Here is a 57,671-nt window from a genome sequence, read left to right as displayed (position 1 = left end):
AACCTCATGAAACGAGGCCATACAGCGCTAGAATACAAATCGAAGATGCGTAAGCTGAAAAAGATTCGCCCTAACATCAGTTTGTCGAGCGACTTTATCATTGGTTTCCCAGGCGAGACGGATGCTGATTTCGAAGCTACCATGGATTTGATCCAGGCCGTCGACTACGACCTAAGCTTCAGCTTTATTTACAGCGCGCGACCTGGTACGCCAGCGGCTGACGCCGTTGATGACGTTAGCGAAGAGACCAAAAAACAACGTCTTCGCCTTTTACAGCAACGCATTACACAGCAGGCATTGCGTATTGCACGCCACATGGTAGGCACTGAGCAACGTATTTTGGTAGAAGGCCCATCGAAGAAAAACCCAATGGAGCTTTCTGGTCGTACTGAAAACAACCGCGTTGTTAATTTCGAAGGCACGCCAGACATGATTGGCGAATTTGTTGATGTAAACATCGTTGACGTTTTCACTAACTCATTGCGCGGCGAAGTTGTTCGCAGAGAGAGTGAAATGGGCTTGCGTGTAGCCGTATCGCCCCAATCTATTATGGCAAAGCATCAGGCAGAAACCCCTAACGAGTTAGGTGTTGGCCAGTTCACGCCGGCCTAACAGAACGTTAGGCCTAGGCAATTAATGAAAAGACTATTGAGATAAACGTTTTTAATATTGAAACATTCTTAAAAAGCGTAAAGCGAGGAAATTAGAAGTTTGAGTACATTGGTAAGTAATGAATTTGAGTTAGAACCGGCAGATAGTAAGCGTTTGTCGAGTTTATGTGGCCCGTTTGATGACAATATCAAGCAAATTGAGCGCAGGTTGGGTGTTGAAATAACATACCGAAATAGCGCATTTAAGGTGCTTGGAGAGCCACAGCAAACCAATAGCGCTACCGAATTACTCAAGCTTCTTTACGTTGAAACCCAACCTGTTAAAGGTCGTATTCCTGACCTAGACGCTGAGCAGGTTCACCTTGCAATTCAAGAAGCCCGCGTTATAGAGAAAGATGAAAACGGTGGCTACGGTAAAGAAGTTAATATTAAAACGAAACGTGGTGTTATTAAGCCGCGAAACCCAAACCAAGCGCAATATGTGGCTAACATTATAAACCACGATATTACCTTTGGTATTGGCCCAGCCGGAACAGGGAAAACGTACCTTGCTGTAGCCGCTGCGGTAGACGCTTTAGAACGACAAGAAATAAGACGTATTCTTCTCACTCGCCCAGCTGTTGAGGCTGGTGAAAAGCTCGGTTTTTTACCAGGTGATTTATCGCAAAAGGTAGACCCCTACCTGCGCCCGCTTTACGATGCACTGTTTGAAATGCTGGGCTTTGAAAAAGTTGAGAAGCTTATGGAGCGCGCGGTTATTGAGGTAGCTCCCCTAGCCTATATGCGTGGTAGAACGCTTAACGATGCATTTATTATCTTAGATGAAAGCCAAAACACCACGGTAGAACAAATGAAAATGTTCTTGACCCGTATTGGCTTCAATTCGAAAGCGGTAATTACCGGCGATATTACACAGGTAGATTTACCACGCGGCGCAAAGTCGGGCCTGCGCCACGCCATCGAAGTGTTAAGTGACGTAGACGATATCTCGTTTAATTTCTTTAATGCCGACGATGTAGTGCGTCACCCCGTAGTTGCGCGAATTGTTCGCGCTTATGAAGAGCACGACGCCGAGCAAGAGCGCATTCGCAAGCAAAAGAAAGAAGAAGCACTTCGCCTTCAACAAGCAGAAGCCGCTTCTGCCGCAAGTGGTGCTAATGACGTAAGCAGCGTAAACGCGAACACGAGCAACTCGTGACAGCAATTATCGACTACCAGAACGCGTATGAAGGCGAAAACAGCGACGAGGAGATAGCTAACGCTATCCCTCCGCTCGATAGCTTTAGTGTATGGGCTAATGCAGTTTTATCCTCAGAGAATCTTCACGACCAAGAAATTACTATTCGTTTAACCGACGAAATAGAAAGTCAGCAACTCAACAACGATTACCGCGGTAAAAATAAGCCTACTAACGTACTCTCTTTTCCTTTCGAGGCACCACCGGGAATTGAAATGAACTTACTCGGCGATTTGGTGATATGTGCGCCGGTAATTAGCCGAGAAGCCGAGGAGCAGAAAAAGCTCACGACGCATCATTATGCTCATATGACGATACACGGCATATTGCATTTACTTGGTTATGACCATATATCCGATAAAGAAGCGGACGAGATGGAAGGAAAGGAGATTGAAATTCTCTCCTCCTTAAATATTGCGAATCCTTACGAAGCTTGATTTTCAATGTTCTTGGTTTTAAAACGTTAGTTTACCCAAGAGTATGAAAATTCTGCGATTTATAATTTAAAACAATAAAGCATTGACGACGTGTAAGAAGCATTTTAACGTTGGTGTTGAATAAACAATAAAATGGATATTATGAGCGACGACAACCCCCACTCTACCAACGGCTCATCAGGCAAGAGTTGGTTAGATAAACTAAAAAATTCGATTTCTGGCGAGCCGAAAAATAGACAAGAATTGGTAGCAGTTATTACCGATGCTGAGCAAAATGAGATAATTGACCCGCAAACCCGTGAAATGATTGAAGGGGTTATTGGGGTTAACGAAATGCGTGTAAGAGATATCATGATCCCTCGCGCTCAAATGTCCACCATCGATGTCGAACAAAAAGTGGAAGAGTTTCTTCCCATTATGCTCGAGTCCGCTCACTCTCGTTTTCCAGTGATCAGCGAAGATAAAGACCATATTGAAGGGATTTTACTCGCTAAAGATCTTCTTTCTTTTGCTTTCAATACCGAAAAACACTTCAACCTTCGCGACATACTGCGCCCTGCCGTTATTGTTCCTGAAAGCAAGCGTGTAGATGTACTGCTTAAAGAATTTAGGCAGCAGCGTTACCACATGGCTATTGTGGTAGACGAATACGGTGGCGTGTCTGGTCTTGTTACTATTGAAGATATCCTAGAAATTATCGTTGGTGAAATTGAAGACGAATTCGATATTGAAGAAGACGGCACCGACGATATTCGCCCGCTTAACAAGTCGACTTACTCGGTAAAAGCACTAACACCGGTTGACGATTTTAACGAATTTTTTGAAACCAGCTTTAGTGAAGAAGAAGCCGATACCATTGGCGGCATTGTGCTTAAAGCCTTTGGGCATATGCCTGAAACTGGTGAAGAAGTTACAATTAGCGATATTCACTTCAAAGTGACTAACTCTGATAAACGTCGCTTGATACAGCTAAAAATATCGGTGCCTTCTCTCGAGTAGCCGTAGTTAACCACCAGCTCGCTATCGAATAATTTAAATATGGAGCCAACGTGCCCTAGGCACATTGGCTAAAAACACCATGCTAAAACGCTTTACTCCCTATTTGCTGCTTATTGCAAGCGGCCTCAGCTTAACGCTAGCCTTTGCGCCTTTTTCAATGTGGGCGCTTACCATTCCAGCGCTAGCTATTGCTATACGCCAGCTAATTAAACTTAAACACAAGCCGTTTTTGGCGGGCTGGTTGTTTGGTATGGGCTGGTTTGGCGCAGGCGTTAGCTGGGTGCATGTGAGTATTGCCGATTTTGGCGGTCTTCCATTAATTGCATCAATTGGCTTAATGGCACTGCTTTGCGGCTATTTGGCGTTATATCCAGCCCTCGCTTTTAAACTTACGGCTAAATATTTTAAGCCTCAGCTTTGGCCTTTAGCGCTACCACTATTCTGGGTGCTTGCCGAATGGCTGCGCAGTTGGATGTTATCTGGCTTTCCGTGGCTTTCTTTAGGTTATAGCCAAATTAATGGTCCGTTAGCAGGCTTCGCACCTATTATCGGTGAAACAGGGTTAACCGCGCTCATTGTTATCAGTGCGGCCTCACTAGCTATAATTAATAGCAAACGCACATTTTTATCTGCTTCGGCAATTACAGCAAGTCTTCTCATTTGTGGCGCGTTGCTATATCAGCATACTTGGGTAAGCCCCTCAAAAACCTACTCTGTATCTATGGTTCAGGGAAACATTCCACAAAGTCTTCGTTGGGTACCGGAACAAGACGCCGCGACCATGCAAACCTACCTAGAACTTACAGAAACAGTATGGGGTAGCAATTTAATTATTTGGCCAGAAGCTGCGGTGCCAAAGCTCGAGCCATTAGCACAACCTTACTTGTCGCAATTAAACGAGAGAGCGTTTAAAGAAAATACGGCGCTCATCACGGGTATTGTAAACTTCAATTGGGAAACCGATGAGGCATGGAACAACCTTATTGTTGTTGGCAAGAAAACGCCAGACGCGACTTACCCCAACTACCAATATTTTCATAATAACCGTTTTTCAAAACATCACTTATTGCCCGTTGGTGAATTTGTGCCGTTTGAATCACTATTGCGCCCCCTCGCTCCTATTTTCGATTTGCCAATGTCTTCGTTCTCTAGGGGAGATTTTCAGCAACAGAACTTAGAGGCGAATGGAATTAAGCTTGCACCGGCTATTTGCTTTGAAATTGCATTTCCAAGACAAGTTACAGCAAACGTTAATGGTGACACCGATATGATAATTACCGTGAGTAACGACGCCTGGTTTGGCAAATCTCACGGCCCTGCTCAGCATCTTCAAATAGCACAAATGCGAGCCTTAGAATTAGGCCGCCCGGTACTGCGGGCGACTAATAATGGTATTACTGCGTTTATTGATCACAAAGGGCGTATTGATGCCAGGCTTCCACAATTTGAATCTGCAAATATCAGCGCCCCTGTTATAGCGACCAAAGGCTTTACGCCCTACTACCACCTGCAAGATTACGGCGTGTGGCTATTTGTATTAGTGCTCTTTATCTGTGCTTGGCGTTTGAAAAAAGCGGCTGACTAATAAACCTGTTCGGTTTGGTGGCTACTTTATTGACTCAATAAAAGCGCGGATTTCCTCTCGCTCAGTTAAGGCGAATAGCAAAACCAAGTCGCCTTCATTTACCTCTTTCAACGCCGTCTGCGTGCCAGCTAAGGGACTACTTGCCCGTTGTATCTGAGAAGCTTGTACACCGCTTGCGAGTAAATGATGCTCAACAATGTCCGATATTTCGCCCGGCTCGCGGCCTCTTAAATACTTCTCTAGTTCGGTGAGAATGTAAGTATTAGGTTGCAAGGTAACAATGGCATCGGCGACACGTTTGATATCCTCGTTAGACCTGTCACCAGCATGGCCAAACAACACTTTTATTTCGCCATAATCATTTTTTTGCTTTAAACCTGAGGACATTTTTATCACAGCCTGCATGCTATGAGGATTATGGGCAAAATCCACAATAATAGTAGCGCCTTTGCGCTTGTATATATTGGTTCTACCGGGGTTATCCGACGCATTACTTTCGAAATCAAATAAGCCCTGAGTTACTGCCTTACTGCTTATTCCCATCGATTTACACTGCCCCACCACGCCAAGGGCGTTTTCGAGGTTGTGCAAGGCCGTGCCGTTTACGGTCATGGGTATACGATCAATTTGAGCAATAGCGTGTGATATTTTTCCGTCGAAATAAATGATCTGATTGTCTTTCGCATAAACACATGGGCAACTCGCAGCTAATGCCTCTACTATTTGCTGATTGTCTGCATACTTGCTGAACCAACAAACAGAATCAGGGTTTGCGTTGCTATGTACAAACTTTACCAAGCGCGAGTCGTCCGCATTTAACACTAGGGTGTCGCCTTGATGAATGGCTTTACTCACCATGAGCTTTACGTGCGCAATGTCATCTACCGTATTAATACCGTACTGACCTAAATGGTCGCTGGCAACGTTGGTTACTAGCGCAGCATTGGCATGATAAACCGGTAGCCCCCTGCGCAATAGACCACCTCGAGCTACTTCTAAGAACGCTATTTCAGTGCGGTTGTCTCTCAATAGCATTCTCGCTCCACCGGGCCCCGAATAGTCGCCCTCGTCTATAATATCATCGCCTACCTTTATAAAATCGGTAGAGGTAACGCCCGAATTGAGGTTTGCGGCCTTGGCAATTTGAGCAGCCAATCTAACACTTGTCGATTTGCCGTTGGTGCCGGTGATGAGCGCCAAGGGAATATCACTGAACTGTTGCCAATCTATTGTTGAGGGATCCGGAATAGCGTCTATGGGCCAAGTTTGCGCACTTACGCCAGCGCCTAGGCTAACCTCATCATCATCTACCAAGCAGCGTACTTTGTTATTTTCAGCCGCTTGAACAAAAGCAATGAGAGCGGGGTTCCTTTCTTCTATAATAGCGGTTCGCAGTTCATCTACCCTGCTAGTAAAATTGGCAAGAGGCAAAGTATCTGACTGAACAGCATAAAGCTTACTAAAATCGAGAACACAGCATTCCCATGCGAGTTCAAGTATGTCACAAGCACTGTATAAGAGGTCGATGGGAGCGCTCATCGATAAACTCGCTCCCCCGTCGTAATAACGAACAAAGGTTTTTTCATGCCATTCAAGCTGATGTTGAATGGCCTGTAGGTGACCTTGTAAACAGTCTATTACCTTTTGGCCGTTAATCCCCTCTATCAACACATCGATGATAGCGCCAGTATGATTAGATAAAAGATTCGGCCCCGTCAGGCGCCGTACCTCATCTAAATCTAGTCGAATTGCGTTGTGCTGCTGGTCCATTTAATCTGACTCTTCATCGCGGTCTACAACAATGTGGACGCCACGTTCGTCGTTTACTATGCGCTGGCCTTCCTGCAATTCAAACTTGTTTTCAATAACTTCGAATAGCTTTTCAGGGTAGTCCTGTGATGGAGTTAAATTGCTTTGCGATTCCGGCGTATCTGCCACACCGTCGTCATTAAAGTGCACTATCTGCTTCCAGCAACGGGTGATATTGTCGCCAAGAATCATGAGTAAGTCGCCAGCGTGGCAAGACGATAAAGCCGCATCAATACTTTCTTCCTCGCTAGGAATAACGAGAATGTCTTTTTCATCCACGCCTTCTTCCATAAGGGTTTTCTTCAGCAACTGTGGCAATTCATCGTAACCGCGCCCGCGTCTATCGTCATCGGCTTTGCAAACAAAAGTGTCGAAGGTAGAAGCTACAGATTTAGCCGATTCAATAATATCCTCATCACGGCGATCGCCAGGCATAGCAATAACCAAACGGCGTTTGCCCTTAACGTCTAATCGAGCCGCCAAGTCTGAAATAGTCTTAATGGCTGCTGGGTTGTGTGCATAATCAAGAATAACTTTAAACGGGTGTTCGTCGAATATGTTCAATCTGCCTGGCGCTTGGTAGAAGGACGTATTAAATATGCGTAGGCCCTGTCTGATATTCTCTAAGCTAGTATCGAAACTGTACGCTATTGCGGTAGCAAACATGGCGTTTTGAACGTTATGTAGAGCTTTGCCCTCAATGGTAGCCGGGACTAAGTGTGTCCAAAGTAAGGGGATATGCGCCCCTTTATCATAAATGGTGATCATGTCGCCGTTAATGCCTTTCTCAAGCACTACAGCCATGCCACCACGTCGAATATGTTCACGCACTAAGCCGTGTCCTGGGTCCATGGTAACGTAGCAAATTTGTTTGGCACTACAAAACTCAGCCATTTGCAGACAGTGGATGTCGTCGGCGTTTAGCACAACACAGTCTTGCGCTACTTCTACCACAACCCGCTTTATTTGGGCGAGTTGCTCTAGCGTATTAATTCCACGCTGCCCTAAATGGTCTGCAGTGATATTTAAACATGCACCTACGTTACAGGTTTGATAACCAAGGCCACGCTTAACTATGCCGCCACGCGCGGTCTCCATAATGGCAAAGTCGACGCTCGGGTCGCGCAATACAATTTGTGCTGACGTGGGTCCGGTCATATCACCTTTAACAGTAAGGTGTCCGTCGATATAAACACCATCGGTCGACGTCATACCGGTTGTATGACCCGCGGCTTTCATAATACTGGCCAGCATACGGGAAGTGGTGGTTTTACCATTTGTACCGGTAATTGCCGCTACCGGAATACGAGAGTCTTTGCCGGTTGGGAACAGCATGTCCATTACCTTGCCCGCCACATCACGAGGCTGACCTTCACTGGGTGCTACATGCATGCGAAAACCAGGTGCAGCATTACATTCACAAATACCGCCGCCAATTTCTTTATAGGAACGGCTAATATCTTCGGTTAAGAAGTCTACGCCGCCAATATCAAGACCAATGGCTCTTATGGCGCGTATTGCCATATCTCGGTTATCTGGATGCACAATATCGGTAACGTCAATGGCGGTTCCGCCCGTTGACAGGTTAGCTGTTGAGCGCAAAAAGAAGGTTTCTCCCTCTGGAAGTACTGTGTCTTCGGTATATTCCGCTTCCTCCAGTAACCGCATTGCTTGGTTATCTAGCTCAAGTCGAGTAAGTACTTTTTCGTGCCCTACTCCACGGCGAGGGTCGAGGTTTACGATGTCGACCAACTCTGAAATAGTATGCTTGCCATCGCCTACTACGTGTCCGGGCACGCGCTTGGCAACAGCGACTAATTCGTTGTTCACCACCAGCATGCGGTGATCGTAACCCGTTAGATAACTCTCTACTAACACAGCGCGACTTGTGCCGTGTTGCTGCGCTTCACTAAACGCCACCTGTACTTCTTCGTCGGAGGTTAGGTTAATACTCACTCCACGACCGTGATTGGCGTTTAATGGTTTTAAAACGACGGGAAAACCAATACGCCTTGCGGCTTTTATTGCTTGTCGCTCGTTATAAACCATTAACTGTTGAGGTACAGGTAAGCCTAAATCATTAAGAAGGTTGTGGGTGTCTTCCTTATCGCAGGAAATCTCAACGGCGATATGCTTAGTTTCACTGGTGATAGTGGCCTGAATACGCTGCTGATGCTTTCCGTGGCCAAACTGAACTAAACTGTAGTTATTCAGGCGAAGCCATGGGATATCCCGGCTTTCAGCAGCTGCGACCAAAGAAGCGGTACTTGGACCAAACTCCTTGCGCTGCGCCATTTTGATAAAGGCCGTTAATTCATCGTTAAAGTCGAAATCGTCTTCTATTTCTGCATTTATTGCCTTTTGAACTTCCCTTGGCATTAGGTGCTTTAACAGTTTTAACCCTAGTGCTCCGGCTTCTATCCCCACATCGCGCTGATGGTATTGATAGACAACATAGTAACAGCCTTCATTTTCTAAACTGCGGGTACGACCAAAAGACACTGCGGAACCGGCTAAGTTTTGAAGCTCTATAGCAACATGTTCCCAGATATGGCCAATCCAAGTTCCTTCGTCTTCATTGAGACGACGCAGGAAGCCTCCTTTTTCGCCGTAAGAGCAGCCGTGCTCTTGCAAACTAGGTATTGCCGCCACTAGCCCATCAATAAACTCTCGACCAAGTTTTACCGACGGCCATTTTTCCAACTCACCAATATCTATTTGATAACAAATAACCGGGAAATTAGCGTAAACATTAGGACCAACATACACATTTTGACTTAAAATTTTCATTACACCAACCTTCCCTTTTTAATTCCCATACTATGTAACAACACTACAGAATAAATGAGGTCAGATCCTGAGGGATCCCCACGAATTTAATTCCATGTGCTTCCGGCCCATGCACTGTCTACTATGGAGCTGTACCATTTGAGTGCAGCTTTACACTGTCGCATGGTAAACCTTATTCGGCAAGCAATAGCTCTAAGGCCAAGGTAGTGGAATGATAGCACGCTTCTGGTTTCGGTATTCGCTTGGAATTGGCGATGTTTGTTCGAAGAAACAAGCACCATACCCAGTAACATAGCAACCAGTGACGCTAATGTTGTCAGCAATATCAATATTGTAAGACGTTGCTTTTTAATACTTTTGTTTTGTTCATACCCAAGCCCGAACTTGGCGTTTCATGTAATAAGTTTGTATTGGAAAGTAATCGGTCGGCTCGCTTAATCCGATGCTTTTCAAAGGCTTTATTATTGATGCCTCGACCTATGCTCGTGACAGTTGCGGCACTTCCGTTAAGCAAACTTTTAACAAATGCGGTAAGTGCTTTTTTGTCGCGACATATGCATTTTAAAGCTGACAAGCGAGATGACTTTGTTCACAATAGACAGGGCATTCATGGCGTTTAACCTTCATTTGTTTTTAGCGAAAGATCTGATCACCAAACGTCATGAATGTTCCCTTTATTTTTTATTTTTTATTTTACTGAATTTTAGTCATTATTTGTGGGGATACCTCAGGGTCAGATCCACACTTCAAAATTTAATTACTACGCTATTCACGTATAGCTTGCCATCCATACGTTACTTGCGTACACTTTGCTTATGAAAAGTGTATTTGTTGAATCAACCACATTTGAAAAGTACCGAAATGATTACCTCAGTGACGAGGAGTTTCGATTGTTCCAAGCTGAACTTATGTCAAACCCGAAGCAAGGTGACGTAATTCAAGGTACTGGTGGTTTGCGGAAGATTCGAGTAGCAAGTAAAGGTAAGGGAAAGCGTGGTGGTTCACGTGTTATCTATTACTTCCTCGATGAAAAGCGTCGCTTCTATTTGCTGACTATTTACGGCAAAAATGAAATGGCAGATTTAACCGCAGATCAAAAGAAACAGTTAAAAGCTTTTATGGAGGCGTGGCGCAATGAGCAATCGTGATCTATTTGCAGAGTTAAATTCTGCACTTGTTGAAGCTAAGGAGCATTCAGAGGGCAAAGTGACTCTGAAAACTCATCAAGTTAATGACATCAGTGAGCTAGATATCTCACCTGATGAAATTGTTAGTATTCGTGAGCAGTTTAATATGTCTCGTGGTGTATTTGCTCGTTTACTGCATACATCATCACGTACATTGGAAAACTGGGAGCAGGGGCGGAGCGCACCAAATGGGCAAGCTGTTACTCTTCTAAAGCTGGTACAGCGCCACCCAGAAACTCTGTCGCACATCGCAGAGCTATAATCGGGTAGCCAGAGGTCTTTAACCTCCAGCCCCCACAACAACCTGCACCGAAGCATCGGCCCGGATGGCCCCGTACAGGGCGTTTCATGTAATAAGTTTGTATTGGAAAGTAATCGGTCGGCTCGCTTAATCCGGTGCTTTTCAAAGGTTTTATTATTGTTGTCTCGACCTATGCTCGTGACAGTTGCGGCACTTCCGCTTAGCAAACTTTTGACACATGCGGTAAGTGCTTTTTGTCGAGACTTATGCATTTTAAAGCTGACAAGCGAGATGACTTTGTTCACAATAGATAGGGCATTCATGGCGTTTAACCTTCATTTGTTTTTGGCGAAAGATCTGATCACCAAACGTCATGAATGTTCCCTTTATTTTTTATCTTACTGAATTTTAGTCATTATTTGTGGGGATACCTCAGGTTCTGACCCCCTTTATGCTGTGAAGGCTTTTCTGTCGGTGATGTTGTAGCGTGCGCCTGACGCTAGGATGTGTACTTTTAAGTTGAGCAGGGTTAGCGCGTCGCCGGTTCTCGCTTCTGCCATTGAAGAATATTCAATGTTGCTTGGATCTACTACCGTTACCGCACCACTACCTACAACGGTAAACTCGTTATCTGGGTTAATGAATGCTGCAGTGTCTTCATCTAAACCAACACCAATAAGAAACGGGTTGTAAGATACCGCCGACAACAATCGAGACAAACGATTACGCTGATTAAAGTGCTGATCTAGCACTATGGTATTGATAAGGCCCATGCCTGGCGCAAGATTGACTCCATCTTCAGTTGGTACAATACCCGTGCTGCCGCCAGTGATCATATGCTGGGACACAATAGCGGCGCCCGCTGAAGTGCCGGCATAATGAACGCCTTGCGCATTGAGCTGACGAATGGTTTTTGCGATAGGCGTGCCGCCTAATATGGTAGAAAGCCTAAGCTGATTACCACCTGTTACAAAAATACCCGTACTTTGCTCTAGAATTTTTACGTATTCTTCGTTTTGCGCATCTACACGCTCAGAGATAGGCAAAGAGTGGGCTTTTTTAACGCCTATTTCTTCAAATATCTGCTGATAACGAGTTCCCGTGTCGTCTAGCTGTGACGCCGTGGGTATTATAGTGATTACTGCATCTTTGCCGCCGCAAAGCTCCACAAATTTGGATAAAATTTCTGGGTTATCAATTTTTTCTTCTGCACCACCAATCGGGATAACATATCCACGTTGGGTGCCGTCAATAGTTGGAGAGGGCATAATATTTACTCGAATGTGCCTTTTTTAATTTGCTGTTTATGCTTAACATGACATTGCCCAAGGGCGATAACATGCTCAATTCTATTCTGTTTATCAAAAATAAGGATGTCGGCATCGGCGCCAACGCTGATGTGCCCCTTATTATGAAAATTCATTAGCTGAGCAACATTTTGGGCAAAGAAGGGCAAAAAGCGAGACACCTCCTCTCCGTTATCAATTAGCTCGTAAAAAACATTAGTCATAGATTGTGAATCAGCAAAATCCATTTTCGCTAAACTACCGTCGGGATGAAAATCGGGTAAGCACCCACCGCCGTCTGAGCTGATAGTCAATTTATCTTGCGGTAAATCTTGCTGCATATAGCGCAGCAAGGCGTCTGCAGGGTCGTACCCCACATCTCCTGATTCAAATGCCGTCACATCCACCCAACATCCCTGCTTAGCCAAATCGCACGCTTCATCAAATAAAAATTTTTGACGATTGATATGGGTTGGATTGTAAGTACGTGGAGGTATTTCAGCTTGCGATAACGCTTCGCGTATTAGACCTAAACCTCGCTCTCCGTCACCTAAATGCAGATGAAGCATGCCCGCTTTCCCGGTCATTAAGCGAGCAACGTGGGCTTGAGAAGCTATTTTCAACAGCTCATTAAGAGTAGGTTGGCTTGAACGATGATCGCTAATGGCCAACTCACCTACACCCACTACAGGTTCGATGAACACAATATCAGTTTGTACAGAACCGGTAAGCGTTGTGGGAGGCAAATGATACCCCCCCGTATAACAATACGCTGAGAAACCTTCTTCACGTAATGCATAAACCTGAGCAACCAACGATTCTGTGCTGCGGGTAATATCATCGGTACCAAGCAAACCAACGGCCGTGGTTACCCCTGCCCGAGTAAACTTGCTTAGCGGAACTGGCGGTACTCGTGTTGAAAATCCAGCCTCACCGCCGCCACCCGTTAAGTGCGTGTGACCATCGATAAAACCAGGCGTTAGCATTCCACCATCAGCGTCTATTTCCTCATGCGGAAGGTCCATGGCGGGCAAAGTTTTACCGATGTAAATGATTTTGCTGCCCGCACACACCAGGTGATTTATACCCAATGCCTGTGGAGCAAACACATTCGCGTTTTTTATAACGGTGATCACTATGGCTAACTCACATTTGATGATTGTGGCTTTAACAAGGAGGGCATTATATCTGAAGCATGCACTTTAGCTAGCGCAGTTTCTCTTTTTTAACGACAGGGTGTTTCAGTCTCGTGATATGAAATATCACTGATATTTTCAACTTTTAATACGTTGTAACTAAGATGACTTCGGCAAGACGCTATCCTTGTATAAGGCTTAAAAAAGTCTTATAACTCATTGTTTTTAGTTAAGTGTCATATAAGTGGCATACGAATGACATATGAATGCCATACCGTTTGGATGCTTTTTTCTTCTCATTTCTTACAATGGCTGTACGTATTAAGGGAACAAGCTTAAGCAGCTTTAATTGCTATGTTTCCTCAGTGCGAACTCCGTACGAAAGCGTTTAATTAAAACTCAGTTTGAAACCAGGATTAGGGTTAGGACATGGAAAAAGCACACTCAAAATATAAGAAAGTTAACTACTCACTAAAAGACGGTCTTAATTTTTACTTTGGTGATGAAAATTTAGCAGTGCAGGTAAAGGTGAAGCCGTTAAGCAACGAGCGTATCTTTTTTGTCAATGGTAATGAGATTGCGCGACAGTCGGGTCTCTCAACCTTTAAAAAAACGAGTAACGAAACATTTCGCTATTTAGATAGTAACTTTGAGGTAGAACTTTATGTCGAAAGCTTTATATCAGGGCGAATACGCTGCACGCTTATTAAGGACAGCGCGCATTTTGCAACCCTGAGATTTAATCCTAGAACGTTTGAGGTTGAGCACAAAGGATTAGCCCGTGTTGTAAAAGAATCATTATTGGGCGGACTTGTTGGCGCTGTATCTGGCTATGCACTTGCAACGCTTTTTATTTTGTAGGTGAAACATGGAAGTTAATGCAGCATTTATTAAACAAAAAAGAACAAAAAACGGTTGGACTCAGCAACACTTAGCCGATGCATGTAGCGTGAGCTTAAGAACCATACAACGTGTTGAGCGCTATGGCCAAGCCTCTAATGAAACCGTTGCCAGCCTTTCCTCAGTATTTGAGGTAGAAAGAGCAGAGATTATCGAGTTTTCAGAAGAAACAGATGCCTCTTCGGTTCAGGATAGAAAATTATCGCTATTGAATACGCATCTCATCGGCTATTTGTGCGGCCTGATAAGCGGTATTGTCATCACTTATTTAGCTCATTCTGGATAATAAATGACACAAAAGCGCCATAACCGAACAGGAAAGACCAAACGGACATAGCGCTTGTTAACTTTGAGGCTTGAACTTATTAAGTTCAAGCCTCTTACTCACCTTAAAATCAGCTACCGCCTTCGGCCTGAATAGCCGTTAGGGCAATAGTAAATACGATGTCGTCGACCAATGCACCGCGACTTAAATCGTTAACGGGCTTGCGCATACCTTGCAGCATGGGGCCAATACACACTAAGTCGAAACTACGCTGAACTGCTTTGTAAGTGGTATTTCCCGTATTTAAATCTGGGAACACAAATACATTCGCTTTACCCGCCACTGGGCTGTTGGGGGCTTTGCTTTTACCTACACTTTCAATGGCGGCTGCATCGTATTGCAATGGGCCGTCAATAAGTAAGTCTGGGCGCATAGATTTTGCAATTTCAGTTGCTTCTCGTACCTTTTCAACATCGCTACCTGCGCCTGACGTACCTGTGCTGTAGCTGATCATGGCCACTCTCGGTTCAATACCGAACATCTGCGCTGAGGTTGCAGACTGAATGGCGATATCGGCCAACTGCTGGGCATTCGGGTCGGGATTGATAGCACAGTCACCGTAAACCAATACTTGATCGGGCAGCAGCATGAAAAACACAGAAGAGACTAACGACGCATTTTCCGCGGTTTTAATCAGCTGTAACGCGGGTCGAATAGTATTTGCGGTGGTGTTCACCGCTCCAGATACCAACCCGTCTACGTGATCTTGCTGCAACATCATAGTGCCCAAGGTTACATTATCTTGCAGTAACTCATTGGCCACTACATCAGTTACGCCTTTGTGTCCTCTTAGCTGAACAAGCCCCTCAACGTAATCGCCGCGAACATTATCTGGCGAGAGAATTTCAACGCCTTCGCTTAACACCACACCTTGCTGCTCGGCAATACGTCGAATTTCGTTTTCATCACCTAATAAAACAGGTCTTGCTAACCCTCTACTTGCACAAATAGATGCTGCAACAACTGTACGAGGTTCATTTCCCTCGGGCAGCACAATGCGCTTATTCACCTGACGCGCGCGATTAGTCAAATAGTAACGGAATGCTGATGGCGAGAGTTTGCGCTGACGAGAGACTTTATCCGTTAGCGATGTTACCCAGGCGGCATCAAGGCTTTCTGCTGTATGCACCATCACCTTTTCGATACGCTGGCTATCGTCTACCGGCACTTCTTGGTTAAATGCGTGCAGGTTTTGCGCAGTCTGCCAGGTGTTAGTGTTAACTAACATCACAGGCAATCCTGTCTCCATTGCCTGACTGCACAGCGCCATAATATTTTCATCCGGCTCGTAGCCGCCAGTAAGCAGCAAAGCTCCTAACTTAGTGCCGTTTAGCGCGGCAAGACAACAAGATACAAACACATCGCTTCTGTCACCTGATAGCACCAGCAATGCACCAGGCTTTAACGTGTGCGCCATATTGTGAATTTCTCGAGCACAAAAGGTCACGCTACTCAGTCGGCGTTTGTCCATATCGCCTTCGTTTAGTGACGTGGCATTTAGATGCTTTGCCACATCAATCGCTCGAGGAGAGACAAGCTCAGCACTCCAATCAATCATGCCTAAAAGACTGAGACCCTTGTTGAAAATAGGCAGTTCTTTCAGTGCAAGTGATCGCGCTTCGTCGTGTTCAGGCTTATCGATTACGCCAATATCGGCTCGCAATCTACCGTGTTCATCAAAGGGCGCATTCACTTTATTGAAAATACATCCCACCACTTTTTGGCTCTTATGCCCGCCATAAGTGTCTACCACTATTTCTAATCTATGATTGATATCAACAGTGTCGTCGTTACCGGGAACCGCCACAAAAACGATATCAGCATCTAACGCGCGACTTATCTCTAAGTTCAATCGCTCTGCGTAGGGGTGATGCCGGGTAGTAACCAGCCCTTCGATAACGGTGACTGCGTCTCGCTCGCTATTGTTCTCGAAGCGTTCAATAATTTCTTCAAGCAACTCGTCGGTATTGTCATTACCTATCATTCGCTCAACATATTCAAGTTTGAACGGCGATATAGGTGTAACACTGGCATGGTGAGCAATAATTGCCGTTGAGCGTTCTTCGCCTTTGTCTCCGCGACGAGGCTGGGCAACGGGTTTAAAAAAGTTAAGCTTTATACCCTGCTCTTCTATAGCGCGAACAAGGCCCATGCTAACCGTCGTTAACCCTACGCTTGAGCCAACGGGAATTAGCATTATTTTGCGAGACATAATTTCTCCTGCTTTAAAGGCAAATTTCTAAGCGAATGTGGCTGCTTCAGCAGCAATCACCCACTCTTCGTTAGTGGGCACAACAAAAACGGTTTTCGACGATGAAGAAGACGTAATTTCGCCTCCTTTGCCGAAACGCGCATCGAGGTTCTTTTGCTCATCTAATGTGACACCTAGGTGAGCAAAATAACTCATCGTAGTTTCACGTATCAGCGATGAGTTTTCACCTATGCCACCAGTGAAAACAATGGCGTCGAGTGAAGGCGTTGCGATAAGGTAGCTAGCAATATATTTTGCCAACCTGTAGCAGAAAATTTCGATAGCAAGTAGCGCACCTTCGTGGCCTTTTTCAGCCTCTTCTTCAAGCGTTCTGCAGTCGTTACTCAGTTCTGAAATACCCAAAAGCCCCGATTGTTTGTTGAGTAAATCGTTAATCTCATCGGCTGTTTTACCCAGCTTTTTTTGAAGTGTGCCGGGTAAACTAGGGTCCATATCTCCACATCTTGTGCCCATCACCAAACCTTCAAGAGGCGTGAAACCTAAGCTGGTGTCTACTGCTTTACCTTTTTCAATGGCAGTTACGCTACATCCATTTCCTAGGTGAGCACTAATAATACTGGTTTCTTCTACCGGCTTATCGAGCAATTTAGCGGCACTGTCGAGAATGAATTTATGGCTTGTGCCGTGAAAACCGTAGCGACGAATTCCATGTTCTTTGTATAAACGCATGGGTAGGGCGTAGATATACGCTTTTTGCGGCATGCTTTGGAAAAACGATGTGTCGAACACGCATACATGGGGTAGATTTGGGTATGCCTTTTGCGCTGTCACTATGCCTTTTAAATTGGCTAAGTTATGCAGCGGCGCCATACTGGCGTAGTCCTCTACGGCCGCGAGTACCTCGTTATCAACTAACGCAGCCTCTTTAAACTTTTCTCCGCCGTGAACAACACGGTGACCTACTGCGATGGGTTTTACGCCAGTATCTTCAATAATCTTTGAAATCGCATTCAGTGCTTCGGTGTGTCCAGCATTGTCAGTTAATGAAAATGAGTTTTTTTCACCATTTAATTTATACGTTAGGCTGGCATCCGTATTACCTAAGCTTTCTGCCAAACCAGACAAACCGGCCTTACCGGTAACGGCATCAATAATGGCAAACTTAACAGATGAACTTCCACAATTTAAAACAACAACGTCTTTATTCATAACCTTATTCGTATTTTTCTCAACGCATTTAATCTGCGTGGATTGTAGCATTTATAAACAAGCACGTTGGTTAATGTATTGCTAAATGTTTTTAGCAAAAGTGTCACACAGAAAAACGCAAAAAATCTTATCAATAAAAAAACACTAAAATTCATACACTTAAATCATAAGTGAAAAATATTTTTGAAAAAATGTCATTTTTTTCTTGAAAAGGTTTTGGCTAATCCCATATATGAATTGTCGGCGCTGAAAGGTCAGGTCGCCAACACTGCCGCCGCACGTCGGGGCAACATTTTTAAACATATTGCTTTATTTTGAGGATATGACTATGCGCACTATCGATCTATCTCCACTTTACCGTTCATTCATCGGTTCAGACCATCTTGCTTCTCTTGTAGACGCCGCCGCGCGCTCTGAGAAACAAAGCACCTATCCGCCATACAACATCGAGTTACTCAGCGATGACAAATATCGCGTCACCATGGCAATAGCGGGTTTTAGCAAGGATGATGTCACCATCCAAGTTGAAGAAAATACGTTAACCATTACCGGCAATAAAAAAGTTGAAGGTAAAGAAAATGCTGAGCGTAAATACCTGCATAAAGGTATTTCGGAGCGAAATTTTGAACGTAAATTCCAGCTAGGCGACCATGTAAAAGTATTGGCTGCTGATATGGAAAATGGCCTTCTACATATCGATATGGAGCGAGTCATTCCAGACGCTAAGAAACCACGCACCATTGAAATAGGGTCGCGACTGCTAGAGAACGAACGCTCTCAATAGCAACCTAATATTTGTGTGAGTTTCCCTGTTTTTAACGGCGCCCTTTGGCGCCGTTTTTTGTGTCTTCTTCTAGCCTAAAAACCCCTTCAAGCTCGCAAGCCCAAATGCGTTGCAGCTAGAAGCATCTTTAATGTCTCCAGCAATGATTTTGTTTTTAAAGTCTGTCAGCGACATTTTTATCACTTTAAGATCTTCTTCCTCACGGTCGAGCTCTTGCTCTCCCTGGCTCAAGTCGGAAGCCACAAATATATGGTACCCCTGATTGCAGAAGCCATAAGCGAGATATTGAAAACCTACATACTCCATTTTGCCAGCGCGTAAACCTGTTTCTTCTCTTAACTCCCCCGCTGCTAGCTCTAACGGCGACGAGTCTGGCTTATCTTCCCAAGCCCCTTGTGGAAATTCTATTTGCCGCTCGCCAATGGTGTAACGATATTGCTCTACCAGATAAACATGGTCATCTTCGATAGGAATGATAATGGCAAAATCAGGTTTTTCGACAACACCATAGATGCCTTCATTACCGCTTGCTCGTAAAATTTTATCTTCTCTTACGGTTAACCACTTATTCTGATAAACAATTTTACTGTCTAGGGTTTCAATGTCTTTCATACATATCCTTATAAGAGCTAACAAAAACGCCGAGCATGTGCTCGGCGTTTTATATAATGTCCACAACTTGTTGCGTCACAGTCTGTGTCACATCATTTCATCAAATCTTTGCTTGAGTGCATATTGCTTCAAAAGACCGACTTGACGCTCTTTTAGATGTACTCAACTTCAATGATTTCAACTTCAACGCTACCAGCCGGGGTTTGAATAGTAACCGTATCGTCAAGCTCTTTACCAATAAGGCCTCGGGCTATTGGCGAGTTTACCGAGATAAGGTTGTTCTTAATGTCGGCTTCATCGTCGCCCACTATGCGATAAGTTGTCTCTTCTTCAGTGTCGACATTTAAAATAGTCACCGTGGTACCAAAGATAACTTTACCCGTGTTTTCCATTTTCGTGACATCGATAATTTGAGCATTAGATAGCTTACCTTCAATGTCTTGAATACGCCCTTCGCAAAAGCTCTGTTGCTCTCTTGCAGCATGATACTCAGCGTTTTCTTTCAAATCACCATGTTCACGCGCTTCCGCAATAGACTCGATAATACGAGGACGTGTTTTTGTTTTAAGCTCGTTTAATTCGTCACGGAGCATTTGAGCACCGTGCGCTGTCATTGGATACTGACTCATGAATACAGTCTCGCCTAGCTAAGTGTTTTTAACAGAAAAGTGCGCCGTATTGGCGCACTTTTAATGGTTTCACAAAAGTATAATATAACTAGGATACCTCGTATCCTAGCTCATGTCATTAGTGATTAATTCGAGCGTGTAGTTCTTGAACTGATGCCACTTTATTGCGATCGTCAGCCGACTTCGCACGTATAGTTGCAAACGCTGCATTCATTGTCGTGGTGTAAGTTACTTTGTTAAGTAACGCTTCGCGACGAATGTAGACAGAATCAGTAATTGCTTGGCGACCTTCTGTTGTATTAATCAAATAGGCATATTCGCCATTTTTGATAGCATCAACAATGTTTGGACGACCTTCAGAAAGTTTATTAACCACTGAACTCATAATACCGGCATCATAAAGCGTGGTTGCGGTACCGCGTGTCGCTTCTATGCTAAACCCGGCCTCAACCAATGCTTTTGCAAATTCAATAATTTTGTTTTTATCTGTATCACGAACAGAGATTAGTGCTTTACCGCTTTTAGGCAGTGGCGCACCAGCACCTAGGTTGGCTTTAGCGTACGCTTCTTCAAACGTGTCGCCCACACCCATTACCTCACCCGTAGAGCGCATTTCTGGCCCTAATAGTGGATCAACACCTTGGAACTTAGCGAAAGGAAGCACCACTTCTTTTACTGAGAAGAACGGCGGAATAATTTCCTCAGTCACTCCCTGCTCTTCCAAACTAACCCCTGCCATAGCGCGAGCCGCAACTTTCGCTAGTGGCACACCCGTAGCCTTTGATACGAAAGGCACTGTACGTGCGGCACGTGGGTTAACTTCGATAAGATACACTTCACCATCTTTAATGGCGAACTGAGTATTCATTAACCCTATAACACCAAGTTCTAACGCCATGGCTTTAACTTGCTCACGCATTGTGTTTTGAATATCTGCAGAAAGCGAGTGTGGCGGAAGTGAACATGCAGAGTCACCTGAGTGAACACCGGCTTGCTCGATATGCTCCATAATACCGCCGATCACAACGTCTTTTCCGTCGCATATCGCGTCAATATCAACTTCTATTGCATCGTCAAGGAAACGGTCTAGCAGCACTGGGGCGTCGTTCGATACCTTAACGGCTTCGTTTAAGTAACGTTTAAGATCTTTAAGATCGTAAACAATTTCCATTGCACGACCGCCGAGTACATAAGAAGGACGCACTACTAGTGGGAAGCCGATTTCTTCAGCCATCGCTAGTGCTTGCTCTACATTGGTAACGGTTGAGTTAGCAGGTTGCTTTAGGTCAAGCTTGTTAACCATTTGCTGAAAACGCTCACGGTCTTCCGCTCTGTCTATTGCGTCAGGCGATGTCCCCATAATTGGTACACCAGCAGCTTCAAGGGCACGCGCTAATTTTAGCGGCGTTTGGCCACCGTATTGCACAATTACGCCTTTCGGCTTTTCTTTATCAACAATTTCCAACACGTCTTCAAGGGTTACCGGTTCGAAATAAAGTCGATCTGATGTGTCGTAATCGGTTGAGACCGTTTCGGGGTTACAGTTAACCATAATGGTTTCGTAACCGTCTTCACGCATAGATAAAGCTGCGTGAACACAGCAGTAATCGAACTCAATACCCTGTCCAATTCGGTTAGGACCGCCACCAATAACCATGATTTTTTCACGGTCTGTTGGCTCTGCCTCACACTCTTCATCGTAGGTGGAATACATGTAGGCGGTGCTGGTAGAAAACTCTGCAGCACAGGTATCTACACGTTTGTACACCGGCGAAATACCAAAGCCTCTGCGTGCCTCACGAACGTCACTTTCTGCAACCTTGGTAAGTTCAGCAAGTCGAGAATCAGAGAATCCTTTGCGTTTAAGTAAGCGCATTAGGTCAGCATCGATTCCAGGAAGTCCTAGCTCAGCAACTTTTGCTTCGTCTTTAATCAGGTCTTCTAATTGCACCAAGTACCAGCGATCGATGTTTGTAAGGTCAAACACTTCATCTACGCTCATGCCCATGCGGAATGCATCACCAATGTACCAGATTCGCTCGGCACCAGGTTGGCGTAGCTCGTAAATCACCTTATTGCGCGACTCTGGATCTTCAAGGTCCACCATAGAGTTAAGGCCGTTGGCGCCTACTTCCAAACCACGAAGGGCTTTTTGTAGAGATTCTTGCTGATTACGCCCGATAGCCATCACTTCGCCTACAGACTTCATTTGCGTAGTTAAACGGTCGTTGGCACCGGCAAATTTTTCGAAGTTAAAGCGAGGAATTTTAGTGACTACATAATCGATTGACGGCTCGAATGACGCAGGCGTTAAACCACCTGTGATGTCGTTGGCCAGCTCATCTAGGGTATAACCTACTGCTAGTTTCGCCGCTACTTTAGCGATAGGGAAACCTGTTGCTTTAGAGGCTAACGCCGAAGAGCGAGAAACTCGAGGGTTCATTTCGATGATTACCATACGCCCAGTTTTGGGGTCTACACCAAACTGTACGTTTGAACCACCCGTCTCAACACCAATTTCACGAAGTACAGCCATGGCTGCATTTCGCATAATTTGAAATTCTTTGTCGGTGAGTGTCTGTGCCGGCGCTACAGTAATTGAATCGCCGGTGTGAACGCCCATAGGGTCGAAGTTTTCAATGGTACATACAATAATGCAGTTATCTGCTTTATCGCGAACCACTTCCATTTCATACTCTTTCCAACCAAGTAACGATTCATCGATTAGAAGCTCGTTTGTTGGCGAAAGGTCGAGGCCTCGAGTACAAATTTCGTTGAATTCATCAATGTTGTAGGCAATACCGCCGCCTGTTCCGCCCATTGTAAACGATGGACGAATGATGCATGGAAAGCCGATACGGCTTAGCACATCGTGTGCTTCATCCATGGTGTGAGCAATTTCTGCGCGAGGACACTCAAGACCAATGTTTTTCATTGCCGTGTCGAAACGCTCGCGGTTTTCTGCTTTGTCGATAGCGTCTGCAGTTGCGCCAATAAGCTCGCAACCAAACTCTTTAAGCACACCGTGCTTGTCTAGTTCTAGCGCGCAGTTCAGTGCAGTTTGTCCGCCCATGGTTGGCAAAACCGCGTCTGGGCGCTCTTTTTCAATAATTTTGCGAACGACTTCCCAGTGAATTGGCTCAATGTAGGTAGCATCGGCCATTTCTGGGTCGGTCATTATGGTTGCTGGATTAGAGTTAACCAGAATAACGCGGTATCCCTCTTCCCGCAGTGCTTTACACGCTTGAGCGCCTGAATAATCAAATTCGCAGGCCTGGCCAATAACAATAGGGCCAGCACCTATAATAAGAATACTTTTTATGTCGGTACGTTTTGGCATGTCGGCTAGTTCCTACTGCTTGTGTTGTTCAATAAGTTCAATGAAGTGGTCGAATAACGGCGCAGCTTCGTGAGGACCTGGGCTCGCTTCAGGGTGCCCCTGAAAACTAAACGCGGGCTTATCGGTACGATGAATACCCTGCAACGACTTATCGAACAATGAAACGTGCGTAACTTCTAGGTTATCTGGCAGACTAGATTCATCAACCGCAAAACCGTGGTTTTGACTGGTTATCATTACCACGTTACGTTTTAGGTCTTTTACTGGGTGGTTTGCACCGTGATGACCAAACTTCATTTTAGCGGTAGTCGCGCCACTCGCTAACGCAAGCAACTGATGTCCTAGACAAATACCGAATACCGGCGTGCCTGTTTCAACAATAGTTTTAATAGCTTCGATGGCGTAATCGCACGGCTCTGGATCGCCAGGTCCGTTTGATAAAAATACACCGTCTGGATTCATGGCAAGTACATCATCCGCTGGCGTTTGGGCAGGTACCAAGGTTATTTTGCAACCGCGGTCAGCAAGCATGCGAAGAATATTATGCTTAACGCCATAGTCGTAGGCCACAACGTGATATTTACTTTCACTTGGCGTTACGTAGCCTTTACCAAGTTCCCAGCTTCCTTCTGTCCAAGTTTTCGGCTCTGTGATACTGACTACTTTGGCCAGATCCATCCCTTTAAGCCCAGGAAATGCTTTCGCTTGCTCTAGAGCACTAGACTCGTCTAATTCATCAGTGCAAATGATACATCCATTTTGCGCGCCTTTATCTCGAAGTATGCGAGTGAGACGGCGAGTATCAATATCTGCAATACCTACAACGCCTTTCGCTTTGAGGTATTCAGACAAGGATTGCTGTTGACGAAAGTTACTGGCAACAAGTGGTAAATCACGAATGATAAGGCCTTTAGACCAGATTTTGTCTGCTTCGACGTCTTCTGAGTTAGTGCCGGTGTTGCCAATGTGTGGATAGGTAAGGGTGATGATTTGTTCAGCGTAAGATGGGTCGGTAAGAATTTCTTGGTAGCCTGTCATGGAAGTATTGAAAACTACTTCTCCAACAGAACAGCCAGCGGCACCAATAGCAGTACCTTTAAAAACAGAACCGTCCTCTAACACCAAAAGGGCAGAATGAGCCAAGTCAACCTCCAGATTAAGGATAACTATGTGTTTGTGCAGTTTTTTGCACAAACCCCACAAAAAACGGGAGGTAATGATAACAATACTTCCCGTTTCACGATCTTTGCAGCTAATAAAACCGCGCTCTACAGACGTTTTATTAGCTAAGAATACGAAATTCTGGCAAATTCCGGCGAGTATACATTACTCACCGAAAATGTCTAATTTATTTGTAATAATTTAATAAAATAAACCTTATAACACCTTTTTTACACTAAACCATCGAAAGTAGTGCTTAGTGCTCAAATATAGTGCAACTGTAGTACAATAAGGGCAAGCGGTGTTATTGCTATAAATTTACTGTTATTGCATTTTCGTGCGCATAGTCCATGCAAAACAGACAGTTACGCACGCCACTCGCCGATTTCATTCAAGCTTTTATAGTTTCAGATTTAGTACGTCTGACATGGAGTATAGTCCAGGTTTCTGACCGCACAACCATTTGGCCGCATGAACGGCTCCTTTGGCAAAGGTTAGCCTACTCGACGCCTTGTGCGTAATTTCGAGTCGCTCGCCTATGTCAGCAAAAAGCGCAGTGTGTTCTCCCACAATATCTCCCGCTCTGACAGTGGCGAAGCCAATGGTACCCTGATCTCGCTCAGGCTCTTTACCTTCTCGGCCGTATACAGCACAGGTACTTAAGTCTCTTCCTAACTCTTCAGCAATTGCTTCACCAATAGCCATAGCGGTGCCAGACGGAGCATCTTGCTTGAACCTGTGATGTGCCTCTGTAATCTCGATATCGGCGGTTTCGCCAAGAACACTGGCAGCTTGTTTTACTAGTGAAAGCATAAGGTTCACGCCTACACTGTAGTTGGCAGCAAAAACAATTGGAATTTGTTTCGCGGCCTCATCAAGAGCATTGAGCTGCTGTTTATTCAATCCCGTTGTGCCAATGACAACAGGCGTTTTATTATCTACACACCAAGCCAGATTTGTCTCTATGATAGATGGCAGGGTGAAGTCAATCATGACATCTGCGTCGCTGCCGGTTAATGTAGAAAAGCCAGAACAATTAATAGGTTTTTTACCTATGCCTGCCAACTCTCCCACGTTCATTCCCACCCATGGAGAATTATCTCTTACTGTTGCAACGCTAAGCTCAGCATCTTCGTTTAAGTCGAGAGCCTCTATTAACACTCTACCCATTCGCCCGTTAGCGCCAAATAATCCAACTTTCATGCTCAATCTTATTCATCAATATTCAACTTGCCCACATTTTGCCAAATGCACTCGCTAATGCAATGTGATTATGAGAATAATTATGCTGACTATTAAGGCGTGTTGATTAAAGGAGTAAGTTTACGGCAAGCATTCGCCATTGCGTTCAGTGGTTAAATTAAACGTTTATTCAAACTAATTATCCTTTTCTCATATTTAACCATGACGTTTGGTTAAAAATTTGCATATCATAGACGTTTATCTAGCACGATAGACAGGCGACACCAAGAGAGTGTTGATGCATGCTTCTCCCTCATCGAATAAAGATTCAAAGAAAACATACATTATGAAAAAAAAGCTTATTTGGGATTTACCTACTCGCCTTTTTCACTGGCTGCTGGTTGCCAGTATTCTTGGGCAATATGTCACCGCTGAATTGCTTGATGATGCTGTTCAGTGGCATTTTTACATTGGGTACTTCACGTTAGGGCTCATTGTGTTCAGAGTACTTTGGGGCATTTGGGGGCCTAAGTACGCCAAGTTTAGCGGGTTCGTTAAAGGTCCTGTGGCAGTATTGGAGTATGCCAAAAGCCTGTTCGATAGAGATAGCCTGCCATCGGTGGGGCACAATCCGTTGGGAGGCTGGTTTGTATTACTCATGATAACACTGGTGCTCATTCAGGCCGTTTCAGGGCTATTTATGACCGACGATATCTTTCTAGACGGTCCTCTCAGAGGGATGGCAAATAGCGATGTATTGGAGATAATGAGTAGTTTGCATCACCTGGCATTTGATACGCTCATTTATGTTATTGCATTACATATTGGCGCAAGTGTTTTTCACACGGTTTTCAAAAGACAGAAATTGATCCCGCCTATGATTAACGGCAATAAAATGATGCCCGAAGACGAGGAGCAGTACTATGGCGAGCCGCAAGGCATTGAGCACTCAAAATTAGCCAGAGCCATAGTAATTGCAATCCTTTCTGCGGCTATCGTTTACGTGGTGGTAGAGGTCATTCCTCCAGAGCCCTCTGTAGGCCAGTATTATTACTAGTTACCGATACCAATCCGCATATTACGTTAATTTTTTGTCCGAGCTTTAATAATTTGGCACCTAGGTGCTAAATTGCAGCTAAACGTTAACTGCTTCTACCAACCCTTTGTCTCGCATTAATGCGGCTATTTCGTCAACACTGCTTGGATCATCAATGGTAGAGGGCACTGAAATTGGCTCGTCTGCCGCAATCTGTCGCAGTAGTTTACGAAGAATTTTGCCCGACCTGGTTTTTGGCAAACGCTTAACAACAATAGCGCGCTTAAAACAGGCTACTGGGCCAATACTCTGCCTAACCTGGGCAACGAGTTCTTTTTCCAGTTCCGACTCTTCAATATTGGCTCCATCTTTCAAAAGCACTAAACCAACTGGAAGTTGACCTTTTAGGGCGTCGTTAATGCCAATAACGCTGCACTCTGCGATAGCGGGATGAGCAGCAAGCACCTCTTCCATTTCACCTGTGGACAATCGATGCCCTGCCACATTAATAACGTCGTCGGTGCGACCCATAATAAATACGTAGCCCTCATCATCAATATAGCCGTTGTCTCCAGTGCTGTAATAGCCCTCAAACTCTCTTAGATAACCGTTGACCAAGCGAGAGTGATCTTGCCAAATTGTCGACAAGCAGCCTGGAGGTAGAGGTAACTGTATAGCAATAGAGCCTTTTTCACCCGGCTCAGCTTCGGTGTTTGGTCCCTTAAGCACCTTAACATTGAACCCTGGAGTGGGGACACTAGACGAGCCTGGCTTAGTTGCCATGGGCTCAATACCCATAGGATTTGAGCAAATTGGCCAACCTGTTTCGGTTTGCCACCAGTGGTCTACTACGGGCTTATTTGTCTTCTCTAGAGTCCAATAATACGTTGGCGGATCTAACCGCTCTCCCGCCATAAATATTGTTCGCAAGCTGGACAAGTCGTACTGCTTTATAAATTCGCCCTCGGGGTCTTCTTTACGTATGGCTCGAAAAGCAGTAGGCGCGGCAAATAAGATATTGATGCTATGGCGCTCTATCATTCGCCAAAATGCCCCTGCGTCTGGTGTGCCCACAGGTTTGCCTTCATACATCACTGATGTTGCGCCTTTTATCAGTGGACCGTACACAATATAAGAGTGCCCTACTACCCAGCCAACATCTGAAGCCGCCCAAAATATATCGTTTTTATCAATTCCATACAGTGCCCCCATAGAATAATGAAGTGCTACTGCATGGCCGCCATTGTCTCTTACCACGCCCTTCGGCTTGCCCGTTGTGCCTGAGGTGTAAAGAATATAGAGCGGGTCAGTAGCGTCTACTTTAACTGCACTAACGGGAGAGCTGTTTTCCATTAAAGAATGCCAGTCGTGATCAAAAGAAGAATCGAGCTCGGCATGCAGCTGTGGCCGTTGAAAAACAATACAGCCATTAGGTTTATGTGACGCGTTCTCAATAGCCTTGTCAACCAATGGCTTGTAAGGAATTTGCTTGGCCCCCTCAATACCGCAAGATGCGGTAATAATAAACGATGGAGTAGCATCATCTATTCGCACTGCCAATTCATTAGCTGCAAAACCGCCGAATACAACAGAATGGATAGCACCTAATCGAGCACAGGCAAGCATGGCAATTGCTGCCTGTGGGATCATAGGCATATAAACAATAACGCGGTCGCCTTTCGATACACCTAAGCCTTGAAGTCCACCCGCAAAAGTAGCAACTTCATTGAGCAATTCATTATAGGTATAGGTTCGCGTTGTATTCGTTACTGGAGAGTCGTATATAAGCGCAGCTTTTTCCCCGCGGCCCGCATTAATATGATGGTCAAGCGCGAGGTAACTGGTATTAAGCTGTCCGCCTTTAAACCACGATTGATAACCGTTCTCGGCGCTAGATATCGCTGTTTCAGGTGCTGAAAACCATTCAATGTTATGGGCTTTATCTAGCCAAAATTGTTCTGGAGAGGTTGTAGAGGCAATATATTCTTGTTTGTAGTTCATAACCAAATCCGTTGTAGAGTTCAAGACAACACTACTTCAGTATGACTATGGATGCTTATAAGACTTCAGGCTTATGCCTAGTAAGCATTTGTTTTAATTATTAAAATAACAAAGCTTAAAATAAAAAGGTTAGCAGAAAAAACTGCTAACCTTAATTGTGCTTTCACTTTGCAACAAAACAAGGTTACTTAGTCTTTTTTGTAATCGTCGTGACATGATTTACAACTAGCGCCAATTTTTCCTATAGCGCCGCGATAAGCGCTCTTATCCCCAGCGTCTAGTGCCGCTTGAAGTCCCTGTGCAGCAGCCTTAAGCGCAGCAACTTTAGTTTCAACGTCTGAAAAATTTTCCCAAATAGCGTCTTTTGCGCCAGTTTCAACATTGTATTCTCGCGTGTCTACTGAAAGGTAATCGCCCATCATAGATGCAAGCTGTTCTAGTCTGACAGCATTTGTTTGCATCACCGATTCATCGAAGGGTAAAGCGCCTTTTGCCATCCCGCCCAGTGGCCCCATGTTACTTCTTACTAACTGAAAAACAGATTGGCGATACTTGGTTGCCGCCTTTGCGTGTTTTTCAGACATTGCAGGCTTAACCTCTGCGGCTACTGCCTGGTTCAAGATTGCGACGTTTGAAAGTGCCACGCCAACTGCTGCCGCAATAATAGCTTTATTGATAAGTTTCATGCCTGTTCCCTTTTTAACACCGTGTGTTTTTTATTCATTAATGTGTCTTAGATAAATACGATTGCTTTTTGCGTAAGCCTGATTTTATCGTGACGAAGAGAACAATAAATCGCAAGCATTAATTGACAAAAAATAGTTAGAGCCAGACAAAGGTAAGAAAAAATGGATATTTTTAAAGGAGAGATAAAAAAGGCGAGGCCCCTAAACGGGGCCTCTAGTGCGGCGTAGCGCCGCTACCATGTTGAAACGTATTATCACATGGCGTGATGTTGCTGATTTAATCGGTTTTTATATACGACCGTTTAACTCAGCAGAAATTGGAGAGTCTTGAAGACCTTGTTCCGCGACCCATGCTTGCAGCGTTTTGCCATCGGCTTCTGGCTCTTGTAGATCTTTACTCGGCATTTTTTTAACTAGCAGAGTACCTACTTCAACAGCGTTGTTTAATAAAGCCGTGCGAATTAGGCTCTGTCCGTCGCAAGAAATACCCGAATAATAGTCGCGAAGTTTTAAGCGATAGTCAGATTGCACGCTACGCATTTTTTTACGTAACTCACCTTTGTCGTCAGCCTGAACAATAGTACAAATGTTAGCTAGAGCATCGCTGATGCCATCGGCCTGTGCAGCGTTTGAGAAAGCAAGCGAAGACGCTGCTACTACTAATGAGGTTTTAACTATTTTCAACATGGTTAAAATTCCTGTGGTTTAAGTTAGTGCGTAAGTGCATGTCGCTTATTAAACGCTATCTAACTAAAAACAAAAACATGTTGAACAATAATAAAGTATGTATGTGTATACGTATTTTTTTGGGGGGTAAGTGAAAGCTAACGGGTGTTAAAAATGCCAGTTAAATACTTTAACTGGCATTGATTCAAACGCGTTAAACGTTGTTTTTAACGAAGAAACTTTGCTTAGCGCTTTATCCCTTCACCAATTAATTCTTAAGTGAATTAGTTAGTTAAGTCGTCGAAAAACTTTTTAACGCCGTCAAAGAAGCCTTGTGCTTTAGGGCTATGCTTACTCGATGCTTTGCCCATAGACTCTTCAAGTTCACGTAGCAGCTCTTTTTGTTTAGACGACAAGTTCACTGGCGTTTCTACAACCACTTTACACATAAGGTCGCCAATTGCGCCGGTTCGAACCGACTTCACGCCTTTACCGCGTAACCGGAACATACGGCCAGTTTGCGTTTCTGCGCTTATCTTCAACTTCACTTTACCGTCTAGAGTCGGTACTTCTAACTCGCCACCAAGCGCTGCTGTGGTAAAGCTAAGCGGTACTTCACAGTAAAGATTATTACCATCGCGCTGGAATATCTCGTGGTCGCGAATATGGACTTGCACATACAAGTCGCCTGCCGGAGCACCGTTCTCTCCAGCTTCGCCCTCTCCCGATAAGCGAATTCTATCACCAGTATCTACACCAGCTGGTATTTTAACGTTAAGAGTTTTGGTTTTCTCTTTACGGCCATGTCCGTGACAGCTGTTACACGGATCTTCAATGATCTTGCCTTTACCCGAACAGGTAGGACAGGTTTGCTGAACCGCGAAGAAACCTTGACGCATTTGCACTTGACCATTGCCGTGACACGTTGGACACGTCTTAGGAGAAGACCCACTTTTTGCGCCAGAGCCGTCACACACTTCACATTCGGCAAGCGCCGGAACGCGAATATCAACACTCTTACCACGCACAGCTTCTTCAAGTGAAAGCTCTAAGTTATAGCGTAAATCCGAACCTTGACGGGCTCGAGATTGACGACCGCCACGACCGCCACCACCAAAAATATCGCCAAATACATCGCCAAAGATGTCGCCGAAATCTGCACCACCACCGTAGCCACCGCCACCGCGATTTGGATCGACGCCTGCGTGACCATACTGATCATAAGCCGCACGCTTTTGTGAATCTGACAGAATTTCGTAAGCTTCTTGAATTTCTTTAAACTTAACTTCTAAATCTTTATCACCTTCTGTGCGATCTGGGTGATATTTCATCGCTAGCTTTTTATACGCTTTTTTAATTTCGCGATCGCCAGCGCTTTTATCAACACCAAGCACCTCGTAGTAGTCACGTTTCGACATATCGTTTACTTACCCTACTTATTGTCAACAGGGGGATTGCCCAGCCTATTGAATCTACATCTGACTGTTGTGAAAATCACCTGCGCGATTGAGAAAAAGCGGCAAGTCATTTACACAACAAAGGCGCAGCAAGAAAATCCTGATGCGCCTGAACTGTTAAACAGCCCGGCGCACCGGGCTAATTACTACAGCTTACTTTTTGTCTTCGTCTTTCACTTCTTCGAACTCAGCGTCGACTACATCATCGTCAGCTTTACCAGAAGCTTGCTGCTCAGCACCTTCTGCACCGCCAGCTGCAGCACCTTGCTGAGCTTGCGCCGCTTCCATCAACTTGCTAGACGCCTGAATAAGCTCTTGCGTTTTCGCTTCGATTTCTGCTTTGTCTTCGCCTTTAACTGCAGTTTCAAGTGCTGAAAGTGCTTCTTCGATTGGCGCTTTGTCTTCTGCACTTAGTGCATCGCCAACTTCTTCAAGCTGTTTACGTGTGGCGTGAACCATACCATCAGCTTGGTTACGCGCTTGAATTAGCTCTTCAAACTTCTTGTCAGCTTCTTTGTTCGCTTCCGCGTCAGCTACCATTTTTTCTACTTCTTCATCGCTTAGGCCTGAAGAAGCTTTGATAGTGATCTTCTGCTCTTTACCTGTGTCTTTATCTTTCGCAGACACGTGTAGGATACCGTCGGCATCAAGGTCGAAGGTTACTTCGATTTGCGGTACACCGCGCGCCGCTGGACGAATACCTTCAAGGTTAAACTGACCAAGAGACTTGTTGCCACTTGATTGCTTACGTTCACCTTGTAGTACGTGTACTGTTACCGCAGACTGATTATCTTCCGCTGTCGAGAATGTTTGCGACTTCTTCGTTGGAATAGTCGTGTTCTTCTCGATTAGCGCAGTCATTACGCCACCCATGGTTTCAATACCTAGAGACAGAGGCGTAACGTCTAGAAGTAGTACGTCTTTAACGTCACCAGAAAGTACACCACCTTGAATTGCCGCACCTACTGCAACAGCTTCATCTGGGTTAACATCTTTACGTGGCTCTTTGCCGAAGAACTCAGTTACATACTTCTGTACTAGCGGCATACGCGTTTGACCACCAACAAGGATGATGTCGTTGATGTCGCCTACAGATAGGTCTGAATCAGCTAGTGCTTGCTTAAGTGGCTCTAGAGAGTTCTTAACAAGTTCTTCTACCAGTGACTCAAGCTTAGCGCGCGTAAGTTTAATCGCTAAGTGCTTAGGACCTGAACCATCTGCTGTGATGTACGGCAAGTTAACTTCGGTCTGCTGTGAAGAAGAAAGCTCAATCTTCGCTTTTTCACCAGCTTCTTTAAGACGCTGCATAGCAAGCGGATCTTTACGAAGGTCGATGCCTTGGTCTTTCTTGAATTCTTCAACTAGGTAGTTGATAACACGGTTATCGAAATCTTCACCACCAAGGTGTGTGTCACCGTTAGTCGCTAGTACTTCAAACGTGTGCTCGCCGTCTACTTCATCGATTTCGATGATAGAGATATCGAATGTACCACCACCTAAGTCGTATACTGCAACAACGTTATCGCCTTGCTTTTTGTCCATGCCATAAGCAAGAGCAGCAGCAGTTGGCTCGTTGATGATACGCTTAACTTCAAGACCTGCGATACGACCGGCGTCTTTCGTTGCCTGACGCTGTGAGTCGTTAAAGTAAGCAGGAACAGTGATAACTGCGCCAGTTACTTCTTCGCCAAGATAATCTTCAGCGGTCTTTTTCATTTTCTTAAGTACTTCAGCAGAAACCTGCGGAGGCGCCATCTTCTCGCCTTTCGCTTCTACCCATGCGTCACCGTTATCAGCACCTACAATTTTGAAAGGCATGATGTCGATGTCGCGCTGTACTTCTTTATCTTTGAAGCGACGACCAATTAGACGCTTAATTGCGAATAATGTGTTTTCTGGGTTAGTGACCGCCTGACGCTTCGCAGACTGACCTACCAATGTTTCACCATCATTTGTGTAAGCGATGATTGAAGGTGTTGTACGATCGCCTTCCGCGTTTTCAAGTACGCGTGGTTTGTCGCCGTCTAGAACTGCGACACATGAATTAGTTGTACCTAAATCGATACCTATGATTCTACCCATTTTCGTGTCTCCGAAAAGTTTCTTAATTCTGTAAAAATAGTGGGGTTATTCCCGCTCTTTTCAATAGTTGCCAGTAAAAAAACTGACTTTTTGTGTCTTTTATCGCAATGCTTGGCTTACGCTTGCGTATCAACACCACCGCTTGGTGCGCGCGATACCATTACCATGGCAGGGCGAAGCAAACGGCCGTTAATTTGATAACCTTTTTGCATAACGGCCATAACTGTATTTGGCTCGTGGTCTGCACTTTCTTGCATCGACATCGCCTGATGCAAATCAGGGTTAAAGGTTTCGCCCTGCGGATCTATAGGGGTTAATCCAAATTTCTCAATAGTGCTGATAAAAGTTTTATGCGTCATTTCTACGCCTTCAAGCAAAGGCTTTACAGCCTCACTGTCGCTGTCAGACAATTCAATGGCGCGTTCTAAGTTATCAATTACTGGTAAAAGCTCACCGGCAAAGCGTTCAAGAGCAAACTTACGTGCCTTTTCCACTTCACCCTCTGCGCGACGACGTGCATTGTCGGCGTCAGCTCTGGCGCGAAGTACGCTGTCTTGTTGCTCTTTAACCGTTGCTTGGGCTTCAGATAAAGCAGTCTCTAGCTCATAAATACGCTGACTAGCTTCATCTAGAGGTGCATCAGAACCTTCTACTTCCTGGCCTTCAACTTCCACTTCTTCTGTTGCTTGCACTGTTTCATCAACTGCGTTTTCTTTATCTGCCTGCACGTCGCGATTTTCGCTCATGCCTACCTCCAAACTTTTTTAAATTAGGCAACACCCTACTTAAAGGGAATAACTGTGTTGCGCTTATTTATGGGGCTAGTTTCTAAGCGATCAAGGGTAACCACACAAAATTTGTGGTTTGATTTAAATTTTTTTTCAAAAATAATTTTGACCTAACGCAATCGCTTACCATCTTGTGAAAATCACTGCTTCATGTTGTGAAAATCGTGTTAACGTAAGTGCGTGTATTTCATGAGGATCATTGATGCTGAGTATCTGGTCGATTGGCAGTATTGTTGCTGTTTATCTCTTCATTTTATTCGCGATTGGCTTTTGGGGAGAAAGATATCTAAAAGATAATCGCCAGCACCCAATTTTATATAGCTTGGGATTGGGCGTGCACTGTACGTCTTGGGCTTTTTTCGGCACCACCTCGCAAGCCGCTGAGTATGGATGGGCTATCGTTCCCACCTATATGGGCATTATCCTTACTATGGTATTTGCATTTCCGGTGGTATTACATATAAGCCGTCTTTGCCAGCAACATAATATTACCTCGCTTGCCGATCTGATTGGCATGAAGTACAAACATTCTCACCTTGTGGCAGCATTCGTTACCGTGCTTTGCTTTGTTGGTGTTATTCCCTATATCGCCTTGCAACTCGACGCAATTACCAAAAGCATTACTCTTATTACCCCAAATACATCAGAAACCAGCCAAAGCGTAAGCATGTATGTGGCGTTATTAATGGCGATATTCGCGATTATTTTTGGTACCCGAACACTCAACCTCACTGACAAGCACCCGGGCTTGTTAATGACTATTGCCTTTGAGTCGGTGTTTAAACTTGTCGCGCTGTGGTCTGTTGGCATTTTTGTCTGCTTTTTTATGTTCGATGGGGTGTTAGACCTTATTTCTAAAGCCTCTCAACATGAGCAAGCGCGAGAACTGATTTACGCCGATAGCGCCCCTCTTGTATACGTTACTCATGTATTACTTGGTGTGTGCTCTATGTTTGTTTTGCCACGACAGTTTCATATGAACTTTGTTGAACTGAATGGAGAAGGCGAACTTCGCACCGCTAGGTGGTTTTTCCCGGTTTACTTACTGGGCATGACAGTATTTCTTATTCCTTTGGCCTTGGCAGGAAAGATGTTGCTGCCACCGTCGGTTAACTCAGATACTTATGTACTGGCCCTCCCCCTTTTTGCCGAAAACACCGCGCTTTCTATCATTGCTTTTTTAGGTGGATTATCGGCAACCACCAGTATGGTTATTGTCGCCACGCTGGCCCTGGGCATTATGATTGCCAACAACTTAGTGACACCGCTGTGGATAAAAGCGCGTTTAAGAACAGAACCCAACCATACCCTTGAAACAACAAAGGTACTCGCCATACGCCGATTAACGGTATTGGTAGTTCTTTCAGTAGCGCTTTGGTATCACCTCAATGTGAGTCAAGCTGCTCCTCTTGTAAAAAGTGGCGTTATTGCTATTGCGCTTTTAGGGCAGTGCTTGCCGGTGCTCATGTTTGGGCTTTACTGGGAAAAGCGTTCAAAAGCCGCTGCGTTGGCGGGGCTCTTTTCGGGCTTTCTGTGTTGGTGCGCCCTGCTGTTATACCCAAGCGTGATGTCGAGCTATTACTTTAATGCGCCGCCTACCGATGCCCAGCTTGGCATTGGCTTTCTGATATCTCTTATCACCAATGCCGCCATTTATATGTTGGTATCATTTATTAGTTTTTTTGGTGATAAAAAGAGCGTTGTCGACAGCACCATAGATTTAGCTACATCTACCCCATACCTGACCATACGAGTAGGCGACTTAGTGTCGTTAACCCAGCGTGTTTTAGACTCGCAAACCCATAACACTCTGGTTAATCAACTCTCTGTTGACGTATCTCATCCTCAGGTAAATGGGTTAGCAAGCCATTCGCTTTTACAACGAGTAGAAAAACTTCTTGCCGCTCAGGTTGGAGGACCAAGTGCTAGAATTCTGCTGGGCGCCATTGCTGATAAGGGCACAGACTCATTGCCCGAGCTGGTAGATTGGGTGGAAGAAGCATCGCAGTCGTTCCAGTTTAATCACGAAGTTTTACAGTCGTCTGTACAAAACATAGAGCAAGGAATAAGCGTTCTCGATGAAAAGCTTCAGTTATTGGCATGGAACGAGCGCTATGTTGAGCTTTTCCGTTATCCGCGCGGATTTTTAAAAGTAGGAATGCCAATAAACGATATCTTGAAGTACAACGCCAAGCGTGGGCTGTTTGGTAACACTGACGGCAGCACTGGTCGTTTTGGTAATGAAATCAGTGGCGACAAGCAAATTAACATCAATAATGACATCGATAGCGAAATTGAAAAACGCATTCAATATATGCTTGAGGGGAGTCGCCATAAGTACATAAGAAAGCAGCATGACGGCAAGGTAATAGAATTAAACGGCGCGCCACTACCCGGTGGAGGATACGTTACCACTTACAGTGATATTACCGAATATATTGCGATCCAAAGCGCTTTGGAAAAATCGAAGTCTGAGTTAGAGCAACGGGTAGAACGCCGTACACAGGAGTTGCAAGACGCCAAACAACAAGCCGACGCAGCAAACGAGAGTAAAACCAAATTTCTTGCTGCTGCGGGACACGACCTTATGCAGCCTTTTAACGCTGCCACACTATTTGCCTCTATGCTGCAGAAAAAAACCAAAAACAGTGAGTTATCTGGGCTTTCTGAAGGGGTTGTTGACTCTTTAAATAATGCTCAAAGTCTGTTGTCGATGTTGTTAGATATGACGAAGCTTGATTCTGGCGTTTTAAAGCCAAATAAGGTCACTTTTGCCATCGACGATGTTTTAGCTTCACTGTGCAAAGAGTTTAGCCTTATCGCAAAAGAAAGAGGTATAACCCTCACGTACGTTAAAACAAGTTGCTGGACATACAGCGACAAACACCTGTTTAGACGTGTTGTGCAAAACTTGCTTTCTAATGCCATTCGTTACACTCAAACAGGCTCGGTTTTAGTTGGCGTGAGAAGAAAACAAGCGCTACCGGTATCACCATTATCTCAAGGTTCATTCTCGGGCGTATCGACTTCTAATGCTGATTGTGGACAGCCACTTATTACAGAGGCTAATTCTGGACAGTCACTTGCTACAAACTGTGGACAGTCACTCAATGTTTGCGTTTACGATACCGGCCCAGGTATTCCGCGGCACCAACAAGAAGAAATTTTTAGCGAATTCCACCAGCTAGAACACTCAAGTAATTCTCAGGGAATTGGCTTAGGTCTTACTATTGTAGATAGAATGTGCAAACTGCTTGGCCACAGCATTACTTTACAGTCAGAAATTCACAAAGGGAGCTGTTTTGCTATCACCGTCCCCAAGTTCAACGTTACCCATTCAAAAGCAGTAGAAGCTCTTAAAGAAGAAACACAGCCACAAAATGAACTCGCCTTTAATAGCAACCAAGCGTCACAGTTTCTTCACGGTAAACGGCTCCTACTTATAGAGAACGACGAACAAGTGACAGTGGCTATGCAGGCCCTGTTGGGCGATTGGGGCGGCGAGGTAATAACAGCTACAAACAAAATCGAAGCTTTAGCAGCCTGTGAAATGAAGCCCGATATTATTATAGCCGACTATCATCTCAACTTTGGAGAGACCGGTACTGACGTATTACACGCTATTGAATCTTTACCTTATGTTGCGCCATTACGCATATTAATTACCGCAAATAGAAGCCCAGAAGTACGAGATATTGCTGCAGACATGGATATTGCCTATTTACCAAAGCCGATAAAACCGAGCGCGTTAAAGCGATTAATAAAGCAAAGAGTCAACTAGCTCACTGATATGGCGGGTGTGGTTGCTGTTCCATAATTAGTTGCGATGATATAACGCCAACGTATTTTTTAACGAACCAATATCAATCGGTTTCGTGAGATAGTCATTCATGCCCGCATCGAAACATTTCTGTTTTTCACTATCCATCGCATTAGCCGTTAGTGCAACAATAGGAATTTGCCTAAGAGCTTCACCAGTATGACCTGCACGTATTCTACGAGTAGTTTCATAGCCATCGAGGTTTGGCATTTGGCAGTCCATGAAAATAAGGTCGAAGTGTGTAGAGTCAGACGCCTCCAGTATATCTATGGCCTCAAGGCCATCGTTCGCAGCGCCGACATTGACTCCCATATTTTCCAAAATCGCCAGCATTACTTCTTGGTTTATATCATTGTCTTCAACTAACAACACGGATAGGTTCATTACAGGTTGCAAGGCCTCAGGGTGTTCGTCTGAGTCTCCCGGTTCGGTTTGTTCCGCCGGTTTAAGCGGAATAGTAAACTTAAATATAGAGCCTTTACCCAACGTACTCTCTATGGCGATGTCCCCGCCCATGAGTTCACAAAGCTGCTTGGTAATGGCAAGCCCTAGCCCTGTACCGCCAAACTTTCGCGTGGTAGACGTATCGGCTTGTGAGAATGAGTCGAAAAGGCTGGGAATAGCAGAATCGCAAATTCCAATTCCGGTATCATGTATTTCAGTGCTAAAACGCAGCGTGTCATCAATACTCACCACATCGTATTTAATTGTAACGCCGCCGCGGTCAGTAAATTTAACAGCATTAGACAGTAAGTTATTGAACACTTGCTTCATACGATACGGGTCGCCGACTACATTCAGCTGTTTGGTGTTATTTGTAACCAAGTCAAGCTTTAATCCTTTGCTATCTGCTAAAACCTTTTGCTCCTGCACCAAATCAAAAATGAACTGCGTTATCTCAAACTCGACATTTTCTAGTCTTAACTCTCCCGCTTCAATTTTCGAAAAATCCAAGATGTCGTTAATAACAAATAACAACGAATCTGCGCTGCGTTTTGCTGTCGCTATAAACTGCTTCTGATCATCATTTAAATTCGTGCGACTGATAATTTCAATCATACCAATGATGCCGTTCATGGGTGTGCGTATCTCATGGCTCATGTTGGCAAGGAATGCACTCTTCGCTTCGTTCGCGGCTATGGCCTCTCGCTCATGGGCTACAGCGATATCTCTCTCTTGGAGTAATTCCGCCTGTTTACTTACCAGTGTTCGCCGGGCTAGGTGCGCAAACCAACTGAGCATTGTTCCCATAAATAATGCGAAGAAAAAGTGCATCATCATTGGCATATCGACAGCGAGATTAACGACAATCCACCCCAGCCAATTCAGTACTATCAAAAAGGCCCAGTGGGCACGATTTGAAAACACAATTCCAGAGGCGATAATTACCAAGAAGATATTGGTTGTTTGTTCTGGTAGTTGAGACAGCCACAAATGCAGAACACTATTGATAGTTCCGAACGCGAGAAGTATTAAAATCCAAAAGCTCTGACGGTCGGCAGAAATATGATCGGCTTTTCGCATCAAGACGAAACTTACAACCATGGTTAACGATGAAAGTGCAATGAGCGTCCATTTGAAGTCTTCACTCAACAAAAAAAGTGACTAAGTGATAACAATAGATATAGAAAGAAAAACGCAAAGGCGATAGGTTTTAAAGGCGCTTGAGAGTCACTTTTGACTCGTTTGTTTTTTGTAGACAAACTCATTTGAATTTCATTTTATTTCATAGCTCTCGTGATAATAATGTAAATAAATTGAAACCTGAATGCTTAATTAGGCTAACAAAAGGCTAAAGAATGTCTAAAAAACCTCTACGCTACCGCTGTAAAATACCTTCTTAAACATCACCCTCAACCATACTGCTTACTGCTTTTTTGTTTTAAGCTGCGATCTTTTATTCATCTGTCAATTTTTAGCAACATTCAGCGTTTGTGAACTACCCAGCGACATCGCTTCTGATCACTGGGCTTCTACAGTCTAGCTTTGAGCTAAGCTGCTTCTCTTTTCTCAGATCCACAATCCAACTTCGATAGCTCGAAGACTTTCATTTTAATGGAATATTTCTGCTGAGATGTAGGCTTTAAAACCTTTGCGACGATTCCCGCCGTAATTAAATCTAATTCACCTGTTCGAGCTATACTTTTAGCTGCTGAGAGGTCGCGGTTTTGATATGTTCCGCAAGACAAGCAGGTGAAATATCTATCGTTCAATGATAATACATGACGCTGACCGCATTCTGAGCAAATCCCAGTGGATTTTTCAAAGCGACCAATTTCGTGATAGAGCTTACCCTCAAGCTCGGCCTTATATTTTGAAAGCTGAGTGATTAACCCCATCACATTATCAACAACCATGCTGCCATTGAACTTTTGCATCGCTGCTACATTCAGATCTTCAAAACACGCTATATCAGTTTCATTGATTATCTGTCGTGATACTTTGTGCGCAAAGTCGAGTCTTTGCCTTGAGATTTTGCCGTGCAATTTATTGATGCGTTGTTTTGTTTTTTGCCAGCGATTTGAACCTTTGGTTCGGCGAGCAAGCTGGCGTTGCAATTGATTTAATTTCTCTTTTGAGTGTTTTAAAAATTTAGGGTTGTCGGCCACAAAACCGTTAGAACCTACCACCGTTTGTTTTGAGTTGATGTCAAAGCCAGTGAGCGTTTCCAATACTTGTTTAGCGGTTTTACACTCAACTTCCTGAGTGATACTGCACTCCCATTTTCCGTGACGATACTGGACAGTCACTGTTTTAATATTACTGACCAACTCACGATGCAAAACGATTGGCACTTTGCCAACTTTTGGGATGCTAATAGCACCATCTTCGATTCGAATGCAATTGGAGTTATTGACAGCTCGGAACGAGTCATTGTGAAGCTTCTTTTTCTTGTAGGATATTTTATGCTTTGGAAACCGCTGCAAACGACCTTTTGAAAACGCATTCTTCATCGCCGTTTCTAAGTCACGAGCGACTTGCTGGCCTGCCGCTGAATCAAACGCTTTAATCCACTCAAATTCCTCGAATGGCTTTATTTCCTTAAGGAGAGAAGCCATGTCTTTGTAAAACAGGAATGTTTTATCGTATTCATATCGACGCCTATTTTCAGACAACAACAGATTCCAAATGCCACGCGCTGTAGCGCCAAACTCAATGAGTTTAGCTTCTTGAACTGGCGTAGGATTTAGCCTGTAATTGTATCTGAGCGTCTTTTTCATATACTGTACAGACTACTGTATAAGAACGGATTGTCAAGATGGAATATGAGACTAAATCTCACTGTAAATATCTAATAGCACTTCATTTAATTCTGGTAGTTAAATACAGAAAACCTTTACTAAATGGAAGACTAGGTGAGTTTGTCAAGAAAACAGTTTTCGATGTTTCTCTATCTTCTGACTTTAGGATCGAAGAGGTTGAGATAGACAAGGATCACATTCATATGGTGATTACAATCGGCACTCGATATTCAGTAGGTCAGCACGCAAGGAGGATTAAACAAGTTACAACAATTAAAATCTGGAAATCATTTCCTTATCTCAAAAACCAATTTTGGAAAGAGAAAACATTTTGGTCTGATGGATACTTTGTGTGTTCTGTAGGAAATGCAAGTGCAGAGACAATACGAAAATATATTCAAGAGCAGGGGTTGTGACACCGATTCATCCCCGCGACATCACTTCGTTCTGATCACGGGGTTTTCTCGGTGAGCTTCGATAAAATACATATCAAATGCAACCTGCGACGTATTTATGACACCAAGTTCAGCCATTGAAAAAGACAATTTTGCAAAAATAGACGTTGAGAACGAAAGAGCCGCAATTGCTCAAACTGATACAGCAGATAGCAGAGAAGTTTGTGAAAGAGAGAATAAAAAATACGTTTTTATTGCAAGGGGAAGCTCTCATATAAAATACTTCAATGCCTTTGCTCAGCAAACTTCATTAGATGTGCAGGTAATAAAGATCAATAAACACCCCTTTCTACCCTCACATCTGATGGGTCTGAAACAAGTAAAAAATATTGATATTGATAAGCTTCTAGAGGCTTATTTAGCGAAGAAGGCTTCAAAGTACAACGCAATATCGCACACTTTTCTGTGGACATTTTATCGACACGCGATGCGCACCATTCTTAAATTAGACATAGTTAAAAGTATTAGCCTAATACGTAACGCAAATGCCGACGTAGTAGGCGTATGGAATGGTCAAAAATTGCCAAGCTCATCCATTGCTGAGGCCGCAAAGGCATTAGGCAAAGAAGTTGTTTACTTTGAAAACGGTTTGCTGCCCAATTCAACAACATGTGATTGGTCTGGCGTTAATTGTAAAAACTCTCTGCCCAAAAGTGGGGAGTTTTATCGTAAATACTACAGTGAGGCCCCTCTGCCTAATAAGTTGATATCAAGAAAGCCCATCGCTAAAAAAGCCAGTGGCGCACGCGAACACTCGCTACCCGAGCAGTATGTTTTTGTTCCTTTTCAAGTAGAGACAGACAGCCAGATAATATCCAACTCGCCGTGGATAAAAACTATGAGGCAGCTGTTTGAGTATCTTGTTACAGCAATCGAAAAGGTTAATAACCCACATTTGCATATTGTAATCAAAGAGCATCCATCAGAAAAAAAGCGACACGATGATTTACACGGTATACACCCACGAATTGTGTTTGCGAATCAGTGGGAAACTCAAAAATTGATAGAAAAATCTCAAGCGGTATTAACCATTAATTCAACGGTAGGCATTGAATCATTGTTACTGAATAAGCCGGTTATGACCATGGGCAATGCATGCTATGGATTGGACGGTGTCAGTCTGCCCATTCATTCTGAAGGCAGCTTACTTGAAGCGCTCAATCAGCTTGAGCGTTGCCAAGGGAACCCAGAAATAACCAAGGGATTTTTGCATTTTCTTAACGAGCACTATGCAATTCCAACGGCTTGGAACAATATGGATGAGAGGCACGTAGAGGCACTAAATAAACGCCTAACGAAACAAGATTTACTGTCGAAGATTGCGAGCGCCTGATATTTTGCACTTTGTACGTCTGCACACGTTTGGCGGCAGCACGCGCTTGGAACTAGCCTTCTATCGAAGAAAGCCTACTACTGAAGAAAGCACGCTCTTGATGTTAACGCGCTCTTCAATAGAGTGCATGATATGGAGATGAGCCTGCTGTTATTGACCAAATGTACTGCTGCCAGTGTTGTCGTTACCCAGCTTGCTTCTGTCTTCAGCATTATCGCTTTTTCGACTATCAATGTTATCGCCAAGCAACAAGTCAATAGCTTTCTGCTCATGCTCAGTGAATGCGGTTTTAAAGTTATCACTATGAACCGGAATAGCTTTTCGCATAGGCGGCGCAATACGCTCGTTTGCTCTTTCTAACTGTTGAGTAAACTCTTTTATGGATATGCGATTGTAAGTATAAACCCCCTCTTTTTTACTCCCCACTGAAGGCGTTAGCAGGTCATCATGTTCCAATAAAAAAGCATGCTTAAACACTGCCTGCGACTTTGTAAAACAATGCGTTTTACTGCGCAGAAGCGCAGCCTCGGGCAGAGCTTTAATTCGAACACTATCTTGGCTTTTTTGCCATGTCACGCCGCAAACGCTTACCACATAAGCATCATCTTGTTCTGCCACCGTCGCTCTCGCAAGCGGTGAGCCTGCTGGCATGGCATCAAGAGCGTTAATCACATCGGGAAGTTCGTTAAGCGAAAGCTTTTCTAACGTCATTACACCGCTATTTGAAGTGTAGGTAAGCTTCACCGTGTTTTCTAAATAATATACTTGGCCGGTGTCCTGCCAAATAGACACAGCCTGCTCTTCTTTCTGCTTTATAAGCGCAGGCTTATTCGATCTAGTCTTTAAGCGCTTTATTATATTGGATAACACAATTTACACTTCACATTATGTATTGGCTTTTGTTAATTGTTTTATCTACGCAAAGCTGGGCATAGCGGATTAACTCTTTACTCCAATCTCGCTTGAGAGAGTTTCAGCTAACTTTCCCCCTTTGATGTCAACAAAGGTGTACGTAATCGATAGCGGAGTAAGAATTGTTATCTTTGTTACCTAAGGTTAGTATCTCAGCTGAAGCCACTCGAGGACCGAGTAAAAGGTTAATACCTAATAATTATTTCAAATATGACAAAGGACTAAATCATTGCGCTTGCTCTTCATCGCGTTACTTGCCAGTGCCCTACTTGCATGCAGCGACCCAAAAGAACTAAGTGAATCTGAACGAAGATTCAATAGGGCAACAGCACAACACTCTGAGCAAGTTCAAGAAGCGCGAATATTGCTAAACGAAAAACTAACCGGTGATTTTCTATCAGACATTAATGCACTGATTTATGTAAAGGAAAAACTCAATAGCGCTGAATCTGTTTTTGTTAAAGCCAAAATAGTTGGAATGAGTTCACCCGAAGCGGAAAAACTCAAAGCACAATTGAGAAAATATGAATTGGAAGCAGCAAAAACTTCTCTCTCGCTGTTACGTACCGCCTTTCGAGCAACAATAGACTTTCAAAAAAGTGTACACGATATGCCTTTGGCGCCAGTCAGCGGTGCATCGCTTGGCAGTAGCTCTATGATTGATTACATGGGAAAGCAATTTAATAGCTCACTTGAAAGTTGCTGCTTAAGCCATCTTAAAAATATCGAGATTTTTATGCGAGGTGCGAAAGGCGACATTTTTTACACGCTGCGAAAGCGTATTATTAATGTAGAAAGCGATTTAACACGAGTCCTCTCAGACGACGAATATCAGAGAAAATACAAACAAACTTTGTTGGATATTGAGAAAGAACTATCGAAATAATGCGCCCGTTTTTAGCGAAGCACAAAATAGTAATCGTTAACAAACGATAGTAACAAGGTTAAGCAATAGGGATAGCAACGATGAAGGCATTGAAGAAGTTAACATTAAGCACGCTTTTAATGAGTTTAACACTTCCTTTGTACAGTTATGGTGAAGAGGTTGCTAATGCCATTCCTATTTCAAACGATTTTCCAGACTGCGATTTTGAAACGATTGAAGAGATTTCGTTAAGCGATAGCAGAAACGAATTGTCTGCTTTAAAAAAGACTGCCAGCGACGTTGCTAAAAAGCGGGGAGCGAGTCAGATTGTACTGCTTTCAAAACTATCATCCCCTACTTCCCCGTCTGAATCTTCTGAGAATAGCGATAAAATTTCAGGCGCAGCTTTGATTAGTGGCTGTAAGAAAGAGCCGCTAGCAAAAATTGGAGTTGAGAGAAATCGTTTATTAGGCACGACAAAACTCAGCATGTCATACGAGTACAAAACGGTTATTAAAGGTCGTGATATGACTTTTGATTTTGCTGAAATAGCACAAAGTGGAAAAAAGCAGATACAGGCTCCCGCTCTGGCTAACACCACTGTGTCTTTTGAAAATGGTGTTTTTGGCTTAAAAGTAGGTGACGATTTATCGGTACTTTTTGAAAAATTAGGTACTCCCACTGCCGAACTGATACTGAATAAACAGGATACGTTATACGCTTTTGGACGAAATCTGTGGGTGGTAATGCGCAACAATAGCGTTTTTTCCATCAGTAGCGAAAACGCATGGTTATCTGCTGGGCTGATAAACTATTTTGAATTTGATGATAGGCCACTTTCGTCTTGGCAAGTTAATGGAAGTGTAAGCCGAGGCCACGGCTTGAAGGCGATTGAGGAGCAACTTAATGGCAAGTTGATTGACGAATATGTCTATCAAATTAAATCAGAGAATATGGTCTTTATTGATATAGGGTTAACACTGCACGTTGAAAATAATGACACTCACTACGTTGCAAAGAGTTTTAGCTATGGCTATGGCTATGAAGCAATCAAAATAGATCCTGAAATTATACAGTCGGCGCCAGAGATATATTCTAGGACCTACGCTGATTTAACACAGGCCTCTGAAACGCTAGACCCAATATCCATGGAGCAAATCCCCTTTAAACCTATACTTGCATCAAGAGGTTACGAGGGCAAAACGCTGCATGTTTACGATAAAAGCTTAGCTATAGTGTATTCCAATAAAATGCTGAGAAAAGTGCTTATTAGCGAATCGTTTCTCAAAGACGCAGCGCTAAATATCGATTGGGAATTTGGGCCTTTACGCTACGGCCTGAGTGAAGAAGACGTGAAAAAAATCTTTGGCGAAGAGAACATTTTTGCATTGGGTGACTATTGGGAAGTGTATGTCGACAACCTCAAATATGACCTTTATTTTGCCAAAAACAAACAAGGCACGACAATACTTAGCGAACTTGAGATCGAGATGTTTTAAGCCTGTAAACCAAGTGTTTTGATATTTTGAAGTGAATACGCCCCGCCTCACCACTACTTTTGATAGTCAACTATCAATAAATATATGTTGCACATGAGTGGATAAACTAGGAGTGTAATGACACTTTTTTTGGGAGGGTGAAACATGCTTAAACTGTACGGCTTTGATGTAAGTAACTATTACAACATGATTAAACTGGCACTGGCATTAAAAGGGATAGATTACGAACCGGTAATGACATATCCCAACCAAACGCCAGAATATTTAGCTATCAGTCCAACAGGCAAAGTGCCTGCGTTACAAACTGAGCATGGGGTGCTAGTAGAGACCAACGTTATTTTAGAGTATCTCGATGAAGTTGCGCCTGAAAAACCTCTGTATCCAACCAATCCCTTTGAGCGGGCACAGGTTAAAGAGCTCGTGAAGTTAATTGAATTGTATATTGAATTACCTGCAAGGCGCTGTCATACCGAAGCTTTTTGGGGCGTTCCGGTAGATGACCTCACGAAAAAAGAAGTCAAGCGCGCGTTGTTTAATGGTGCCCAAGCATTGGCTCGAGCCGCAGAGTTTTCTCCCTATGTAGCAGGCGATAGCTTAACGGCAGCAGACATCATGCTGTTGTATACAATGGATCTTGCCGTGCCCGTAGCAAAAAAATTGTTTGATGTTGATTTGTACGAGCACGCTCTGGGAAGTAAAGCACTTATAGCGCAGCTTAAAGAAATGCCAGAAGTCCAACAAATCGAAAAAGACAAACGAGCAGCAGCCCCTGCATTTAATGCTTATTTGAAAAAAGCGTTTAGCGGCAAGTAAAACTTTGCAACTAGAATAAACATTAGCAGACTGCGTGGAAACCGTTTTTTAAGCTGTTTTCTTAAGATATATTTCCTGAGACATATTTCCTGAGACATGTTTCCTGAGACATAGCTACGTGATACTGAATGGCTATGGGCTAGCCGCTATTGATTTATTACTCTGTTCGCATAGCGTTTTTAAACGCAATACCCGCTTTGGTTCTATTTATCACACCCAGTTTTTTTAACACCGCAGAGACGTGCTGTTTTACGGTCGATTCTGAAATAGCTAATTCGTAAGCAATTTGTTTATTCAACAAGCCATCTGCCACCATTCTCAACACTTTTAATTGATGGGGCGTAAGCTGGCTCAATCGAGCGCCAAAGTCATCTAGGGAGTCGTTACCGTCTGCTGACAAATCAATATGGGCGGGCAGCCATGTCTCACCCTCAAGCACCGTATTTACAGCGTCTACAATACAATCTACCGAAGCGGACTTAGGTATAAAACCACTTGCCCCTAGCGCAAGCGCACGTTGCACAATACCGGGCGAGTCTTGCGCCGTAACTATCACCACCAGCACGTCTGGGTACTCGGCTCGAACTTCAGACAGCCCATTAAGGCCCTCACTTCCAGGCATACCTAAATCCAAAAACACCACATCAATAGTGGTATCTTGCGCCAACATATTCATTGTCTCTGGAAACGTCGACGCTTCAACAAGCTCTGCGCCGCTGCCGCTGGAGAGTGCATGGCACATTGCTGCTCGAAATAATGGGTGATCATCTGCAATCAAAATACGTGTAGGCACAAGTCATCCCTTTGCTACTGCTTCATTAACACCATAATAACATGACATAAACACGACACCATGTACTTAATTAATAACCACAAAAAACCACCCGAATAGTGGGTGGCTTTTATCGTAAAGGCGTCGACTTATTTTTTGTTAGAAACGATACCCAAGAGTTAGATGAACGGTTCTCGGGTCGCCATAATAACCAATTAGCGTCGTGTCGCCTCCTAGCCCGGGACCGAAGTTTCCGTCATCGTCGCGGGTAACAAAGTCATATCCCCCAGTTAAATACTCTTCGTCGGTGAGGTTTTTCACATGTATACCGCCGTACCAATCGCCTTCTACACTTTCCCAACGCGCACTTAGGTTAACCATGCCGTAGGCGTCTTGTTGAATAAGGTCGCTGGTTTCGAAAAGTAAATAGTCATCACGGAAGTAGTAATTTGCGTTAAACGTAATGTCGCCAAAGCTCGTCTCTAAGAAGTAGCTAGCGTTAAAATTAAAGGTATTCTCTGGTGTACTTGCCAAACCAATAAGCGGAGGAATAGCGTTATTTTCTTTAATTTCAAAGTCGATGTAGCCATATGCTGCGTCAAACTGCAGGTTTTCTGACGCAATCCAGGTCATCTCTAATTCAGCACCTTTCGCAGCTGTTTCCGCTGCATTGCGAAGTCGCTGATCAAGCGCTGTGGGGTCAGACAAATCACCTTCTACACCAATATATTGTCTGTCTTTATGGTCATATGAGAACAAGGTCACATTTAGGCGCAATGTATCACTTAAGTCGCTTTTCATCCCCAATTCGAAACTATCAACCACTTCTGGGTTTACACCTGGCTCGTTAATTTGTGCACGAGGATTAAACGTTCCTGATTTAAAGCCCTGAGAGTAACTGGCGAAAAACATCATGCTTTCGTCCATTTGATATTCAACGCCAACCCTAGGCGTAAATCTCGACCAGCTTTGCACTGCAGGTGCATCTAAAACGCCGTCGCCATCGGTATCAGTACCTAACACCTGAGGAACCAGTTGCCCTTCTGGACGCACATAGCCGTCAATCCAATCTGAGTAAGGGTATACGTTGTCAAACACCAATCCATTATTTACAAAGGCTGTTTTTTCTTCGTCTGTGTATCTCGCACCAAAAGGAGAGCGAGAGTTTATCGCTCACGTTATAATTAAGTTGAGCATAAGCTGCATAGCTCTCTGAATTGTTGCACCCAGTTACCTCACGGGTGAGTCCGGGTGCGCCCAGAGACTGCCCCAGCACGCCTAAAATGGCATCGAAATTACCGCAGCTTTCGCCATCGTAAAAATAAAGACCTGAGACTATATCGAAATCAGCGCCCATGTAGTTGGCTTGCAGTTCATGGGTCGTATTATTGTCATCATACTCCGCAGGCACATCGAAAATGGGCAGTGGTGTATTATCGAAATCGATGTTGGTGGGTGAATAACTCTCGCGATACGAGCCAATGTATTTAAGCTCTAAATGTTCATTTACGTTGTAGCGTGCTAACCAGTTATAGCCTTCTAATTCAACCTTGTTCCATGTTGGCAAGCTCGTGTATGAGTCAAATTTTGAATCGGGAACAGGCGCATCGGTTAACAAGCTAGGCAATAAGCGATAACCACCGCGGGCATTAGACGTATCTTCGGTTTTGTCCCAACCAAAGCGGAAGAACAAATCTTCGCTGGCGTGAACTTCCAGCGACAATCTAGCGGCCCATAAATCTTTGTTGTAGTTTTCTTTATCTTGATTAGGCAGAGCGCTGAGTAAGTACTCGCCGAATCCGTCACGATTTAAGTTAGCGTAGCCCACCCCTAAATATACGGTATCTTCAACAAGAGGCACTTGGCCAATTAACCTAATATCACGCTGATTGTAACTACCTACCGTAGCCTCAACATTCATCTCTGTGTCGCCACTCATTTCTTTCGTGACGTATTTCACGGCACCACCAATGGTGTTCTTGCCGTAGAGCGTGCCTTGCGGCCCACGTAATACTTCAATACGTTGCACGTTAAGTAAGTCAAGCACTGCACCTTGTGGCCGCGCAATATAGACATCGTCTACATAAATCCCTACGCCAGGCTCATAGCCCCATAGCGGATCTTGTTGTCCTAAACCGCGGATAAAAGCGGTAAGCGTATTGTTGGTTCCTCGGCTGGTTTGCAAGGTTGTATTTGGTGAAAATTGCTGAAGTTCAGTTAAAACGCTAATGCCTTTCTCGCCAAGCTCTACAGCGCCAACCGAGGTGATTGCCACCGGAGTTTCTTGAAGCGACTCTACGGTTCTACGCGCAGTAACTTCGATGCGCTCTAACTTGCCTTTTTCTTTTTCTGCATTCTCGTTTGTATTGTTTTGCTGCGCCCAAGCAGGAGCTGCGCATAAACCTGCAGCAACCGCAATCGCGCAAAGACTGTGACGAGTGACTGCGCTTGGCGCATGACGCTTGGTGTGTGTAGTAAGTGACATAGTAAGTCCTTTATTGTTTTAAGTGTTGTTCACTGCTTGATGTATTGCCTACGGTCACGAATTACTTTAGTTAATTAATTGTTAACAGTATGTAGTACCATCGTACTATGGGCTTTTTGCCAAAGTAACGTCAAACTTTATGTGTAATTTGAACACGTTAGATTTGTTGACAATAAACTTGCGCAAAAGCAAGTCGGTTAGTGAATCTGCAATCGACTTAACTGCTTTGGAATATCTGCGGTCACAGATTTTTAAAGGAAAATAACTATGTTAAGTATGATTGGCTTGGTAGGCGGGCTTCTGCTACTTATTGTATTAACAATTCGTGGGATGAACCTGTTTATCGCCGCCCCTTTGTGTGCCCTTGTGGTTGCGCTAACCAATAACATCGCGGTTTTTACCGGTGATGTAAACTTTGTAGAAACCTACATGAGTGGTTTCTCAGGTTTCATTGCGTCTTGGTTTTTTATGTTTTTGCTGGGAGCGCTTTTTGGCAAATTCATGGAAGATACAGGGGCCGCTGATTCGGTATCTCGATGGATAATCTCGAAAATTGGCTACAAACAAGCAGTACTCGCCGTAGTGTTAGCATGCGCTATTTTGACTTATGGCGGTGTGAGCGTGTTCGTCGTAGCGTTTTCCGTTTATCCCATGGCGGTAAGCTTATTTAAAGATGCCAACCTTCCGAGACGGTTTATTCCCGCAGCGATGGCCTTTGGCTCGGTAACTTTTACCATGACATCGGCTGGCTCTCCGGAAATTCAAAATTGGATCCCAATTAAATATCTGGGTACGTCTCCTTTTGCTGCTTGGGAAGTGAGCTTAGTTGTTGCCATTTTAATGGCTATTTTTGGCTACTGGTGGCTAGCAAAAATGATTCGAAAAGCCGTGAACAACGGTGAGGTTTTCGTGGCAAGAGATACCGATCCGGAAATTCGGGAACGAGATTTACCCCATCCCTTTACCGGAATTCTGCCGTTAGTCGTGGTGTTAGTTATCTCGTTCTTATTTCACGAGGAACTAGCACAGCTAGCACTGATTTTAGCGCTTGGCGGTGGCGTATTGTGTTTACTGGCGATTAACTTTAAATACTTCCATAGTTTGTCGATGGCTATAAACGCCGGCACAACAGGTGCACTTATTGCCATCGGCAATACTGCCGCGGTGGTTGGCTTTGGTTCGATTGCAAAAAATACCGACGCGTTTCAGCAAACCGTGGCGCTAATGACTCAAATCCCTGGTAATGAGTTAATTGGAGCGGCCATTGCTGTTAGCGTTATTGCGGGGTTAACAGGAAGTGCATCTGGCGGACAGGCCATCGCCCTCCCCCTTGTTGCACCTCACTATTTAGACCAAGGTGTTGAGCCAGAGCAGCTGCACCGAATTGTCTCTATTTCTTCAGGCGCGTTAGATTCATTGCCACACAATGGGTACGTGGTCACTACCATTAGGGCAATATGTCACGAAACCCATCAGGCTGCTTACTGGTCAGTGGGGGCATTGACGGTAGTAGTGCCACTAATTGGTTTGGCGGTGGCAATTGGTCTATTTAGTATTTTTAGTTAAAACTCCCTAAGAAGCAAAAATAGATGCCAAAAATGTCAGCCGAAAGAATTGAATGAGATAAAAGGATATTAACGATGAATTGTGTCTCTTGTAGACTCCAACAGCTTATGTCTGGTTGTAGAACTGTGCTTCTACATCGCAAAGCGGGAAGAACGTTGACAGTGAAGCCGGCTATTTTGCCTGGGCTCGCGTTTGTTTCAGTCGCAGTATTGCTTTTCTCAAGCCCAACGTTGGCAACAGAAAACGCTGAGGTGCATAACCAACAAGAGAGCGAAACCTTACTTGTTGAAAAACAGATCTTTCGCATGGACAGCTTTACAACCTTTGGTGGAAAAACCATTGAGGATGTAAAAGTAGGCTGGGAAGCCTACGGCACGCTTAGTGAGAACAAAGATAATGTTATTCTTATAACGCATTATTTTTCAGGCTCATCCCACGCTGCCGGAAAATACAGTAAGAGTGACGCGGCGCCTGGCTATTGGGATAGTATTATCGGGCCAGGAAAAGCGATTGATACCAACCACTATTATGTAATTAGTGCTGACACTTTAGTGAATTTGAATGCCTACGACGACAACGTGGTCACCACCGGTCCGGCTTCAATAAATCCATCGACCGGAAAACCTTACGGGCTCGACTTTCCTGTAGTGACCATTCGAGACTTTGTTAACGTGCAAAAAGCTCTGCTTGAAAGTTTAGGCATTTCGAAACTTCATGCCGTTGTAGGCCCGTCAATGGGCGCGATGCAGGCTATCGACTGGGCAAGTGCTTATCCTAACTGGGTACCTAGAATGGTGTCGGTCATCGGCGCAGGTGAAAGCGATGCTTGGACAACTGCCGCACTGGAACACTGGGCAAATCCGATAAGGCTTGATAGTAACTGGAAGAACGGTAACTATTCGCCAGACAAGCCACCCTCTGACGGGTTAACCGCTTCTTTGATGTTGATAACGCAAAATGCATTAACCCCTGAATTTTTTAACGCACAGGGAAACATGCTAGGATTCAATAACTTAGAGTCTAAACCATTGGCGAGTATTAACAATCATCATTCTATTACCACTTGGCTGCAGCAACGCGCTGCGGCTCGCAGTGCAAAAATGGATGCCAACCACTTACTCTATCTTGTAAGAGCATGCCAACTGTTTGTCGCGGGGCATCAAAACAATTTAGAAGCAGGTGTTGATACAATAAAAGCAAAAACGTTATTTATTCCGGCAGATTCAGATTTATTACTTATGCCCTATTTAGCTCAAGATGTGCACAAGAAGCTAGAAGCACGTGAAATGCCCAGTGATTACACAGAACTCAAGGGCTCGTTAGGTCATTTGGAAGGTGTAGCAAACATATCAAAACAGGCAGTCGCTATTCGCCAATTTTTGGAAAATGAGTAAAGGATACTTATGAAAAAAAACATGTTTATCAAAGCTGCTGTTATAAGTGGCCTGTGTTTTTCAGCTTCTTTATACGGGCAAAGCTCTAAAGAGGCAGTGCCGGTATTAAATTTAGATTTAACCGAGGTCACCGTATCCGGGCTTTCATCCGGTGGCTACATGGCCACGCAGTTTCAGCTAGCGCATAGCGATTGGGTGAAAGGTGTTGGCGTTTTGGCAGCCGGGCCTTATTTCTGCGCAAAAGGCGATATAACAACCGCTTTAGCTCAGTGTGTTAATAAAACAGATACGCAGCCCAACGTAGAAGAGTTGACTAAACAAGCCTCAGATTATGCAAAGAAAGGAAAAATTGCCGCATTAAGCAACATGAAAGACGCCAAAGTGTGGTTATTCCATGGAACATTAGATACTCGAATAGCCTCTGAAGTAAGCGATGCCTTATTCGAACAATACAAAATGTGGACAGACACTCAACATATCAAATATGTCAATGATATGTCGGTTGCACACCTATTCCCGACGAAAAGCAGTGGTACCGATTGCACTACCTCAGAAAGCCCCTTTATTGGTAATTGCGACTATGATGCGGCTGGCGACATGCTAAACCATTTGGTTGATGACCTAGCAGCGCCCGATGACACACTATCAGGTGAATTGCACACAATAAGCCAGAAAGACATTGCTGGTAGCAATGCAAAAACTTTGGCCAGTGAGGGGTTTGTTTACGTGCCAGAGAACTGTGCGAGTGGCGAAACCTGTCGCGCTCACATTAGCTTTCACGGGTGTAATCAATATGCAGATGCGGTGGGCGATGCTTACGCGACCCAAACAGGATTGAACCGCTGGGCCGACGATAACAATATGGTTGTCTTATATCCGCAAACTAAAAAATCCTTGTTTATGCCGCTTAACCCACAGGGTTGTTGGGATTGGTGGGGATATGCCTCGCCAGATTATGCCAATCGCGATGGCTATCAAATTAAGGCAGTTAGTGACTTGCTGAAGTCTTTACACACTTCGAATCAGGCAGAGATTACCGCAAAGGACGCCAACAATGAATAAACGTACGGTATTTATAACTGGTGGAGCAAGCGGTATTGGTTTAGGGATTGCCGAGTCATTGGTTAAACAAGGACACCACGTTATTGTGGCAGATATTAACGAAAATGCTGCTCAGGAAACTGCAGCTATGCTTGCAAGTCAATTTGGCAGTATGAACGATGGCAACGCCAGCGCTGTAGCTGTAGATGTTTGCGATGCAAGCCAAGTTGCATCGCTACCTGAGGTTTTAGGCAAGTTAACCGTCGATGTTCTTATCAACAACGCGGGTATTCAGCATGTCTCAAAGCTAGAAGACTTTCCAGCAGAAAAATGGCAACAACTGATCAACATTATGCTTGTTGGCCCAGCGCTTACAACGCAAGCGTTTTTGCCAGCAATGAAAGCGCAAAACTTTGGTCGAATTATCAATGTTGGTTCCATCCACTCTCTTGTTGCTTCGCCTTTTAAATCGGCTTATGTAGCCGCAAAACACGGCCTATTGGGCTTAGCAAAAACAGTTGCCCTTGAAACCGGCGAGTTTGATATCACCATTAACACTCTCTGCCCTGCTTATGTAAAGACACCCTTGGTAGAACAACAAATTTCAGCACAGGCCAGAGAGAACAACATGACTGAAGAAGACGTTGTGAAAAAAATTATGCTTGAACCCATGCCTAAAAAACAATTTATAGAAGTGCAGGAGTTGGCCGATACTGCTGCGTTTTTAATGACTGGCAGTGCGAAAAACATCACGGGTCAAGCAATTACCTTAGATGGGGGCTGGACGGCAAGGTAAAACTTCCCTTTTACAAAACACTTGTGCTAATGTCCGAATCATTGGAAATGAGAGGACATTAGCGTTCCATGCCCTACCAAACCGTTGCTTTAATTGGAAAACCTCAACACGAGGCCACTCACGATAGTCTTAACCTTCTTGCCGAATACTTTCTCGCCAAAGGATGCAAACTATTGGTTGAGGAAAGTATTGCTAATGAACTCGAAACAGACGACCTAAAAAGCTGCGATCTTGTTGTCATTGGCAAAGAGGCAGACCTTGCAGTTGTTGTTGGTGGCGACGGCAGCATGCTGGGCGCTGCGCGAGTACTGGCTCGATTCGATATTCATGTAGTGGGTGTTAATAGAGGCAACTTAGGCTTTCTAACCGATATTCATCCCGACGATATTATTCAGCAGCTTGACCATATCTTTAACGGTGAATGTTTTGTTGAAGAACGTTTTCTTTTAGAGGTGGGCGTTTACCGTCATGAAAAACTCAAAAGTAACAGCGCGGCCGTAAATGAGGTTGTGCTGCATCATGGCAAAGTAGCTCACATGATGGAATTTGAAATATACATAGACGAACAGTTTGTTTTTAGCCAACGAAGTGACGGACTTATTGTGGCTACGCCCACTGGCTCTACCGCCTACTCCCTCTCTGCCGGCGGCCCCATTATTATGCCAAAACTGGATGCGCTCACATTAGTACCTATGTTCCCTCACACACTTAGCAGCCGTCCAATAGTGGTTGATGCAGACAGTCAGGTTTCAATGAAGGTGTCAAAAGTTAACAGTGATTCTTTGCAAGTAAGCTGTGATAGCCACATTGTTTTACCCGTATTACCCGGCGACGAAATTAGAATAAATAAGAGTGCAGACAAACTGCATTTAGTCCATCCTAAAGGCTACAGCTACTTTAATGTGTTACGCCAGAAATTAGGATGGGGCAGCAAGCTGTACTAGCATTTTGCTGTGTTCCAAACTCATCGATCTCTGTTCCAAGCATTTAGCCAGACGTGTGTAATCATGCATGAAATGTAAAGAATACTGCATTTTTTACACACTTCTGCATCTTTTTCCCACATGTATGACATTGAAAAATAAAGAAAAATTAACCTTTCTCAAAATCCTCAATTATATTAGCAACTTATAATTTTCGCACATAACGGCATACCCGTTGCAACACCTTAGGCAAGCTAGGATTTCTCGATGTGTCGACAGCATTGAGTAATAACACTTTCATCAGTAAAGCGTTATTAATTAAAGTCGACCGAGGCCTAATTACTAAAGCGATAATAAGGAGTTATTATTATGAGTAACAACGATATTAAATTTACTGCACCAGGTATGGACAACGAGTCTGCAGCAACAACAATTAAAACGTTGGACCAGCGTTTAGTAGCGCTTCTAGATTTACAGTTAACCCTGAAACATATTCATTGGAATGTAGTGGGTCCAAACTTTATTGGTGTGCATGAAATGCTAGATCCGCAGGTGGATGCTGTTCGCGAAATGACCGACACCATTGCTGAACGTATTGCCACACTAGGCGGAGTACCAAAAGGTACACCAAAAGCCATAGTAGACGGTCGCTCATGGAATGATTACGATTTAGGCAAGGGCTTGGTAACCGATCACCTTAAAGCACTTGATAAGGTATATGATGGCGTAAATGGAGACCATCGCAGCGCAATTGAAACACTCGGTGATCTAGACCCCGTGTCGGAGGACATGATTACCGGCCAACTCGCTGAACTAGAGCAGTTCCAGTGGTTTGTGCGCGCCCACCTTGAGTCAGGCAGCGGCGAACTAGCGCAATAATCTTTAGCGCAGTGATCTAGCGAAGTAACCTAGCGCAATAAAAGTCTATTGCAATCGACTTAGAAAGAAGGCCATCTCGGCCTTCTTTTTTATGTTCGCTTTTTTTCCTCATTATAGAGATAACTTCAATTTTCTTCTCGATTCTCACTCCACTCCATTTCTAGTGCTCTTTAAGAAGCCTATGAGCATTTTAAAATCTTTAGAGTGACCGAAACATAAAAACCTAGTACGCTACTTATGAAAGTAGTTGTTATGGTCATGGATGACGATGATTTAGTTATCAAAATCCTCCCTCGACACGAAAATACCTACAAGTAATTGTTGTTTACATCCGGTATAAGGATGTACAAAAACAAAAATAAAAAAGTGCTCGAGTACAGACCATCGATTGGTCTTGGTCATTTCGAGCAAAACCATCGAAGTTACAAATCATTTCAAAGGAATTCTACATTATGGAATATTTCACTAAAGCGCTTAAACATTATGCA

Annotated in this window: 46 protein-coding genes and 1 pseudogene (2 of these 47 only partly in view); 24 read left to right on the top strand and 23 right to left on the bottom strand. The window is 44.2% G+C overall.

All coding sequences use genetic code 11. The features are described 5' to 3' along the window. From miaB to lnt, 5 genes are all read left to right on the top strand, one after another. Positions 1-612, top strand: partial view of a tRNA (N6-isopentenyl adenosine(37)-C2)-methylthiotransferase MiaB gene (miaB, locus tag CW735_RS06985; RefSeq protein ID WP_071979340.1) — the 3' end only. It extends 822 nt beyond the left edge of the window; 612 of the gene's 1,434 nt are visible here — the last part of the coding sequence; the start codon falls outside the window, past its left edge; the stop codon is at positions 610-612. Positions 613-711: 99 nt separating this feature from the next. Continuing rightward, positions 712-1,809 carry a PhoH family protein gene (locus tag CW735_RS06980; protein WP_071979341.1) on the top strand — a complete coding sequence of 366 codons (1,098 nt, stop codon included), beginning with the start codon at positions 712-714 and terminating at the stop codon, positions 1,807-1,809. After that, a complete protein-coding gene (gene ybeY / locus CW735_RS06975; protein WP_071979342.1) occupies positions 1,806-2,285 on the top strand; it encodes an rRNA maturation RNase YbeY in 480 nt (159 codons plus the stop codon). Before CW735_RS06980 ends, ybeY begins: the two co-directional genes overlap by 4 nt. Before the next feature lie 141 nt (positions 2,286-2,426). Next, positions 2,427-3,284 carry a CNNM family magnesium/cobalt transport protein CorC gene (gene corC, locus CW735_RS06970; RefSeq protein ID WP_071981207.1) on the top strand — a complete coding sequence of 286 codons (858 nt, stop codon included), beginning with the start codon at positions 2,427-2,429 and terminating at the stop codon, positions 3,282-3,284. Positions 3,285-3,363: 79 nt separating this feature from the next. Then, on the top strand, positions 3,364-4,869 hold the full coding sequence (lnt, locus tag CW735_RS06965) for an apolipoprotein N-acyltransferase (RefSeq protein ID WP_071979343.1): 1,506 nt from the start codon (positions 3,364-3,366) through the stop codon (positions 4,867-4,869). 21 nt (positions 4,870-4,890) lie between these two features. On the opposite strand, the gene CW735_RS06960 is transcribed toward lnt, so the two are convergent. The 3 genes from CW735_RS06960 to CW735_RS19865 form a co-directional block, all read right to left on the bottom strand. Then, entirely contained in the window at positions 4,891-6,639 is a 1,749-nt protein-coding gene (locus CW735_RS06960; RefSeq protein WP_198520997.1) for a Mur ligase family protein, read from the bottom strand. Continuing rightward, entirely contained in the window at positions 6,640-9,468 is a 2,829-nt protein-coding gene (cphA, locus tag CW735_RS06955; protein WP_100971425.1) for a cyanophycin synthetase, read from the bottom strand. Between the two features lie 86 nt (positions 9,469-9,554). Next, positions 9,555-9,797, bottom strand: a complete 243-nt coding sequence (locus tag CW735_RS19865) for a hypothetical protein (protein ID WP_232368386.1) — start codon at positions 9,795-9,797, stop codon at positions 9,555-9,557. A gap of 561 nt (positions 9,798-10,358) precedes the next feature. Here CW735_RS19865 and CW735_RS06945 point away from each other — a divergent pair. Continuing rightward, positions 10,359-10,616 carry a type II toxin-antitoxin system RelE/ParE family toxin gene (locus CW735_RS06945; RefSeq protein ID WP_232368385.1) on the top strand — a complete coding sequence of 86 codons (258 nt, stop codon included), beginning with the start codon at positions 10,359-10,361 and terminating at the stop codon, positions 10,614-10,616. After that, the gene (locus tag CW735_RS06940) at positions 10,603-10,917 is read left to right on the top strand and encodes a helix-turn-helix domain-containing protein (protein ID WP_071979346.1); all 315 of its coding nucleotides are present in this window, start codon (positions 10,603-10,605) and stop codon (positions 10,915-10,917) included. Before CW735_RS06945 ends, CW735_RS06940 begins: the two co-directional genes overlap by 14 nt. A 428-nt stretch (positions 10,918-11,345) precedes the next feature. Here CW735_RS06940 and CW735_RS06930 read toward each other — a convergent pair whose 3' ends face one another. Together CW735_RS06930 and iadA are read right to left on the bottom strand one after the other, a co-directional pair. Next, on the bottom strand, positions 11,346-12,164 hold the full coding sequence (locus CW735_RS06930; RefSeq protein ID WP_071979347.1) for a cyanophycinase: 819 nt from the start codon (positions 12,162-12,164) through the stop codon (positions 11,346-11,348). 5 nt (positions 12,165-12,169) lie between these two features. Further along, complete coding sequence (gene iadA / locus CW735_RS06925) at positions 12,170-13,318, bottom strand: beta-aspartyl-peptidase (RefSeq protein ID WP_071979348.1); 1,149 nt, start codon at positions 13,316-13,318, stop codon at positions 12,170-12,172. A 429-nt stretch (positions 13,319-13,747) separates the two neighbouring features. On the opposite strand from iadA, the gene CW735_RS06920 reads away from it, so the two are divergent. Together CW735_RS06920 and CW735_RS06915 are read left to right on the top strand one after the other, a co-directional pair. After that, the gene (locus CW735_RS06920; protein WP_071979349.1) at positions 13,748-14,179 is read left to right on the top strand and encodes a hypothetical protein; all 432 of its coding nucleotides are present in this window, start codon (positions 13,748-13,750) and stop codon (positions 14,177-14,179) included. Between the two features lie 7 nt (positions 14,180-14,186). Continuing rightward, positions 14,187-14,504, top strand: a complete 318-nt coding sequence (locus tag CW735_RS06915; protein ID WP_071979350.1) for a helix-turn-helix domain-containing protein — start codon at positions 14,187-14,189, stop codon at positions 14,502-14,504. 109 nt (positions 14,505-14,613) lie between these two features. On the opposite strand, the gene pta is transcribed toward CW735_RS06915, so the two are convergent. Next, positions 14,614-16,755 (bottom strand): phosphate acetyltransferase, encoded by a 2,142-nt coding sequence (pta, locus tag CW735_RS06910; RefSeq protein WP_071979351.1) that lies wholly within the window; start codon positions 16,753-16,755, stop codon positions 14,614-14,616. Positions 16,756-16,782: 27 nt separating this feature from the next. Further along, positions 16,783-17,964, bottom strand: a complete 1,182-nt coding sequence (locus CW735_RS06905; RefSeq protein WP_071979352.1) for an acetate kinase — start codon at positions 17,962-17,964, stop codon at positions 16,783-16,785. Between the two features lie 328 nt (positions 17,965-18,292). On the opposite strand from CW735_RS06905, the gene CW735_RS06900 reads away from it, so the two are divergent. Then, positions 18,293-18,748 (top strand): Hsp20 family protein, encoded by a 456-nt coding sequence (locus CW735_RS06900; RefSeq protein ID WP_071979353.1) that lies wholly within the window; start codon positions 18,293-18,295, stop codon positions 18,746-18,748. Between the two features lie 69 nt (positions 18,749-18,817). On the opposite strand, the gene CW735_RS06895 is transcribed toward CW735_RS06900, so the two are convergent. The 5 genes from CW735_RS06895 to dapB all read right to left on the bottom strand — a co-directional run bounded on the left by CW735_RS06895 (position 18,818) and on the right by dapB (position 25,693). Next, the gene (locus CW735_RS06895; protein ID WP_071979354.1) at positions 18,818-19,360 is read right to left on the bottom strand and encodes an NUDIX domain-containing protein; all 543 of its coding nucleotides are present in this window, start codon (positions 19,358-19,360) and stop codon (positions 18,818-18,820) included. Positions 19,361-19,512: 152 nt separating this feature from the next. After that, positions 19,513-19,989, bottom strand: coding sequence for a transcription elongation factor GreA (gene greA, locus CW735_RS06890; RefSeq protein WP_071979355.1), 477 nt, complete (start codon positions 19,987-19,989; stop codon positions 19,513-19,515). A gap of 118 nt (positions 19,990-20,107) precedes the next feature. Further along, positions 20,108-23,329 carry a carbamoyl-phosphate synthase large subunit gene (gene carB, locus CW735_RS06885; RefSeq protein ID WP_071979356.1) on the bottom strand — a complete coding sequence of 1,074 codons (3,222 nt, stop codon included), beginning with the start codon at positions 23,327-23,329 and terminating at the stop codon, positions 20,108-20,110. A gap of 12 nt (positions 23,330-23,341) precedes the next feature. Further along, entirely contained in the window at positions 23,342-24,472 is a 1,131-nt protein-coding gene (carA, locus tag CW735_RS06880; RefSeq protein WP_071979357.1) for a glutamine-hydrolyzing carbamoyl-phosphate synthase small subunit, read from the bottom strand. A gap of 417 nt (positions 24,473-24,889) precedes the next feature. Beyond that, positions 24,890-25,693 (bottom strand): 4-hydroxy-tetrahydrodipicolinate reductase, encoded by an 804-nt coding sequence (gene dapB, locus CW735_RS06875; protein ID WP_071979358.1) that lies wholly within the window; start codon positions 25,691-25,693, stop codon positions 24,890-24,892. Between the two features lie 325 nt (positions 25,694-26,018). Between dapB and CW735_RS06870 the strand changes: the two genes are divergently transcribed. Continuing rightward, a complete protein-coding gene (locus CW735_RS06870; RefSeq protein ID WP_071981209.1) occupies positions 26,019-26,729 on the top strand; it encodes a cytochrome b/b6 domain-containing protein in 711 nt (236 codons plus the stop codon). A 78-nt stretch (positions 26,730-26,807) separates the two neighbouring features. Here the strand turns inward: CW735_RS06870 and CW735_RS06865 are convergent, their stop codons facing one another. From CW735_RS06865 to grpE, 6 genes are all read right to left on the bottom strand, one after another. Then, a complete protein-coding gene (locus CW735_RS06865) occupies positions 26,808-28,709 on the bottom strand; it encodes a propionyl-CoA synthetase (RefSeq protein ID WP_071979359.1) in 1,902 nt (633 codons plus the stop codon). Positions 28,710-28,897: 188 nt separating this feature from the next. Next, the gene (locus CW735_RS06860; RefSeq protein WP_071979360.1) at positions 28,898-29,395 is read right to left on the bottom strand and encodes a c-type cytochrome; all 498 of its coding nucleotides are present in this window, start codon (positions 29,393-29,395) and stop codon (positions 28,898-28,900) included. Between the two features lie 288 nt (positions 29,396-29,683). After that, positions 29,684-30,082, bottom strand: a complete 399-nt coding sequence (locus CW735_RS06855) for a DUF3718 domain-containing protein (protein WP_071979361.1) — start codon at positions 30,080-30,082, stop codon at positions 29,684-29,686. A gap of 263 nt (positions 30,083-30,345) precedes the next feature. Beyond that, complete coding sequence (gene dnaJ / locus CW735_RS06850; RefSeq protein ID WP_071979362.1) at positions 30,346-31,479, bottom strand: molecular chaperone DnaJ; 1,134 nt, start codon at positions 31,477-31,479, stop codon at positions 30,346-30,348. Between the two features lie 192 nt (positions 31,480-31,671). Then, a complete protein-coding gene (gene dnaK, locus CW735_RS06845) occupies positions 31,672-33,600 on the bottom strand; it encodes a molecular chaperone DnaK (protein ID WP_071979363.1) in 1,929 nt (642 codons plus the stop codon). A gap of 116 nt (positions 33,601-33,716) precedes the next feature. Continuing rightward, on the bottom strand, positions 33,717-34,346 hold the full coding sequence (gene grpE, locus CW735_RS06840) for a nucleotide exchange factor GrpE (RefSeq protein ID WP_071979364.1): 630 nt from the start codon (positions 34,344-34,346) through the stop codon (positions 33,717-33,719). Between the two features lie 244 nt (positions 34,347-34,590). Between grpE and CW735_RS06835 the strand changes: the two genes are divergently transcribed. Then, on the top strand, positions 34,591-38,169 hold the full coding sequence (locus CW735_RS06835) for a sodium:solute symporter family transporter (protein ID WP_071979365.1): 3,579 nt from the start codon (positions 34,591-34,593) through the stop codon (positions 38,167-38,169). Between the two features lie 36 nt (positions 38,170-38,205). Here the strand turns inward: CW735_RS06835 and CW735_RS06830 are convergent, their stop codons facing one another. Both CW735_RS06830 and CW735_RS06825 read right to left on the bottom strand, forming a co-directional pair. Further along, positions 38,206-39,732, bottom strand: coding sequence for a response regulator (locus CW735_RS06830; RefSeq protein ID WP_232368384.1), 1,527 nt, complete (start codon positions 39,730-39,732; stop codon positions 38,206-38,208). A gap of 467 nt (positions 39,733-40,199) precedes the next feature. Further along, the gene (locus tag CW735_RS06825; protein WP_100971421.1) at positions 40,200-41,429 is read right to left on the bottom strand and encodes an RNA-guided endonuclease InsQ/TnpB family protein; all 1,230 of its coding nucleotides are present in this window, start codon (positions 41,427-41,429) and stop codon (positions 40,200-40,202) included. A gap of 38 nt (positions 41,430-41,467) precedes the next feature. Here CW735_RS06825 and tnpA point away from each other — a divergent pair, with 38 nt between their 5' ends. Both tnpA and CW735_RS06815 read left to right on the top strand, forming a co-directional pair. After that, positions 41,468-41,866 carry an IS200/IS605 family transposase gene (gene tnpA, locus CW735_RS06820; RefSeq protein WP_100971419.1) on the top strand — a complete coding sequence of 133 codons (399 nt, stop codon included), beginning with the start codon at positions 41,468-41,470 and terminating at the stop codon, positions 41,864-41,866. Positions 41,867-41,963: 97 nt separating this feature from the next. Further along, a complete protein-coding gene (locus CW735_RS06815) occupies positions 41,964-43,238 on the top strand; it encodes a capsular polysaccharide export protein, LipB/KpsS family (protein WP_100971417.1) in 1,275 nt (424 codons plus the stop codon). A gap of 150 nt (positions 43,239-43,388) precedes the next feature. Here CW735_RS06815 and CW735_RS06810 read toward each other — a convergent pair whose 3' ends face one another. Next, positions 43,389-44,108: a hypothetical protein gene (locus CW735_RS06810; protein WP_100971415.1), complete on the bottom strand. Its 720-nt coding sequence runs from the start codon at positions 44,106-44,108 to the stop codon at positions 43,389-43,391. A gap of 271 nt (positions 44,109-44,379) precedes the next feature. On the opposite strand from CW735_RS06810, the gene CW735_RS06805 reads away from it, so the two are divergent. The 3 genes from CW735_RS06805 to CW735_RS06795 all read left to right on the top strand — a co-directional run bounded on the left by CW735_RS06805 (position 44,380) and on the right by CW735_RS06795 (position 47,327). After that, complete coding sequence (locus CW735_RS06805) at positions 44,380-45,036, top strand: hypothetical protein (protein ID WP_100971413.1); 657 nt, start codon at positions 44,380-44,382, stop codon at positions 45,034-45,036. Between the two features lie 80 nt (positions 45,037-45,116). Beyond that, positions 45,117-46,514 carry a hypothetical protein gene (locus tag CW735_RS06800; RefSeq protein ID WP_071979370.1) on the top strand — a complete coding sequence of 466 codons (1,398 nt, stop codon included), beginning with the start codon at positions 45,117-45,119 and terminating at the stop codon, positions 46,512-46,514. Between the two features lie 144 nt (positions 46,515-46,658). Next, positions 46,659-47,327 (top strand): glutathione S-transferase family protein, encoded by a 669-nt coding sequence (locus tag CW735_RS06795; protein WP_100971411.1) that lies wholly within the window; start codon positions 46,659-46,661, stop codon positions 47,325-47,327. Between the two features lie 157 nt (positions 47,328-47,484). On the opposite strand, the gene CW735_RS06790 is transcribed toward CW735_RS06795, so the two are convergent. Then, the gene (locus CW735_RS06790) at positions 47,485-48,120 is read right to left on the bottom strand and encodes a response regulator transcription factor (protein ID WP_100971409.1); all 636 of its coding nucleotides are present in this window, start codon (positions 48,118-48,120) and stop codon (positions 47,485-47,487) included. Positions 48,121-48,258: 138 nt separating this feature from the next. After that, positions 48,259-50,584, bottom strand: a pseudogene (locus CW735_RS06785) (TonB-dependent receptor). 267 nt (positions 50,585-50,851) lie between these two features. On the opposite strand from CW735_RS06785, the gene CW735_RS06780 reads away from it, so the two are divergent. The 7 genes from CW735_RS06780 to CW735_RS06750 all read left to right on the top strand — a co-directional run. Further along, a complete protein-coding gene (locus tag CW735_RS06780) occupies positions 50,852-52,150 on the top strand; it encodes a GntP family permease (protein WP_100971407.1) in 1,299 nt (432 codons plus the stop codon). Between the two features lie 155 nt (positions 52,151-52,305). After that, positions 52,306-53,544: an E22 family MetX-like putative esterase gene (locus CW735_RS06775; RefSeq protein ID WP_442857498.1), complete on the top strand. Its 1,239-nt coding sequence runs from the start codon at positions 52,306-52,308 to the stop codon at positions 53,542-53,544. A gap of 9 nt (positions 53,545-53,553) precedes the next feature. Next, on the top strand, positions 53,554-54,606 hold the full coding sequence (locus tag CW735_RS06770; protein ID WP_100971405.1) for an extracellular catalytic domain type 2 short-chain-length polyhydroxyalkanoate depolymerase: 1,053 nt from the start codon (positions 53,554-53,556) through the stop codon (positions 54,604-54,606). Beyond that, entirely contained in the window at positions 54,599-55,381 is a 783-nt protein-coding gene (locus CW735_RS06765) for a 3-hydroxybutyrate dehydrogenase (protein ID WP_071979377.1), read from the top strand. Before CW735_RS06770 ends, CW735_RS06765 begins: the two co-directional genes overlap by 8 nt. Positions 55,382-55,449: 68 nt before the next feature. Beyond that, entirely contained in the window at positions 55,450-56,325 is an 876-nt protein-coding gene (gene nadK, locus CW735_RS06760; RefSeq protein ID WP_071979378.1) for an NAD(+) kinase, read from the top strand. 348 nt (positions 56,326-56,673) lie between these two features. Then, the gene (dps, locus tag CW735_RS06755) at positions 56,674-57,183 is read left to right on the top strand and encodes a DNA starvation/stationary phase protection protein Dps (RefSeq protein WP_071979379.1); all 510 of its coding nucleotides are present in this window, start codon (positions 56,674-56,676) and stop codon (positions 57,181-57,183) included. A gap of 452 nt (positions 57,184-57,635) precedes the next feature. Then, positions 57,636-57,671, top strand: the beginning of a protein-coding gene (locus CW735_RS06750) for a DUF805 domain-containing protein (protein ID WP_100971403.1). Its footprint extends 309 nt past the window's final position; the window shows 36 of its 345 coding nt (coding positions 1-36); the start codon lies at positions 57,636-57,638; the stop codon falls past the right edge of the window.

It is taken from the genome of Alteromonas sp. MB-3u-76, assembly GCF_002831605.1.
Classification (GTDB): Bacteria; Pseudomonadota; Gammaproteobacteria; order Enterobacterales; family Alteromonadaceae; genus Alteromonas; species Alteromonas hispanica.
The sequence above is the reverse complement of the archived record's forward strand: the minus strand, read 5'-3'. Positions and strand labels throughout refer to the sequence as shown.

Coding starts and splice junctions, on each gene's coding strand:
- corC (WP_071981207.1), top strand. CDS start 2,427: ATGAGCGACGACAACCCCCACTCTACCAACGGCTCATCAGGCAAGAGT.
- lnt (WP_071979343.1), top strand. CDS start 3,364: ATGCTAAAACGCTTTACTCCCTATTTGCTGCTTATTGCAAGCGGCCTC.
- CW735_RS06960 (WP_198520997.1), bottom strand. CDS start 6,639: ATGGACCAGCAGCACAACGCAATTCGACTAGATTTAGATGAGGTACGG.
- cphA (WP_100971425.1), bottom strand. CDS start 9,468: ATGAAAATTTTAAGTCAAAATGTGTATGTTGGTCCTAATGTTTACGCT.
- CW735_RS06940 (WP_071979346.1), top strand. CDS start 10,603: ATGAGCAATCGTGATCTATTTGCAGAGTTAAATTCTGCACTTGTTGAA.
- CW735_RS06930 (WP_071979347.1), bottom strand. CDS start 12,164: ATGCCCTCTCCAACTATTGACGGCACCCAACGTGGATATGTTATCCCG.
- CW735_RS06920 (WP_071979349.1), top strand. CDS start 13,748: ATGGAAAAAGCACACTCAAAATATAAGAAAGTTAACTACTCACTAAAA.
- CW735_RS06915 (WP_071979350.1), top strand. CDS start 14,187: ATGGAAGTTAATGCAGCATTTATTAAACAAAAAAGAACAAAAAACGGT.
- pta (WP_071979351.1), bottom strand. CDS start 16,755: ATGTCTCGCAAAATAATGCTAATTCCCGTTGGCTCAAGCGTAGGGTTA.
- CW735_RS06905 (WP_071979352.1), bottom strand. CDS start 17,964: ATGAATAAAGACGTTGTTGTTTTAAATTGTGGAAGTTCATCTGTTAAG.
- CW735_RS06900 (WP_071979353.1), top strand. CDS start 18,293: ATGCGCACTATCGATCTATCTCCACTTTACCGTTCATTCATCGGTTCA.
- CW735_RS06895 (WP_071979354.1), bottom strand. CDS start 19,360: ATGAAAGACATTGAAACCCTAGACAGTAAAATTGTTTATCAGAATAAG.
- greA (WP_071979355.1), bottom strand. CDS start 19,989: ATGAGTCAGTATCCAATGACAGCGCACGGTGCTCAAATGCTCCGTGAC.
- carB (WP_071979356.1), bottom strand. CDS start 23,329: ATGCCAAAACGTACCGACATAAAAAGTATTCTTATTATAGGTGCTGGC.
- dapB (WP_071979358.1), bottom strand. CDS start 25,693: ATGAAAGTTGGATTATTTGGCGCTAACGGGCGAATGGGTAGAGTGTTA.
- CW735_RS06870 (WP_071981209.1), top strand. CDS start 26,019: ATGAAAAAAAAGCTTATTTGGGATTTACCTACTCGCCTTTTTCACTGG.
- CW735_RS06865 (WP_071979359.1), bottom strand. CDS start 28,709: ATGAACTACAAACAAGAATATATTGCCTCTACAACCTCTCCAGAACAA.
- CW735_RS06860 (WP_071979360.1), bottom strand. CDS start 29,395: ATGAAACTTATCAATAAAGCTATTATTGCGGCAGCAGTTGGCGTGGCA.
- CW735_RS06855 (WP_071979361.1), bottom strand. CDS start 30,082: ATGTTGAAAATAGTTAAAACCTCATTAGTAGTAGCAGCGTCTTCGCTT.
- dnaJ (WP_071979362.1), bottom strand. CDS start 31,479: ATGTCGAAACGTGACTACTACGAGGTGCTTGGTGTTGATAAAAGCGCT.
- dnaK (WP_071979363.1), bottom strand. CDS start 33,600: ATGGGTAGAATCATAGGTATCGATTTAGGTACAACTAATTCATGTGTC.
- grpE (WP_071979364.1), bottom strand. CDS start 34,346: ATGAGCGAAAATCGCGACGTGCAGGCAGATAAAGAAAACGCAGTTGAT.
- CW735_RS06835 (WP_071979365.1), top strand. CDS start 34,591: ATGCTGAGTATCTGGTCGATTGGCAGTATTGTTGCTGTTTATCTCTTC.
- CW735_RS06830 (WP_232368384.1), bottom strand. CDS start 39,732: ATGCGAAAAGCCGATCATATTTCTGCCGACCGTCAGAGCTTTTGGATT.
- CW735_RS06825 (WP_100971421.1), bottom strand. CDS start 41,429: ATGAAAAAGACGCTCAGATACAATTACAGGCTAAATCCTACGCCAGTT.
- tnpA (WP_100971419.1), top strand. CDS start 41,468: ATGGAATATGAGACTAAATCTCACTGTAAATATCTAATAGCACTTCAT.
- CW735_RS06815 (WP_100971417.1), top strand. CDS start 41,964: ATGACACCAAGTTCAGCCATTGAAAAAGACAATTTTGCAAAAATAGAC.
- CW735_RS06800 (WP_071979370.1), top strand. CDS start 45,117: ATGAAGGCATTGAAGAAGTTAACATTAAGCACGCTTTTAATGAGTTTA.
- CW735_RS06795 (WP_100971411.1), top strand. CDS start 46,659: ATGCTTAAACTGTACGGCTTTGATGTAAGTAACTATTACAACATGATT.
- CW735_RS06780 (WP_100971407.1), top strand. CDS start 50,852: ATGTTAAGTATGATTGGCTTGGTAGGCGGGCTTCTGCTACTTATTGTA.
- CW735_RS06770 (WP_100971405.1), top strand. CDS start 53,554: ATGAAAAAAAACATGTTTATCAAAGCTGCTGTTATAAGTGGCCTGTGT.
- CW735_RS06765 (WP_071979377.1), top strand. CDS start 54,599: ATGAATAAACGTACGGTATTTATAACTGGTGGAGCAAGCGGTATTGGT.
- nadK (WP_071979378.1), top strand. CDS start 55,450: ATGCCCTACCAAACCGTTGCTTTAATTGGAAAACCTCAACACGAGGCC.
- dps (WP_071979379.1), top strand. CDS start 56,674: ATGAGTAACAACGATATTAAATTTACTGCACCAGGTATGGACAACGAG.